53 protein-coding genes and 1 pseudogene (2 of these 54 running past the window's edge) are annotated in these 55,511 nt (G+C 61.2%); 39 read left to right on the top strand and 15 right to left on the bottom strand.

Annotated elements, in window-relative coordinates; genetic code table 11:
- From ACH2DG_RS11055 to ACH2DG_RS11025, 7 genes are all read left to right on the top strand, one after another.
- On the top strand, window positions 1-278 hold the 3' portion of the coding sequence (locus ACH2DG_RS11055) for a helix-turn-helix transcriptional regulator (protein WP_395026121.1). The gene continues 4 nt to the left of window position 1, outside the view; 278 of the gene's 282 nt are visible here — the last part of the coding sequence; its start codon lies beyond the left edge, outside the window; it ends in the stop codon at window positions 276-278.
- Between the two features lie 26 nt (window positions 279-304).
- The gene (locus ACH2DG_RS11050) at window positions 305-1,138 is read left to right on the top strand and encodes a replication initiator protein A (RefSeq protein ID WP_395026119.1); all 834 of its coding nucleotides are present in this window, start codon (window positions 305-307) and stop codon (window positions 1,136-1,138) included.
- A gap of 253 nt (window positions 1,139-1,391) precedes the next feature.
- The gene (gene parA / locus ACH2DG_RS11045; protein ID WP_395026117.1) at window positions 1,392-2,030 is read left to right on the top strand and encodes a ParA family partition ATPase; all 639 of its coding nucleotides are present in this window, start codon (window positions 1,392-1,394) and stop codon (window positions 2,028-2,030) included.
- Window positions 2,027-2,311: a chromosome partitioning protein ParB gene (locus ACH2DG_RS11040; RefSeq protein ID WP_395026115.1), complete on the top strand. Its 285-nt coding sequence runs from the start codon at window positions 2,027-2,029 to the stop codon at window positions 2,309-2,311. The genes parA and ACH2DG_RS11040 overlap by 4 nt, the downstream gene beginning before the upstream one ends.
- A complete protein-coding gene (locus ACH2DG_RS11035; RefSeq protein ID WP_395026114.1) occupies window positions 2,308-2,853 on the top strand; it encodes a DUF2840 domain-containing protein in 546 nt (181 codons plus the stop codon). Before ACH2DG_RS11040 ends, ACH2DG_RS11035 begins: the two co-directional genes overlap by 4 nt.
- A complete protein-coding gene (locus tag ACH2DG_RS11030) occupies window positions 2,850-3,449 on the top strand; it encodes a S26 family signal peptidase (RefSeq protein ID WP_395026112.1) in 600 nt (199 codons plus the stop codon). Before ACH2DG_RS11035 ends, ACH2DG_RS11030 begins: the two co-directional genes overlap by 4 nt.
- A 448-nt stretch (window positions 3,450-3,897) precedes the next feature.
- Window positions 3,898-5,892: a relaxase/mobilization nuclease domain-containing protein gene (locus ACH2DG_RS11025; protein ID WP_395026111.1), complete on the top strand. Its 1,995-nt coding sequence runs from the start codon at window positions 3,898-3,900 to the stop codon at window positions 5,890-5,892.
- A gap of 94 nt (window positions 5,893-5,986) precedes the next feature.
- Here the strand turns inward: ACH2DG_RS11025 and ACH2DG_RS11020 are convergent, their stop codons facing one another.
- The 5 genes from ACH2DG_RS11020 to ACH2DG_RS11000 all read right to left on the bottom strand — a co-directional run bounded on the left by ACH2DG_RS11020 (window position 5,987) and on the right by ACH2DG_RS11000 (window position 11,194).
- On the bottom strand, window positions 5,987-7,426 hold the full coding sequence (locus tag ACH2DG_RS11020) for an amidohydrolase family protein (RefSeq protein ID WP_395026110.1): 1,440 nt from the start codon (window positions 7,424-7,426) through the stop codon (window positions 5,987-5,989).
- A 58-nt stretch (window positions 7,427-7,484) separates the two neighbouring features.
- Entirely contained in the window at window positions 7,485-8,237 is a 753-nt protein-coding gene (locus ACH2DG_RS11015; RefSeq protein WP_395026109.1) for a sulfite exporter TauE/SafE family protein, read from the bottom strand.
- A complete protein-coding gene (locus ACH2DG_RS11010; protein WP_395026107.1) occupies window positions 8,237-9,490 on the bottom strand; it encodes an MFS transporter in 1,254 nt (417 codons plus the stop codon). Before ACH2DG_RS11010 ends, ACH2DG_RS11015 begins: the two co-directional genes overlap by 1 nt.
- 86 nt (window positions 9,491-9,576) lie before the next feature.
- Window positions 9,577-10,455, bottom strand: a complete 879-nt coding sequence (locus ACH2DG_RS11005) for a polysaccharide deacetylase family protein (protein WP_395026106.1) — start codon at window positions 10,453-10,455, stop codon at window positions 9,577-9,579.
- Window positions 10,456-10,492: 37 nt separating this feature from the next.
- Window positions 10,493-11,194, bottom strand: a complete 702-nt coding sequence (locus ACH2DG_RS11000) for a fumarylacetoacetate hydrolase family protein (RefSeq protein ID WP_395026104.1) — start codon at window positions 11,192-11,194, stop codon at window positions 10,493-10,495.
- A 99-nt stretch (window positions 11,195-11,293) separates the two neighbouring features.
- Between ACH2DG_RS11000 and ACH2DG_RS10995 the strand changes: the two genes are divergently transcribed.
- A complete protein-coding gene (locus ACH2DG_RS10995; protein WP_395026103.1) occupies window positions 11,294-12,292 on the top strand; it encodes an AraC family transcriptional regulator in 999 nt (332 codons plus the stop codon).
- Between the two features lie 49 nt (window positions 12,293-12,341).
- Here ACH2DG_RS10995 and ACH2DG_RS10990 read toward each other — a convergent pair whose 3' ends face one another.
- On the bottom strand, window positions 12,342-13,148 hold the full coding sequence (locus tag ACH2DG_RS10990; RefSeq protein WP_395026102.1) for a hypothetical protein: 807 nt from the start codon (window positions 13,146-13,148) through the stop codon (window positions 12,342-12,344).
- 193 nt (window positions 13,149-13,341) lie between these two features.
- On the opposite strand from ACH2DG_RS10990, the gene ACH2DG_RS10985 reads away from it, so the two are divergent.
- The 18 genes from ACH2DG_RS10985 to ACH2DG_RS10900 all read left to right on the top strand — a co-directional run bounded on the left by ACH2DG_RS10985 (window position 13,342) and on the right by ACH2DG_RS10900 (window position 30,099).
- Complete coding sequence (locus ACH2DG_RS10985) at window positions 13,342-13,923, top strand: TetR/AcrR family transcriptional regulator (RefSeq protein WP_395026101.1); 582 nt, start codon at window positions 13,342-13,344, stop codon at window positions 13,921-13,923.
- A 98-nt stretch (window positions 13,924-14,021) separates the two neighbouring features.
- Complete coding sequence (locus ACH2DG_RS10980) at window positions 14,022-14,885, top strand: NAD(P)-dependent oxidoreductase (RefSeq protein ID WP_395026100.1); 864 nt, start codon at window positions 14,022-14,024, stop codon at window positions 14,883-14,885.
- A gap of 21 nt (window positions 14,886-14,906) precedes the next feature.
- Window positions 14,907-16,103: an MFS transporter gene (locus tag ACH2DG_RS10975; RefSeq protein ID WP_395026099.1), complete on the top strand. Its 1,197-nt coding sequence runs from the start codon at window positions 14,907-14,909 to the stop codon at window positions 16,101-16,103.
- A 146-nt stretch (window positions 16,104-16,249) separates the two neighbouring features.
- Window positions 16,250-17,143, top strand: a complete 894-nt coding sequence (locus tag ACH2DG_RS10970) for a LysR substrate-binding domain-containing protein (RefSeq protein ID WP_395026098.1) — start codon at window positions 16,250-16,252, stop codon at window positions 17,141-17,143.
- Between the two features lie 44 nt (window positions 17,144-17,187).
- Window positions 17,188-17,448 (top strand): EexN family lipoprotein, encoded by a 261-nt coding sequence (locus tag ACH2DG_RS10965; RefSeq protein ID WP_395026097.1) that lies wholly within the window; start codon window positions 17,188-17,190, stop codon window positions 17,446-17,448.
- A 206-nt stretch (window positions 17,449-17,654) separates the two neighbouring features.
- Window positions 17,655-19,661 (top strand): conjugal transfer protein TraG, encoded by a 2,007-nt coding sequence (locus ACH2DG_RS10960; protein WP_395026096.1) that lies wholly within the window; start codon window positions 17,655-17,657, stop codon window positions 19,659-19,661.
- The gene (locus tag ACH2DG_RS10955) at window positions 19,658-20,101 is read left to right on the top strand and encodes a CopG family transcriptional regulator (protein ID WP_395026095.1); all 444 of its coding nucleotides are present in this window, start codon (window positions 19,658-19,660) and stop codon (window positions 20,099-20,101) included. Before ACH2DG_RS10960 ends, ACH2DG_RS10955 begins: the two co-directional genes overlap by 4 nt.
- A complete protein-coding gene (gene trbB, locus ACH2DG_RS10950) occupies window positions 20,098-21,120 on the top strand; it encodes a P-type conjugative transfer ATPase TrbB (RefSeq protein WP_395026094.1) in 1,023 nt (340 codons plus the stop codon). The genes ACH2DG_RS10955 and trbB overlap by 4 nt, the downstream gene beginning before the upstream one ends.
- Entirely contained in the window at window positions 21,117-21,494 is a 378-nt protein-coding gene (locus tag ACH2DG_RS10945; RefSeq protein ID WP_395026092.1) for a TrbC/VirB2 family protein, read from the top strand. The genes trbB and ACH2DG_RS10945 overlap by 4 nt, the downstream gene beginning before the upstream one ends.
- Window positions 21,491-21,775, top strand: a complete 285-nt coding sequence (locus tag ACH2DG_RS10940; protein ID WP_395026091.1) for a VirB3 family type IV secretion system protein — start codon at window positions 21,491-21,493, stop codon at window positions 21,773-21,775. The genes ACH2DG_RS10945 and ACH2DG_RS10940 overlap by 4 nt, the downstream gene beginning before the upstream one ends.
- A 12-nt stretch (window positions 21,776-21,787) precedes the next feature.
- A complete protein-coding gene (gene trbE, locus ACH2DG_RS10935) occupies window positions 21,788-24,250 on the top strand; it encodes a conjugal transfer protein TrbE (protein WP_395026089.1) in 2,463 nt (820 codons plus the stop codon).
- Window positions 24,247-25,026 carry a P-type conjugative transfer protein TrbJ gene (gene trbJ / locus ACH2DG_RS10930; protein WP_395026087.1) on the top strand — a complete coding sequence of 260 codons (780 nt, stop codon included), beginning with the start codon at window positions 24,247-24,249 and terminating at the stop codon, window positions 25,024-25,026. Before trbE ends, trbJ begins: the two co-directional genes overlap by 4 nt.
- 11 nt (window positions 25,027-25,037) lie before the next feature.
- Window positions 25,038-26,366, top strand: coding sequence for a P-type conjugative transfer protein TrbL (trbL, locus tag ACH2DG_RS10925; protein ID WP_395026086.1), 1,329 nt, complete (start codon window positions 25,038-25,040; stop codon window positions 26,364-26,366).
- 35 nt (window positions 26,367-26,401) lie between these two features.
- Window positions 26,402-27,106 (top strand): conjugal transfer protein TrbF, encoded by a 705-nt coding sequence (gene trbF / locus ACH2DG_RS10920; RefSeq protein WP_395026085.1) that lies wholly within the window; start codon window positions 26,402-26,404, stop codon window positions 27,104-27,106.
- Complete coding sequence (gene trbG, locus ACH2DG_RS10915) at window positions 27,103-28,104, top strand: P-type conjugative transfer protein TrbG (protein WP_395026084.1); 1,002 nt, start codon at window positions 27,103-27,105, stop codon at window positions 28,102-28,104. The genes trbF and trbG overlap by 4 nt, the downstream gene beginning before the upstream one ends.
- A gap of 2 nt (window positions 28,105-28,106) precedes the next feature.
- The gene (locus ACH2DG_RS10910; RefSeq protein WP_395026083.1) at window positions 28,107-29,372 is read left to right on the top strand and encodes a TrbI/VirB10 family protein; all 1,266 of its coding nucleotides are present in this window, start codon (window positions 28,107-28,109) and stop codon (window positions 29,370-29,372) included.
- Entirely contained in the window at window positions 29,369-29,614 is a 246-nt protein-coding gene (locus tag ACH2DG_RS10905) for a DUF2274 domain-containing protein (protein ID WP_395026082.1), read from the top strand. Before ACH2DG_RS10910 ends, ACH2DG_RS10905 begins: the two co-directional genes overlap by 4 nt.
- 131 nt (window positions 29,615-29,745) lie before the next feature.
- Window positions 29,746-30,099, top strand: coding sequence for a helix-turn-helix transcriptional regulator (locus ACH2DG_RS10900; protein ID WP_395026080.1), 354 nt, complete (start codon window positions 29,746-29,748; stop codon window positions 30,097-30,099).
- 239 nt (window positions 30,100-30,338) lie between these two features.
- Here ACH2DG_RS10900 and ACH2DG_RS10895 read toward each other — a convergent pair whose 3' ends face one another.
- The 6 genes from ACH2DG_RS10895 to ACH2DG_RS10870 form a co-directional block, all read right to left on the bottom strand.
- Window positions 30,339-32,816, bottom strand: coding sequence for a hypothetical protein (locus ACH2DG_RS10895; RefSeq protein ID WP_395026078.1), 2,478 nt, complete (start codon window positions 32,814-32,816; stop codon window positions 30,339-30,341).
- A 671-nt stretch (window positions 32,817-33,487) separates the two neighbouring features.
- Complete coding sequence (locus ACH2DG_RS10890) at window positions 33,488-34,054, bottom strand: hypothetical protein (protein WP_395026077.1); 567 nt, start codon at window positions 34,052-34,054, stop codon at window positions 33,488-33,490.
- A 434-nt stretch (window positions 34,055-34,488) separates the two neighbouring features.
- Window positions 34,489-35,445 carry a hypothetical protein gene (locus ACH2DG_RS10885; RefSeq protein ID WP_395026076.1) on the bottom strand — a complete coding sequence of 319 codons (957 nt, stop codon included), beginning with the start codon at window positions 35,443-35,445 and terminating at the stop codon, window positions 34,489-34,491.
- The gene (locus ACH2DG_RS10880) at window positions 35,438-37,030 is read right to left on the bottom strand and encodes an AAA family ATPase (protein WP_395026075.1); all 1,593 of its coding nucleotides are present in this window, start codon (window positions 37,028-37,030) and stop codon (window positions 35,438-35,440) included. The genes ACH2DG_RS10885 and ACH2DG_RS10880 overlap by 8 nt, the downstream gene beginning before the upstream one ends.
- 1,597 nt (window positions 37,031-38,627) lie before the next feature.
- The gene (locus ACH2DG_RS10875) at window positions 38,628-38,807 is read right to left on the bottom strand and encodes a hypothetical protein (RefSeq protein WP_395026074.1); all 180 of its coding nucleotides are present in this window, start codon (window positions 38,805-38,807) and stop codon (window positions 38,628-38,630) included.
- A gap of 109 nt (window positions 38,808-38,916) precedes the next feature.
- Complete coding sequence (locus ACH2DG_RS10870) at window positions 38,917-39,069, bottom strand: hypothetical protein (RefSeq protein WP_395026072.1); 153 nt, start codon at window positions 39,067-39,069, stop codon at window positions 38,917-38,919.
- Between the two features lie 274 nt (window positions 39,070-39,343).
- Between ACH2DG_RS10870 and ACH2DG_RS10865 the strand changes: the two genes are divergently transcribed.
- Together ACH2DG_RS10865 and ACH2DG_RS10860 are read left to right on the top strand one after the other, a co-directional pair.
- Window positions 39,344-41,155, top strand: coding sequence for a hypothetical protein (locus ACH2DG_RS10865; protein WP_395026071.1), 1,812 nt, complete (start codon window positions 39,344-39,346; stop codon window positions 41,153-41,155).
- Between the two features lie 80 nt (window positions 41,156-41,235).
- Window positions 41,236-41,508 (top strand): annotated as a pseudogene (locus tag ACH2DG_RS10860) (integrase core domain-containing protein); the annotation flags it as partial.
- A gap of 710 nt (window positions 41,509-42,218) precedes the next feature.
- On the opposite strand, the gene ACH2DG_RS10855 reads toward ACH2DG_RS10860, so the two are convergent.
- The gene (locus tag ACH2DG_RS10855; RefSeq protein WP_395026070.1) at window positions 42,219-43,025 is read right to left on the bottom strand and encodes a sulfite exporter TauE/SafE family protein; all 807 of its coding nucleotides are present in this window, start codon (window positions 43,023-43,025) and stop codon (window positions 42,219-42,221) included.
- Between the two features lie 106 nt (window positions 43,026-43,131).
- Here ACH2DG_RS10855 and ACH2DG_RS10850 point away from each other — a divergent pair, with 106 nt between their 5' ends.
- Window positions 43,132-43,917 (top strand): AraC family transcriptional regulator, encoded by a 786-nt coding sequence (locus ACH2DG_RS10850; RefSeq protein ID WP_395026069.1) that lies wholly within the window; start codon window positions 43,132-43,134, stop codon window positions 43,915-43,917.
- Window positions 43,918-43,936: 19 nt separating this feature from the next.
- Here ACH2DG_RS10850 and ACH2DG_RS10845 read toward each other — a convergent pair whose 3' ends face one another.
- On the bottom strand, window positions 43,937-44,674 hold the full coding sequence (locus ACH2DG_RS10845; RefSeq protein ID WP_395026067.1) for a siderophore-interacting protein: 738 nt from the start codon (window positions 44,672-44,674) through the stop codon (window positions 43,937-43,939).
- 141 nt (window positions 44,675-44,815) lie between these two features.
- Here ACH2DG_RS10845 and ACH2DG_RS10840 point away from each other — a divergent pair, with 141 nt between their 5' ends.
- Both ACH2DG_RS10840 and ACH2DG_RS10835 read left to right on the top strand, forming a co-directional pair.
- On the top strand, window positions 44,816-45,478 hold the full coding sequence (locus tag ACH2DG_RS10840) for a TetR/AcrR family transcriptional regulator (RefSeq protein WP_395026065.1): 663 nt from the start codon (window positions 44,816-44,818) through the stop codon (window positions 45,476-45,478).
- 88 nt (window positions 45,479-45,566) lie between these two features.
- Window positions 45,567-45,956: a nuclear transport factor 2 family protein gene (locus ACH2DG_RS10835; RefSeq protein WP_395026064.1), complete on the top strand. Its 390-nt coding sequence runs from the start codon at window positions 45,567-45,569 to the stop codon at window positions 45,954-45,956.
- Window positions 45,957-46,040: 84 nt separating this feature from the next.
- Here ACH2DG_RS10835 and ACH2DG_RS10830 read toward each other — a convergent pair whose 3' ends face one another.
- The gene (locus ACH2DG_RS10830; protein WP_395026062.1) at window positions 46,041-46,868 is read right to left on the bottom strand and encodes an IclR family transcriptional regulator; all 828 of its coding nucleotides are present in this window, start codon (window positions 46,866-46,868) and stop codon (window positions 46,041-46,043) included.
- A gap of 133 nt (window positions 46,869-47,001) precedes the next feature.
- On the opposite strand from ACH2DG_RS10830, the gene ACH2DG_RS10825 reads away from it, so the two are divergent.
- The 8 genes from ACH2DG_RS10825 to ACH2DG_RS10790 all read left to right on the top strand — a co-directional run.
- Window positions 47,002-48,750: an FAD-dependent oxidoreductase gene (locus ACH2DG_RS10825; RefSeq protein ID WP_395026060.1), complete on the top strand. Its 1,749-nt coding sequence runs from the start codon at window positions 47,002-47,004 to the stop codon at window positions 48,748-48,750.
- Between the two features lie 29 nt (window positions 48,751-48,779).
- Window positions 48,780-49,556 carry an SDR family NAD(P)-dependent oxidoreductase gene (locus ACH2DG_RS10820; protein WP_395026059.1) on the top strand — a complete coding sequence of 259 codons (777 nt, stop codon included), beginning with the start codon at window positions 48,780-48,782 and terminating at the stop codon, window positions 49,554-49,556.
- A gap of 66 nt (window positions 49,557-49,622) precedes the next feature.
- Window positions 49,623-50,819 (top strand): ABC transporter substrate-binding protein, encoded by a 1,197-nt coding sequence (locus ACH2DG_RS10815; protein ID WP_395026058.1) that lies wholly within the window; start codon window positions 49,623-49,625, stop codon window positions 50,817-50,819.
- A gap of 60 nt (window positions 50,820-50,879) precedes the next feature.
- Window positions 50,880-51,803, top strand: coding sequence for a branched-chain amino acid ABC transporter permease (locus ACH2DG_RS10810; protein ID WP_395026057.1), 924 nt, complete (start codon window positions 50,880-50,882; stop codon window positions 51,801-51,803).
- Window positions 51,800-53,623: an ATP-binding cassette domain-containing protein gene (locus ACH2DG_RS10805; protein ID WP_395026055.1), complete on the top strand. Its 1,824-nt coding sequence runs from the start codon at window positions 51,800-51,802 to the stop codon at window positions 53,621-53,623. Before ACH2DG_RS10810 ends, ACH2DG_RS10805 begins: the two co-directional genes overlap by 4 nt.
- Window positions 53,610-54,320 carry an ABC transporter ATP-binding protein gene (locus tag ACH2DG_RS10800; RefSeq protein ID WP_395026054.1) on the top strand — a complete coding sequence of 237 codons (711 nt, stop codon included), beginning with the start codon at window positions 53,610-53,612 and terminating at the stop codon, window positions 54,318-54,320. Before ACH2DG_RS10805 ends, ACH2DG_RS10800 begins: the two co-directional genes overlap by 14 nt.
- A gap of 180 nt (window positions 54,321-54,500) precedes the next feature.
- Complete coding sequence (locus ACH2DG_RS10795; protein WP_395026052.1) at window positions 54,501-55,460, top strand: MBL fold metallo-hydrolase; 960 nt, start codon at window positions 54,501-54,503, stop codon at window positions 55,458-55,460.
- A 45-nt stretch (window positions 55,461-55,505) separates the two neighbouring features.
- Window positions 55,506-55,511, top strand: the 5' portion of a protein-coding gene (locus ACH2DG_RS10790; RefSeq protein ID WP_395026051.1) for an MFS transporter. 1,182 nt of this gene lie beyond the right edge of the window; 6 of the gene's 1,188 nt are visible here — the first part of the coding sequence; it begins with the start codon at window positions 55,506-55,508; its stop codon lies off the right edge, out of view.

Here is a 55,511-nt window from a genome sequence, read left to right as displayed (position 1 = left end):
GTCCAGCTCCCTTGCGGCCTGCCGCCGCCCCCACGATTTCTCTTGCGCAGCCCCAACGCTACTTGACCAATGACGAAGCCGCAGAGTACCTGCGGCTGTCGCCGCGTACCCTGGAAAAACAGCGCGTGCTGGGCGGTGGCCCCAAGTTCCGCAAGTTCGGCCGCCGCGTCATGTACGCCGTGGCCGACCTCGATGGCTGGGCGGAGGAACGCAGCTACGAAACCACGTCCGATCCCGAGTACGCCGAGTTTCACGCGGCGGACAGCCGTGCGCGCTGATCGGCGGTGCGCGGGTGGCCTTCGCCATGTCCCAACCCTCGCAGGAGCGCGAACAGCTCGATCTGTTCCGCGCCTTGCCGGGCGACATGGCGCCGCGCGACAGCCAGGACTTGATGGCCTTTCCGTTTTTCTCGCTGGCGAAGTCGCGGCGCACGGCGCCGATCGACTTCCAGGCCAGCGGGGTGACGATCCGTGTGGAGGGGACGCAGGAACATGGCATCGCCACGATCTGGGATGCAGACATCCTGATCTGGGCAGCTTCGCAGATTGTGGAAGCGCGCGACGAGGGCTTGTGCCCGTCGCGGCTGATGCAGGCCACGCCCTACGAGATCCTGCGCTTCATTGGGCGCGGTACGGGATTGCGGGACTACCAGCGCCTCAAGGCGGCCTTGGATCGCCTGCAGTCCACCACCGTGGCCACGTCCATTCGCGAAACCACGGGAAGGCGGCTGCACCGCTTCTCGTGGATCAACGAGTGGAAGGAACTGTCCGATGCCAAGGGCACGCCGCTGGGCATCGAGCTGATCCTGCCGGACTGGTTCTATGCCGGCGTGCTGGATGCGGCACTGGTGCTGACCATCGACCCGGCGTATTTTCGACTCACTGGGGGCATCGAGCGCTGGCTGTATCGGCTGGTGCGCAAGCATGGAGGACGCCAACCGGGCGGGTGGCAATTCGACTTCCAGCACCTGTACCGCAAGTCGGGCAGCGTGGCGCGGTACTACGACTTTGTGGCCGACCTGCGGGCGCTGGTGGCACGGCAAGCCCTGCCGGGCTATCTGCTGGGCATCGAGTACGTGGCCGGTCTTTCCCCGCCGCTGCTCACGTTCAGGCCCGTGCCGTCCACGGCACGGGGATAACCTCGCCAAATCCTGTGGACGGGCTCGTGCTATCAGGCAACAGAGGTATCGTGCTATCAGGCAACAAATCCTCGTGCTATCAGGCAACAAAATCGGCCGAAAAGCCAATAACGGCGCGGGTTTCGGCCTCTCTTAACTTCCCTAACTTAAATTCTCTAACTGATAGTAGAGGAATGCCGTCGCGGTGGATAACCGCCACGCGCCCACAAACGTCGCGGAATAAGCCCGGTTTTCCAGCGTGGAGGGCCAGGCCATGATCGTCGCGCTGCTCAACCAGAAAGGCGGCGTGGGCAAGACCACGCTCGCCACCCACATCGCAGGCGAGTTGGCGATGCGCGGTCAGCACGTCGTGCTGCTGGACGCCGACCCGCAGGGTTCTTCACTGGACTGGACACAGCGCAGAAGCCAGCAAGGCTTGCCACGGCTGTTCAGCGCCGTGGGCCTGGCACGCGAGACCCTGCACCAGGAAGCGCCAGAACTCGCCAGGCGGACTGATCATGTCGTCATCGACGGGCCGCCGCGAATCGCTGCCTTGGCGCGCTCCGCGCTGCTGGCGGCCGAGCGCGTGCTGATCCCGGTGCAGCCCAGCCCCTACGACCTGTGGGCCAGTGCCGAGATGGTGGCGCTGATCCGCGAGGCGCAGGTGTTCCGGCCGCAGCTCCGCGCAGCCTTTGTCATCAACCGGCGCGTCAGCACCACGGTCATCGGGCGGGAAGCACGCGCCGCGCTGGCCGACCAGCCGCTTTCTGCGCTTCGCGCGGAAGTGCATCAGCGCATAGTGTTTGCCGACAGCGTGGCCGCTGGCCTGCTTGCACGTGAGACGGCACCAGATAGTGCCGCCGCACGTGAAGTCACCGCGCTGGTGGATGAACTGCTGCGGTGGACGCCATGACCGTGAAATCACCACCGAACCGCAAGCGGACAGCAAAGCGCGTCGGCATCGGCGTACGTCCGCCCGCGAATCCGCACGCCGAGGCGTGGATTCGCCAGGGCGACGCCGATGCGCTGGGCAAGGGCGACCTCTACACGGCTCGCCTGACCCTCGACGTCACGCCCGCGATGCGGGCGCGCATTAAGGTTTCGGCTTTCACGCAAGGCGTGACCGTGGCCGACCTGCTGCGTGGTCTGCTGGAGCGGGAGTTTCCAGAGAGCCACAAGGAGAACACACTATGACTGCCTCCACGGCACCAACCACCGCGCCCGCTGCTGTCACGGCCAGGACTGCACTCGCAGCGCCTGTCGGTCAGCCGGCCAGCGCGCCACTGACGCGCGTGGCGCTGGCCTATATCGACCAGCGTTTCGACCTCTATCTGCGCTTTGGCGAGCCTTCGCGCATCCTTCGCCTCGACCAGTGGCGGCGCTGCGCATTGTTCCTGCCGGGAGCGATGTTTTGCCGCATTCGCTGGCAGTCCAACGCCTACGGCACGATCCGCTGGCAGCTCATGGTGTTGCAGGCTTGCATGCCACTGGACGGCGCGCAGCGTATCCCCGGCGTGCAGCCGGGCGCGCGCCTGCTGCTGCACGCCGAAGGCGAAGGACAGGTGCGCGCCGTGCTGGCACGCATCGACGCCATCGAGGCGCTGGGTATAGCCCCCGCTGATGCTTCGCTTGCGTACTGGCGCACGCTCGCCAATCGGCTTGCTGCGCGCTTGCCGCTGCCCGACTACAGCGCCGAGCGGCATGCTGTCTGGCTAGCGGGGAGGGTGCAGCCATGACCGCCGTTTCCACCATCGGCACCGCGCAGCGTTCTCGCTCGTCGGCGTACTCACGTTCGCGCGCTCGCATCGCGCTCGCCGGCTTCGCCACCTGCGGCCTCGCGGCGCTGGCCTGGGCGTCCTTCGTGCATCCGCTGCCACGCCTGATCTACAACCCATCGGACAGCGTTGCCGTCGGCTGGTATCGCGTCGATCCGCTGCATCATGGCCCCGGCTCGTTGCCGCCTCCGTTGTCCGTGGGCAGCATTGTCCTGGCCAAGCTGCCACCACAAGCCGCTGCGCTGGCTGCGCAGCGCCGCTACCTGCCAGCGCGCGTGCCGCTGCTCAAGCGCGTGGGCGCCACGGCGCCGCAGCATGTGTGCATCTTCGATGCCCTGGTGTGGATCGACGGCGTGCCGGTTGCCGCCGTGCTGCCCGCCGACCGGCTGGGCAGGCCGCTGCCATCCTGGCCGCATTGCCGCGGCCTCGAAGTTGGCGAGTTGTTCCTGTTGAGCAGCTCCAACCCGGCGTCGTTCGACAGCCGCTACTTCGGGCCGGTGAGTGCGTCCGCCGTGATCGGCGTGGCGCATCCGCTCTGGCTGGAGTCACGGCCATGATCGCCGCCGATTCGCTGCACGCGAGGGTGCATGGCCTCGCGTTATCGGGCGTGTCAGCGCCATGTCGTCGCGCATGCAGTGCGGTTGCATTCGCACCGCATTTCGCGCTGTCTCCGGCGCAGCCGTCCAACGTGCAGGCGTCTTGCCTCGAACACGACTGGCCTGCAGCCATCGCCGTGTTCGCCGGGGCGCTGGCTGCCCGCGCAGCAGCGCTACCGGGCCGCAGTTGCCGGGAGCGAGAACCGGGGGGACTAGGGGAGGCAAATGCGGAAGGCAAGACAAAAGGGGGCGGCCCCTGTCGGCCCGCAAAGCCAGTCTGCACGTGGGGGGGGCGCGGCACGGCGCGGCTTCGCCACCGTGCCGCTGGGGGCGCGAGGCCCACGCCGATACAGGCATGTCCGCGTGCTTTGCACGGCCGGACACGCTGGAGCTTTCAGGGAGAGCCGTCATGACCAATCGCCGTGATGACGATTTCCGCATCCGTCCCAGCGCCCCGAAGAGCCGGGGCAAGAGCCAGGGTCAGAGCTTCGTCTCCCAGGTGCTCAAGCAGGCGGGCAAAGCCAGTAGCGGAAAGTCTTCGGTGCGCCGCCCGCCATTGGCTGGTGGCAGCAAGACCACCGGCCAGCGACCCGGCTCGCGTCTTGGGCGTGGGCATACGGCGGCGCGCTTCTCGGGGGCGAAGCTCACGCCCATGTCGCGGCGCGTGACCATCAAGACCTTGCTGGTGAACCAGCAGCGGGCCAGCCCACAGTCGCTCGCCAAGCACCTGCGCTACATCGAGCGCGACGGCGTGGGCCGGGGCGGCGAGCCGGGCCGGGCTTACGGGCCTCAGACCGACGAGGCCGACCTCGATGCCTTCAAGGAACGCTGCGCCGACGACCGGCACCACTTCCGCTTCATCGTCTCGCCCGAGGATGGCGCCGAGCTGGAAGACTTGCGCACCTACACCCGGCACCTGATGGGCTGCATGGAAGCCGACCTGGGCACGCGGCTGGAATGGGTGGCCGTCGATCACTGGAACACCGACAACCCGCACACCCACCTGATCGTGCGCGGGCGCGACGACACCGGCAAAGACCTCATCATCGCGGGCGACTACATCGCCGATGGCTTCCGGCATCGTGCCGCCGAGCTGGCGACCGAATGGTTGGGGCCGCGCACGGAGCTGGAGATCCAGCAGACCTTGCGGCGCGAGGTGGAGCAAGAGCGGTGGACGAGTCTCGATCGCACCCTGAAGCGCGAGTTTGACGAGGACGGCCAAGTGCAGATCGAACGCTTCAACGAACCGCGGCTACAACGCCAGCGCCTGCTGCTGATCGGCCGCCTGCAACACCTGCAGCGGCTGGGCCTGGCCGGTGAAGTGCAGCCCGGCACCTGGGCCGTCCATGCCGATGCGGAGAAGACCCTGCGCGCCCTGTGCGAGCGCGGCGACATCATCCGCACCATGCAGCGGGCCATGAGTGGTGAACCACGCGAGTTGTCCGTGTTCGAGCCGGGTGACGACGGCCGAACCATCCTCGGCCGCGTGGCCGCGAAAGGGCTGGCCGACGAACTGCGCGACCGGGGCTATCTGGTCATCGACGGCGTGGACGGCAAAGCCCATTACGTCGCGCTGAATGCCCGTGATGGACTGGCGAACTACCCGACCGGCGCCGTTGTGGAAGTGAAGGGGGCGGCCGACGTGCGCGCGACCGACAAGAACATCGCCGCACTGGCGAGCGGTGGCGTGTACCGCACCGACCATCATCTCGCCATTGCGCAGGGACAGGCCGCGCCCGGCCGCGATCCGCAGGAGGTCGTCGCAACCCACATCCGCCGGCTGGAAGCCTTGCGCCGGGCAGGCATTGTGGAACGTGTAGCCGAGGGTCTATGGAAGTTGCCGGACGACTTGACCGAGCGTGGCCGCCAGTACGACGCGCAGCGCCTGGGCGGTGTTGCCGTGGAGCTGAAATCGCACCTGCCCATCGAGCGGCAGGCCCGCGCGATCGGGGCCACTTGGCTCGACCAGCAACTAATCGGCGGCGGCAGGGGGCTGGGCGATTTGGGCTTTGGCAGCGAAGCCAAGCAGGCGATGCAGCAGCGCGCCGATTTCCTTGCCGAACAGGGATTGGCCGAGCGGCATGGGCAGCGTGTGATCTTGGCGCGCAACCTGCTGGGTACGCTGCGCAACCGGGAACTGGTGCAGGCCGCCAAAGACATCGCTGAGGAAACTGGCTTGGAGCACCGCCTGACGGTGGACGGGCAGCGCGTGGCGGGCATCTATCGGCGCAGCGTGATGCTCGCCAGTGGGCGCTACGCGATGCTCGACGACGGCATAGGATTCAGCCTGGTGCCGTGGAGGCCGGTCATTGAGCAACGACTGGGCCAGCAAATCGCGGCGACGGTGCGCGGCGGCGGATTGTCGTGGGAAATCGGTCGGCAACGGGGACCGTCTATCGGTTAACCAGGCTGCCGCCTGCACTACAACTTGGAAAGCGTCTTCTACGGAAGCGAGCTCGTAACGCTGGTATAAGTCCGGTGTGGTCACGGGATCACCTTCAGAACTTGAGCACTCCGCCTGCTGCAGCACGGATGCGCTCGGCCGAGCGCTTCGCGCGGCTCACGACACTGCTCATGTCATAGGCTGTCAGACGCCCGTTCCGCTTGAGTATGCGACCATCGACGATCACCGTATCGACGTTGGCTGCGGTTCCGCTCTGCACGATCGCTGTCTCGATATTGCCAACCGGCGCCATGTTTACGTCGTTGGCGCGCACCAGGATCATGTCGGCACGCTTGCCTTCGGTGATAGACCCGACCTCGTCGGCAAGGCCTAGCGATATGGCTCCGTTGATGGTGGCCATCTCGATCACCTCTTGCACGCTCACAGGTCCTGCGCCCGCGCTCGGAGTGCCGGCCCAGGGCACGCCGAGGTTCCAGGTGAAGCGCATGGCCTCGAACATGTCCGGCGGCGCGATAGAGGTGGCGTCGCTCGACAACGAGAGCGTAAGCCCTGCCTCGCGCACCGCGAACAGCGCGGCGCGAGCGTCGCCGGTGCTGCTGAGCCGCAGTTCCGAATGCGTGGCGAAAGTCAACGGCGTCCGGGTGCGTGCCATGGCTGCCAGATCGGCCCGGGTGGCGGGCACGTAGTGGGCGATCATAAAGTCCGGACCTAGGTAACCGCGCCGCTCGTAGTCGACCGCGTCGACGTTGTTGGGCGCCTCCTGCGGCGCGTGGATCGCCACCGGCAGGCCACTCGCCTTGGCGAACTTCATTTCCTCGTGAAACACCGCATCGGTGCTTTGCTGAGGGCCACGCAGATTGAGCCCCAGATGCATTAGGCCCTCGAAGGCCGCACGTTCGCCGAACCACTGGCGCTGCACGCGTGCCAGATCCTCGTAGCGATTAACCTCGTCAGCCGGCATCTTGTCGACATGGCCGTAGGCATATCGGCCGCGCAGCATCGCGTGCTGGTGCGCCCGCAGTTCGGCATCGGCATGGGCCGGCGAACGCGTGTTGTGCGACCAGTTGTGCACGGTGGTGGTGCCGCCGTTGATCAGCTCGGCGCAGCCCAGCAGCACACTGTTGTAGAAGTCCTCAGGCGCGTACAGCTCCGAAGTCGCATTCTTCGCCGGGTAGTAGGAGAAGCCGCCTGCGCGCGCAGTGAAGCTGCGGCCGATGGCGCTCCACATGTGATAGTGCGAATTGACGAAGCCCGGCATGACGATCATATCGCTTGCGTCGATGACCTCGGCGCCCGGCGCGCGCAAGCCCCGCCCGATCCTCTCGATTACCCCGTCGCGCACCCACACGTCGGCGCGCGGCAACACGCCCAGCGCGCGGTCGACTGTGATGACCGCGCCGTTGCGGATCAGGTAGTTACCGCGGCGCGCGGCGGATGCGGTGCGCGCCGCCGCCGCGCCAACGAAGGATGGCGCGGCGGCGGCGGCCACCACGGTGCCGACCAGGCGGGTGAAATCTCTTCTGGTAGTTTTCATGTGCAAGACCAAGGATGCAAGTGATGAAAATAAAAAGACGATGGCGAAGAAGACCCGCTCAGCGGGCGTTGTAAAGAAAGGCAGCGGTCATCGCCAGCCCCGTGAGCACCACGAAGCCACGTACCACCGCAGGCCGCAGTCGTAGCGCGACCCTACCCCCGACATAGCCGCCGACCGTGGCGCCCAGCGCCATCCACAGCGCATGCGACCAGACGATGGCGCCGCTGGCCGCGTAGAGCACGACGGCGATCAGCGTGAGAATCGCCGAGACGAAATTCTTGATGCCGTTCATGCGGCCCATGTCTGTGTGGCCCAGCGCGCCGAGCATCGCAAGCAGCAGGATGCCCAGGCCACCGTTGAAATAACCGCCGTAGACTGCGACGACCACGATGCCAAGATCGGCAACCCATGTGCCGCGCGGCTCCGCGCTGGCGGACCGGCGGCGCACCAGCCTCGGCCCGATCGCGAACAGCAAGGTCGCAGCCAGCAGCAGCCAGGGGACGATGTGGGCAAATGCCTGGTTCGAGGTCGACAATAGCAGGGCCGCGCCGGCCGCACCGCCCAGCACCGACAGCCCGCCCAGCCGCAGCAGCGAAGGCGACATCGGCCCTGACAGCTGGCGGCGTAAGGCCCAAGCGCCGGCTAGGTAGCCCGGCAGCAGCGCGGCTGTGCCCGTGGCATTGGCCGACACCAGCGGCACGCCGACCAGCGCCAACGCGGGCAAGGTCAGGAAGCTTCCGCCGCCCGCCACCGCGTTGAGCGCGCCGGCCAAGGCCGAAGCGCCACCGAGCAGCGCCCATTCAATCAGCATCACGATGCCTTGCGCGCCCGCAGCGCCATGCGGTCGGTTTGCAGCAGCAGCGTGAGCAAGATGCCCACGCCGGCCAGCAAAGTGACCTGCGCGAGGCCGGCCACGCTCCAGCCAAAGCGTGTGGCGATGCCACCGATGAAGAAGCCCGCACCCGCACCCGCACCATACAGCGTGGTCACGAACACGCCGGTGGCACGGTTGGTCAACGCGGCCCGGACTGCCTTGATGTGGTAGCCCGCCAGATTCACATAGAGCACGCCGCTGACCACGAAGCCCCATGCGAACGACAGCGCGGACTGCATGCCGATGCCAGTCGGCCCCGAGAATAGCAGGAAGCCCAGCAGGCCCGTGCCCGCGAAGCTCAGGGACAACACGATCTTGGGATGGAAGCGGTCTCCGAGCCAGCCGCCGAAGATCGAGGCGAACACACCCAGACCGAAGATGCTCATGACGCGGCCGGTATCGGCCGGTGTGTAGTGCAGGTGCTCACGCAGGAAGGTCGGGTACATGCCCAGGTAGCCGTAGATGCAGAGCCCGCCGATGATGCTCATACCGGTCAGCAGCGCCGTGTTGCGGTTCCACATGGTCGTGGCGCCGCGTTCGTCACTGCGAGTGCCTGCGACCGCCATCTTCTCAGTCATGCGCTTGTTTACGCTGACCGCGATCAACACCATGGCCGCAAAACCCGCAAGGCCGAACGCTATGAGTGGCAGCCGCCAGTCGCGCTCGACGCCGATCAGGTGGCCGCCCAGCAGCGGTCCCACGATTGCGCCGATGCCGAAGGAAAAGTTGATCGAGCCCACGGCCGTGGCCCGGAAGCGCGCGAAGTAGCTGGCGGCGATTGCGATCACCACCGTCAGTTGCATCGCCTCACCGATGCCGGTGGCAGCGCGGTAGAGAATCATGTCAGCATAACCATAGGAATAGGCGGTCAGCAGCGTGCCGGCCGAGAAGATCGCAATGCCGATCTGGAGCACCGCCTTGCGCGACAGCCGAGCCAGCAGGTAGCCCGTGGGCACCCCAGCCACGGCCATGCCCAGCGTGAAGATGGTCGATAGCAGGCCGGTATCGGCCAAGCCGAAGCCAAATTCCCGACGCACGTCCGCCGCGATCAGCGGAAAGATCTGCCGGTCCATCGCGTTGAGCGCGTACGACGCGAGCAGCACCAGAAACATGCCGATTTCGAGTGCGGTGATGGGCGTCTCGCGGTGCGCATCGCCGGCCGAGGAAATAGCCGAGGTTGAGGTATGCACGATTTGTCTCCTTCTCGCCGTGCGAGAAATCTGTCTGTTGTTCGTTCTTCTGAAGAAAATCGCCGGCGGTGAGCGCCGGCGAAGATTCAGGCAGCGTTGCGCGCCGCGCTGTACCAGTCGAGTATCTGCTCGCCGGTGAAGAAGCCCACGTCTTCGTGCGCTTGGATGTGGGCCAGTGCCTCGCGGAAATAGCGTAGGCGGTGCGGCGCGCCCATGATGTACGGGTGCACTACCAGCGCCATTACGCGTGCCGAATCCTTGGCGTCGGTGTACAGTTGTTCGAACTGGTCGATGGCGCGGTCACGATATTCACTGGCCTTGTGGTGCTGGATCAGCATCATCGCCACGTCGTTGCACTCCTGTGTATAGGGCACGTTGACGATGGAGCCGCCGTTGCGCGTCTTCAATGGCACCGGTTGATCGTCGAGCACCCAGTCACAGACGTATTCATAGCCCTGCTCGGCCAGAATGTCGGGTGTGTGCCAGGTTTCGGTCAGGCCCGGGCCGAGCCAGCCGCGCGGGCGCTTGCCGGTGTAGGCGTGGATTGCTTCGGTGGTCTTGGCGATATCCTCGACCTCGTCGGGCACTTTCTGCATGTTGCGCTGCCCGAAGCCGTGGCCGATGAACTCCCACTGGCGCTCCTTCGCCGCCCGGGCGATGGGTTCGTAGGCCGCGATGGCCGAGCCGTTGATGGCCAGCGTGGCGGCTATGTCCAACTGATCGATCACCTCCAGCATGCGCCAAAAGCCGACGCGGTTGCCGTACTCGTGCCAGGCCCAGTTCGGGATATCGGGCATAGGCGAGCCGCCCGCGGGTGGCGTGAGCACGGTGCGGGGCATGGTCTCGTCGATGTTCCATTCCTCAACATTGACGATGATCCAGACGGCCAAACGCTTGCCGGCGGGCAGCTTGAGTGCGGGTCGCTCGGAAATCGCCGAGTACGAGATACGTTCGAGTGGTTTCATGGTTTCTTTGGTCCTGCTTTCGATGTGTTAGTGGGGCTCAGACGATCTCGACTTGCAGGGGCGCGAGCCCCTCGATGCGACCAACGAGATGGTCGCCGCGTTGCACCGGACCCACGCCTTCCGGCGTACCGGTGTAGATCAGGTCACCAGGAAACAGCCGGTACTGTTTGGACAGTTCGCTGACGATCTCATGCACATTCCAAATCATCTTCTCGAGCACCGAATCCTGGCGCGCCGCGCCATTGACAGCCAGGCTCAGCGCGCCCGACCGGATGTGGCCGACCTGCGCCACTGGGTGGATTGGGCCGCAAGGTGCCGAATGGTCGAAGGACTTGCCCTGCTCCCAGGGCAGTCCGCGCTTGTTGCATTCGCGCTGACGGTCGCGTCGCGTCATGTCGAGTCCAGCCGCATAGCCGAAAACGTGGTCCAGCGAATTCTCAGGCGACACATCCTCGGCCTCACTGCCGATGGCAACGACCAGCTCAAATTCGAACTGGAAGTCATCCGTGAGCGCGGGATAGGGCACGCGGCCATCGGTCACGACCGAGTCGGTGGGCTTCTGGAAAAAGAATGGCGGATCGCGCTCGTCGCCCTCCTTCATCTCGCGGATGTGGGCCAGGTAGTTGCGACCCACGCAGTAGACGCGTCGCACGGGAAAGCGCTGGTCACTGCCCACGATTTCGATGGATATGGGTTGGACTTGGAGGGTTTCAAGCGACTTTAAAACGTTGGAAGGCATGAGGTATGTCTCTATTGAGCGTTGTGGAGGGAGTGGCTACAGTCTAGAAATCTGTACCTGGAGCCTCAATGCACAGGCTTGCGAAAAAATATGCAATCCTTGCGATCTTCGATCCTGCTGCCCATGCCTACTCCGCCTTATTCCCCCGATCTGCCGGCCCCACTCACCGGCGCCGCACGTGCAGCCATCAGCAACTACACGATGGCAACGCGCGCGCAGCATGCCTACTTTGGCATCCACGATCAGAGCGATAGCTTGCCGAACCCCGTTCCGCACAGGCATGAGTACTTCCAGATCTACGTCAGCATTCGCGGCGAGACCACCCATTACATCGGAGGTAGCCAGCGTCCAATCGGTCCTGGCACGGTGAGCTTCGTGCAACCTTTCATGGTTCACTACATTCCCAACGCCCCGGACGGCATCTTTCACATCATCAATATCAGCAAGGACTACTTGCTGCCATCACTCGACCACGACGTTCTCGAACTTGCCGAGGTCCCGCTTATACGCGCCCCTGAATTGGCACCATTTCGCTTTCAGCACTGCCTAGATTTCCGGTTTGACGACATCGAAACGCGGCAATTGCAAGAACTATGTATCCACATGGCTCGGGAAGCAAAGCGGAATCCAGGCGAAGATCCAGCCAGCCAGTTGCTTGTACGCAGCTACTTGCTCCAATTGTTGGGAATGGTGTGGCGTAGATATCATGATCAGTTCAGAGAACTTGATGCTCGGGGCACAGGGGTGCAGACTCACAAACAGGCGGTCGTGCGTTGCGTCCGCTTCATCACCCGCCACCTTGCACACGAGCTGACTTTGAACGAAGCGGCGCAGGCCAGTTGTGTCTCGGCTACACATCTGGCGCATCTGCTCAAAAGCGAAACCGGAAGGACCTTTCTGGAACTCGTGACTGAGCGACGGATGGAGCGAGCCAAGACATTGCTGGCATTTACCTCCGAATCTGCGGCGAGCATAGGCGAGAGCATCGGGTTCAGTGATCCGACACATTTCGCGCGTCGCTTTCGCCAAATTGAAGGGCTGACTCCGTCAGCCTATCGACTTCGTGTTCAACGTAAAGAACGAAGTACTCTGCAATAGGCTTCGACCCGCCTATCATCCAGCGTGAGCTGGTGTGTTTACCTTGAATTCATCTGGGTATCAAAATTTGCCTCCCGAAGATGACTGCCAACGTGATCAACATTGAAATCATCGCGGCAACCCCCAACGCAGCATGTGCTGTCAAGTGCTCGATTGCATTTACCAATACCGCGCAGAATCCGGCAAGGCTTGTCGTCCCAAGTAGAGCGGAATGGAGCATGGCGACGACGCTCACTACGCCAATCCTCTGGTGAACTGTCACTGCTACGACGGTGTAGCCGATTGGGAAAGCGAGAAGTACTCCTGCTACTGTCGCCCCCAGTTGATGGCTTGCACTCGTCACAACGGCAACCAATGTGCCGGCAAGAATTCCCCGCGCGGCGAGTAGGCCAAGTCCCACGCGCCCCCTTGTTGAGACCTCAGGCATGAGGAACCGTCGGCCTATAGCCCAACAAATCCCAGTCACCACAATGAACATGAAGACGCCGGGTATTGGCTGTGTTGGCAAAAGCTGGAGCAAGAGCGCAGCCAACAGCCAAGCGCCCATAGCGCATGCCAAACACACCCACGGCGGATTCCGTCCTGCCATGACGATGTAGGACAGTAGGAAGAGTTGCGTTGCACACAACGATAGCAATGCACTTGATGCGGTCTGCGCGACAAACGAGGCGGGGGCCTGCATAGCCAGGAAATAGAACCCTGGACCGAGAATGACCGGAAGCCCCGCCAACGCTCCACCGACGATCGGACCGAAGGCACTTACTGCCCAGGAAACGGCCATCACGACAAATGCCGTAGCGAGCATTCTTGAGGTCAGTGCTTCCATGGGGATGTCGAAGAGAAAAGTGTTCAGCATCGTTGTGCCTTGTATCCAGGAGGTCGCGAGCGGGCGATGCGACGCGACGCTTTTCTGCCCCGATGTGAGCCGTGAGTGTTTCCATGCACCAGCGTCTTCTACAGTTCGACGATGAACGATCCGATTGTTCTTGACGCGCTAGAAATAGCATCGTACACTATCTGGAACGATCATTCCATATTATTGAATTGCCATGCGGACCAAGGAATTCGAGCCCGACGAGATTGCCGACGCCGCCATGCAGGTGTTCTGGCAGCGTGGCTATGCGGCAACCTCGGTGCAGGATCTGGTGCAAGGCACGGGCCTGTCGCGCAGCAGCCTCTATAGCACGTTCGAGAGCAAGCAAGGCTTGTACGAGCAGGCATTGCGGCGCTACTCCGCAGTAACGACTGCCAATGTGGAGCTGCTGTCTGGCCCAGGCCAGCCGCAGGCATTGATCCGACAACTGCTGATGCGCGTGGCCGAAAGCGAACTGGATGACCCGCAGCAACGCGGTTGCCTGGTAGCCAACGCCTCGCTGGAGTTGGCCGCACATGACAAGGCCGTGGCTGAATTGGTGGCGCACAACCTTGAGCGATTGCAAAAGGCGCTGGAAAAGCTGATCCAGCGCGGGCAGCAAACGGGTGAAATTGCCACGACCCAGAGCCCGCGCGCCCTGGCCCGATTCTTCGTCAACACCATGCAGGGTATGCGGGTGCTGGGCAAAGGCAGCCCTGCATCGCAGCGCCGCCGGTGCCTGATGGACGTGATCGACGTGGCACTCGGTACTTTGTAATTTTTCGCCCGAGCCACCGCGCCTTCGCGCGGGCCTCGGGTTTTTGTTCGCCCAATACTGGAACGATCGTTCCTGTTTTCATCCTCAAAGGAGTTCATATGAGCACAGAAAAACTGCCCACCATCGCCGTTCTCGGCGCGGGCCTGATGGGCGCTCCCATTGCGCGCAATCTGCGCAAGTGCGGTTTCGCGGTACGGGCATGGAATCGCACGGCAAGCAAGGCGCTGGCGCTGGCAGCCGATGGTGTCGAAGCGTTCGCCAGCCCCGCAGAAGCGGTGCGAGGGGCAGACGTCATCGTGACCATGCTTAAGGACGGCCCCAGCGTCCATGAGGCCATGCAGGCCGCAGCTACCGGCTTGCGCCAAGGCGCGGTCTGGCTGCAATTGAGCACGGTCGGGATCGAGGCCATCACGATGTTGGCCGCCCAAGCCGAAGCATTGGGCCTGGTGTTCTACGACGCCCCGGTGCAGGGCACGCGCCAGCCAGCAGAACTGGCACAACTGGTCATCCTGGCATCCGGCCCATTGGCGCAGAGAGAGACTGCGCAGCCCGTTTTCGATGCCATCGGCAAGCGCACCTTGTGGGTGTCGGAGCAGCCGGGAGCCAGTAGCCGCCTGAAGCTCGCGCTCAACAACTGGGCGTTTGCGCTCACCCACGGGCTGGCGGAAAGCCTTGCGCTCGCCAAGGGCCTGGGCGTCGATCCGGCGCTGGTGGTGGACGTGGTGACGGGCGGGCCGATGGACAGCGGCTATTTCCAGGCCAAGGCCGCCGCCATCCTGGCAGGCAACTACGCCACCAGCTTTTCCATTGCCAATGCGGCCAAGGATGCGCGGCTGGTGGTGGATGCAGCCGCGCAAACCGGCGTACCGCTGGATGCGGCGCAAGCGGGACTGTCGCGCTTCGAGCGCGCCTTGGCAGCCGGGCACGGCGACAAGGACATGGCGGCGTCTTACCTGGCTTGAACGGCTCGGGAGCAATCACGTATGAACATTCAAAACAACACTGCGGAACATGAGGGCCTGCCGGTCTGGCGGCTACTGGCATTCACGATGGCGGGCTTTCTTGCCATCATGACCGAAACCATGCCTGCCGGCCTGCTGCCGCAGATCGGCCAAGGGCTGGGTATTTCAGAGGCGCTGGCAGGCCAGTTGGTGACGCTGTACGCCCTCGGTTCAGTGATGGCGGCCATCCCGGTCATCGCCGCCACCCGCAGTTGGAACCGGCGCCCGCTGTTCCTGACGGCCATCGGCGGCCTGCTGGTGTTCAACACGATCACGGCCCTGTCATCCCACTATGGACTGATACTGGCCGCACGCTTTGCCGCAGGCATGGCGGCGGGTGTGGTGTGGGGGCTTCTCGCAGGGTACGCGCGGCGCATGGTGCCATCCCATCAGCAGGGCCGCGCCTTGGCATTGGCCGGCGTGGGCCAGCCCATCGCGCTGTGCATTGGCGTGCCACTGGGCACCTGGCTGGGTACGCTGTTCGATTGGCGCGGCGTGTTCTGGATCATGTCGGCACTGGCACTGCTGCTGTTCGCCTGGATACGGCTGGCCGTGCCGGATTTTGCGGGGCAGCCGGCGCAGCAACGCATGACGCTGCGGCGCATCGCCACGATGCCAGGCATCCGTCCCGTGCTGCTGGCGTTGTTCGCCTGGATACTTGCGCACAACATCCTCTACACCTACATAGCGCCTTTCCTGGCCTCTGCCGGGCTGGGGCATCGGGTCGATGCCGTCCTGCTGCTGTTCGGCCTGGCTTCCATCGCCGGTATCTGGATCACCGGCCTGCTGGTGGATCGCTGGCTGCGCGCGCTCACGCTGTTGAGCCTGGCCGTGTTCACCATCGCGGCGCTGGTGCTGGGCCTGTCCGGCGCATCGCCGGTGCTGGTGCTGGCCGGTATTGCGGCGTGGGGCCTGACCTTCGGCGGGGCGCCCACCCTGTTGCAAACCGCCCTGGCGGATACCGCAGGGGATGGGGCTGATGTGGCGCAGTCCATGCTGGTGACGATTTTCAACCTGGCTGTCGCGGGCGGCGGCATCGCGGGGGGCGTGTTGTTGGAGCGATCGGGGCCGGCGTCATTGCCCTGGGCGCTGGCGGCCTTGGCGCTCCTGGGATGGCTCATCGTGTGGTCGGCCAGCGCGCATGGCTTCCGGCCTGGGCATCGCGCTGCGCTGGCCTGAGCGGAGGTATTCATGACGAAGGCAATCCATGAAAGGTACGGCGCTGCTGGGCCTGACGCTCGTCCTGGTCAGCGTGCTGGCGGTGCAATGGCTGGCGCAAAGACCATCGAGAACGCCGGGAAAAGTGTCTGAATGAAAGGTGAGGTATGGAGCTCCGACACCTTCGATGCTTCCTCTCCGTGGCCGAGGAGCTGCACTTCGCTCGTGCGGCCGAGCGGTTGCATATGGAGCAATCCCCTCTGTCCCGAGCCATCAAGGAACTGGAGGAAGATCTCGGGGCGCAGTTGTTCATCCGTACTAGCCGCAGCACGCGGCTCACGCTTGCGGGCCGACTGCTGATGGAGAGCACCCCGCGCGTATTCACGGCCCTGGAGCAAGTCCGAGAAAGCGTGAAGGCCGCAGCCAAAGGTTTTCACGGTCAGCTGCGCATAGCCTTGTCCGATGGCATTACGCCGTCGCGCCTGCCAGCGCTGCTAGCGCGCTGCCGCGAGGAAGACCCAGAGATCGAGATCCGTCTGTTTGAAGTGTCGCTGGCCCAGCAGATCAAGGGCTTGCATGATGACCTGTATGACGCAGGATTCTCGATGGCTGACGAGGTGGGCGATGGCCTCATTGTGGAGCCAGTCTGGAAGGACGAATTGATGGTGGCCGTGCCTGCGCGGCATCCTGTGCTGGCCCATAAACGGGTGCCGTTGGAAGAAGTGCTGCGCTACCCCCTGGTGCTGGGTGATCCAGCGGTCTGCGAAGGACATGCTCGCCAGATCGACCGCATCTTGCGCAGGCAAGAGCGAGAGCCGCTGATCGTGCAGCACGTCGGCACGTTCGACGTGATGATGACGCTAGTTTCGGCTGGCTTGGCGCTGGGGCTCGCAGGCGCCGCGCACATCGCATCCAGTCGAGAGCCGGGCGTAGTGGGCCGCTCGCTTGCAGGCCTCCCGCCCATGCTGACGACCTATTTGCTGCGTCGCGATGCGGAGCCAACTCAGGCACTGGCCCGCTTTATTGAACGGCTGGAGTTACTGGGGCCGGGAAACGCTTAGCTCCGAATTTCACTTCTGGCCCCTATCTTTGGAGGAAGCAGACCATGAGTCCATTCAAGACCGTTGCGTTATCGTCGCTGACGATACTGCTGACTGCCTGCGGCCAGTCGTCAAGCTCCACCGACACGGTGGAATCCCTCGCGGCAAATCCCGAGCGACTCAAGGAGCTGCGCCAGCAGTGCAAGACGGATCGCGCGAAGCTGGGCGACGATCTGTGCAACCGCGTGGCCGAAGCCACGAATAAGCGCTTCTTCGGCGATGGCAGGGTGCCTTACACCCCTCCCAAAGAGCCGCCTAAGTTCTGATCGTCCGCGTTCCACAACGAGTCAGCGATTTTTTCTGATACACCGCACTGCGCCTCTGCACGTGGCGTTTTCCCCTTGTTCTCCCCATCCTGAAACGATGCTTTTTGCGGCATCTACGTCCCGATAACGGTCTTTGACCGGCCTATACGCGCGCCTTGATCCTGATGCACGCGGCACGTTGTTGTGCCGTGATCGGAGGCAGGATCATGCAAGGGACGAACGTGCTGTTCGGTCAGATCGCCGTGGTGTTCGGCATCGTGATCGCCGGCGTGTGGGCAGCCACACAATGGACAGCCGCTGCCCTGGGTTACCAGCTACGCCTGGGCTTGCCGTGGTTCGACTTCCTGGGCACGCCCATCTATCACCCGTGGCGGCTGTTCGAGTGGTGGTTCTTCTTCGACGCCTACGCGCCGCGAGTCTTCGACATCGGCGGCGCGATTGCTGGCGGCAGCGGCCTGGTGGCCGTGTTGGTCGCCATCGGCATGTCCATCTGGCGCTCGCGCCAATCCAAGCTGGTTACCACCTACGGCTCGGCCCGCTGGGCCAGCGCGGACGACATCCACAAGGCGGGGCTTGACCAGTCAGCGGGCGTGTTCCTCGGCCTGCATCGCCAGCAGTACCTGCGCCATGAAGGCCCGGAGCACGTCCTGACCTTCGCGCCCACCCGTTCCGGCAAAGGCGTGGGCCTGGTGGTGCCGACCTTGTTGAGCTGGCCTGCGTCCGCCGTCATCCACGACATCAAGGGCGAGAACTGGAGCATCACCGCCGGCTGGCGCTCGCGCTTCTCGCACTGCCTGCTGTTCAACCCGACCGATGCCAAGTCGGCGGCCTACAACCCGCTGCTGGAGGTGCGGCGCGGCGCGCACGAGGTGCGCGATGTGCAGAACATCGCGGACATCCTGGTCGATCCCGAAGGAGCGCTGGAGCGACGCAACCATTGGGAGAAAACTTCGCACGCGCTGCTGGTTGGGGCCATCCTGCATGTGCTCTACGCGGGCGAAGACAAGACGCTGCGCGGCGTCGCCAACTTCCTTTCCGATCCTGCCTGCCCGTTCGAGCTGACCTTGCACCGGATGATGAGCACGCCGCATCTCGGCGATGACCCACATCCGGTCGTAGCGTCGGCAGCGCGCGAAGTGCTCAACAAGAGCGACAACGAGCGCTCCGGCGTGTTGAGCACCGCCATGTCGTTCCTCGGCCTGTACCGCGATCCCACGGTGGCCGAAGTCACCTCGCGCTGCGACTGGCGCATCGCCGACCTGATCGCGGCCGAACATCCGGTGTCGCTGTATCTGGTAGTACCTCCGTCGGATATCAGCCGCACCAAGCCGCTGATTCGCCTGATCCTGAACCAGATCGGGCGGCGGCTGACGGAATCGCTGGATGGCTCCGATGGCATTGCCCGCCGCCACAAGCTGCTGCTGATGCTCGATGAGTTCCCGGCGCTGGGGCGCCTAGACTTCTTCGAGACGGCGCTGGCCTTCATGGCGGGCTACGGCATCCGCAGCTTCCTGATCGCGCAGTCTCTCAACCAGATCGACAAGGCCTACGGCCAGAACCATTCGATCCTCGACAACTGCCATGTGCGCGTGACGTTCGCCACCAATGACGAACGCACCGCCAAGCGCATATCGGAGACGCTGGGCACCGCGACCGAGTTGCGCGCGCAGCGCAACTACGCGGGCCACCGGCTCGCGCCTTGGCTGGGGCATCTCATGGTGTCGCGCCAGGAAACGGCTAGGCCGTTGCTGACGCCGGGCGAAGTGATGCAGCTTCCGCCCGACGAGGCGGTGGTGATGGTGTCCAGCGTGGCGCCGATCAAGGCCAAGAAGCTGCGCTACTACGCGGACGTCAGCTTCAAGCGGCGCATGTTGCCATCTCCGGTGCTTGCTGCTGGGCGCTATGCCGATGCGCCGCCCTTGCGTCCGGATGACTGGAGTGGACTCGCTATTCCTGCCATGCCCGCGGCACCGGCTACGGCATTCGCCGATGGCCTGGAAAACCTGGGCGCGGCCGACGACGGCGGCCCGCGCCGCCAGCCAGAGCTTTCCGACATCGTCACCTACGACGCCGAGCCGGATCACTTCGCCACTGACCTCGCGCTGCTCGATGACGACGACGCACCGCTTCCCCTTCCACGCCAGTTCGACCCAGCCCTGCAGCGCACGGCCCGGCTGGCATCCCTTGACCCCAACGACGGAATCGACTTATGACCCAGCACCGCCTCAACGTGTTCATCCAGCCTGAGCACAGCAAGCGGCTCGACGAGCTGGCTGCCAAGAAAGGTGTCTCCAAGTCCAGCATCGTCGCCGCTGCCTTGGCATCCTGGCTGTCGCCCGATGCGGGCGACCAGCGTGAGGCTGCCATCGCCAAGCGGCTGGATCGACTGTCCCGTCATGCCGAGCGCCTGGAGCGCGACCAGAACATCCAGATCGAAACATTGGCGCTGTTCATCCGCTACTTCCTCACGGTCAGCACACCGGTTCCCGAAGCGCATCAGGATGCAGCGCGTGCCCAGGGCAAGGCGCGCTTTGAGCAGTTTGTCGAACAACTGGGCCGCCATCTGCTGCGTGGGCGCAGCCTGGTGCGGGACGTGGTGGAGGAATTGCACCCCGACCCCATGCGCATGGAGAAAGCGCAGGGGGCCTTATGAATTCCGCACCGCCAGCTTCATCCACGGCCACCTCGCTCGACCGTCGCATCCAGATGCTGCGCACTGCCATGGGGCCGCTGATCGCCGCCGCACTCGAAGACCCGGACGTGGTGGAAATCATGCTCAATCCTGACCGCACCCTCTGGGTAGATCGGCTGTCCACGGGCCGCGCGCCGATGGGCGTGGAGCTGTCCGAAGCGGACGGTGAACGCATCATCCGCCTCGTCGCGGCCCACGTTGGCGCTGAGGTCCATCGGGGCCAGCCGCTGTTGACAGCCGAGCTGCCCGAGACGGGTGAACGCTTCGAGGGCATCTTGCCGCCCGCTGCACCGGGACCGGCCTTCGCACTGCGCAAGCGCGCCGTGGGCGTGATCCCGCTGTCGCGCTACATCGAGGACGGGATGATGACCGCCGCGCAGGCGGGCCTGCTGGTGCAGGCCGTGCGCGAGCGCCAGAACATCCTGATCGCAGGCGGCACGAGCACGGGCAAGACCACGCTCGCCAATGCCTTGCTCGCTGAGATCGCCGCCACGGGCGATCGGGTGCTGGTACTCGAAGACACGGTGGAACTGCAATGCGCGGCTCGCGACCACGTGCCGCTGCGCACACGCCATGGTGTGGTGTCGATGCAGGAGCTCGTGCGTTCCTCCATGCGCCTGCGCCCGGATCGTGTCGTCGTCGGCGAAGTACGCGGCGCCGAAGCGCTGGATCTCATCAAGGTGTGGGGCACTGGCCATCCGGGCGGCATCGCCACGATCCACGCCGGCTCCGCGCTGGGCGCGCTGCTGCGTCTGGAGCAACTGATTCTCGAAGTGGCGATGAACCCGCCCCGCGCACTGATCGCCGAGGCGGTCCATGTGGTCATCCACATCGCCGGGCGCGGACGCAAGCGCCACATCGAGAGCATCGCCCGCGTCGTTGGCTTCGATGGCGCGGGCTACCAGTTGGAGGACGCGCTGGCGCCCGAGCTTCCTCCCATCGATTTCCTTTCCCCCATCCCACCTGGAGAACTTCCATGACGCACGTTGATGCTTTCCGTATTTCCGCAAATCCGCACCCATTGCCCACACGACGGGGTGGCTTTGTTTGCCCGGCCCTGCAGGGCCTGCTGCTCGCTACGCTGATGCTGCTGCTTGCGGGCACCGCCCAGGCCGCCGGTTCGTCGATGCCCTGGGAAGGGCCACTGCAGTCCATCCTCGAATCCATCCAGGGGCCAGTGGCCCGGATCATCGCAGTCATCGTCATCATTGCCACGGGACTGGCGCTGGCCTTTGGCGATACCTCGGGCGGGCTCCGCAAGCTGATCCAGATCGTCTTTGGCCTGTCTATCGCGTTCGCGGCTTCGAGCTTCTTCCTGTCGTTCTTCAGCTTCTCCGGCGGGGCGGTCGTATGAACGGCCCGCACGATGGAATGCAGGGCTTCGCTCCTGGCTTCGAGGTCCCGCTGCACCGCTCTCTGACCGAGCCGATCTTGTTGGGCGGAGCCCCGCGCACGGTGGCGATTGCCAACGGCACCTTGGCCGCTGCCGTGGGCCTGGGCCTGCAACTGTGGATTCCCGGCGTAGTGCTCTGGATCGTCGGCCATGCGCTGGCGGTCTGGGGCGCGCGTGTCGATCCGCAGTTCATGCAGGTCTTCGCGCGCCACATCAAGCACCGGCCGCTGCTGGACGTATAGGGGGATGTTGCCATGCTGAACCTTGCCGAATATCGCCGGCGGCCCGCGCTGCTGGCCGACTGGCTGCCCTGGGCCGGATTGGTGGCGCCGGGCATTGTGTTGAACAAGGATGGCAGCTTCCAACGCACCGCGCGCTTTCGGGGGCCTGACCTCGACAGCGCGACGCAAGGTGAACTGATTTCCACGTCGGCGCGGCTGAACAACGCGCTGCGCCGGTTGGGGTCAGGCTGGGCCTTGTTCATCGAGGCCGAGCGCCGGCCCGCCGCTAACTACCCACCCTCGGAGTTCCCCGAGCCACTGTCGTGGCTGGTGGATGAGGAGCGCCGGGCCGCATTCGAAGACTCGGGCAACCATTTCGAGAGCGGCTACTACTTGACGCTGGTGTACCTGCCGCCGGAGGAAGCCCGTGCCCGCGCAGCAGGAATGCTCTACGAGAACCGGCCGACCGAAGGCGTGGACTGGCGCGAGCGGCTGACGGCCTTCGCCGCGGAGACGGATCGCATCTTCGATCTGCTCGATGGCGTGATGCCGGAAATCGCGTGGCTGGATGATAGACAGACGCTGACCTATCTGCACTCGACCATCTCTACACGGCGTTACCGTGTGGGCATGCCCGAGGTGCCATTCCACCTTGACGCGCTGCTGGCCGATTCGCCGCTGGTCGGTGGTCTGGCGCCGATGCTGGGCGACCAGCACCTGCGCGTGGCGACGGTGCGGGGCTTCCCGACCTCGACCTGGCCGGGGATTCTTCATGAGCTCAACCGCCTCGGATTTGGCTATCGCTGGTCAACCCGGTTCCTTTGCATGGACAAAGCCGATGCGGAAAAAGAGCTTTCCCGCCTGCGCCGCCAGTGGTTCGCCAAGCGCAAGAACGTCATTGCGCTGCTGCGGGAAACCATCTTTCAGCAGGAAACGCCGCTGGTCGATACCGATGCCAGCAACAAATCGGCCGATGCGGACGCTGCGTTACAGGAGTTGGGCAGCGATCAGGTGGCCTTCGGCTACGTCACCACCACGGTAATGGTGCTCGATGCCGACCCAGCGAAGGCCGACGAGAAGCTGCGCATGGTGGAGCGGGTGATCCAGGGCCGAGGCTTCGTGACCATTCCCGAGACCTTGAATGCGGTCGATGCCTGGCTGTCTTCCATCCCCGGCCACGCCTACGCCAATGTGCGCCAGCCCATTGTCTCGACGCTGAACCTGGCGCACCTGATGCCGGTGTCCGCCGTATGGGCCGGGCCGGAGAAGAACGACCACCTCGACGGCCCGCCGCTGATCGTGACCCGCACCGAAGGTGCGACGCCGTTCCGGCTGGTCACGCACATTGGCGATGTGGGCCACACGCTGGTGGCGGGGCCGACTGGCATGGGCAAGTCGGTGCTGCTTGCCACGCTGGCGATGCAGTTCCGGCGCTACCGCGGCTCGCGCATCTTCGCGTTCGACATGGGGCGCTCGATGCGCGCGACCATCCTTGGGTTGGGCGGCGAGCACTATGACCTCGGGGCGAGCATGGAAGAGGGGGGCGATATCGCCTTCCAGCCGCTCGCCCGCATCGACCGCGAGGGCTACCGTGCCTGGGCGGCCGAATGGATTGAAGGCCGCTTGCGGCATGAAGGTGTCGCGGTCGGCCCCGAAGAGAAAGCGGCGATCTGGTCGGCGCTGGGCAGCCTTGCCGGTGCGCCTCTGGAGCAGCGCACGATGACGGGGCTTTCCGTGTTGCTGCAATCGAATGCGCTACGGCAGGCGCTTGCACCCTATGTCCTCGGCGGCGCGCACGGCAAGCTGCTGGATGCAGACCGCGACCGTCTGGGGATGGCCGACGTGCAGTGCTTCGAGATGGAGGAACTGATGCACAGCAAGGCCGCCGTCATAGCCGTGCTGCATTACCTCTTTGCGCGCTTCGATGAACGCTTCGACGGCGCGCCCACGCTGTTGATCCTCGATGAGGCGTGGCTGTTTCTCGATGACCCGGTGTTCGCAGCCCGTATCCGCCAGTGGTTGAAGACGCTGCGCAAGAAGAACGTCTCCGTGATCTTTGCCACGCAGTCGCTGGCCGACATCAAGGATTCGAGCATTGCGCCCGCGATCATCGAGAGCTGCGCCAGCCGCATCTTCCTGCCGAATCCACAGGCGACCGAGCCGCAGATCCGGACGATCTACGAGGGTTTCGGGCTCAACTCGCGCCAGATCGAGATCGTGGCGACCGCACAGCCCAAGCGGGACTACTACTACCAGTCCCGGCTCGGCAATCGCCTGTTCGACCTCGACCTGGGGCCGGCGGCGCTGGCCTTTGCGGGCGCCTCCACGCCGCAGGACCAGCGCGACATCGACGCGGTGCTCGCTGCGGGCACCAACTCCACATCATCTGAACCCACCCCGTTCGCGGTTACCTGGCTGCGCCATCGCGGCCTCCACTGGGCCGCCGACCTGCTGTCCTCGTTTCCTTCCCCGCCACCCCAGGAGAAATCACCATGACCATCCGTACCGCATTCACTTCCAAGCTGACTGCGCTGGCCGTTGCCAGCGCCCTCGCTTTCTGCACCGCCCAGCCCGCCCATGCCTTGTTCGGCCTGGGCGGTGGAGGAGGGGGCCGCATTGTGTTCGATCCGACGAACTACGTGCAGAACACCCTCACCGCCGTGCGCATGCTGGAGGAGATCAACAACCAGATCAAGCAACTGCAGAACGAGGCCCAGATGCTGATCAACCAGGCGCGCAACCTGGCCAGCCTGCCGTTCAATGTGGTGAGTCGTCTGCGCAGCAACCTGGCCCAGACCCAGCGGCTGATCGCCCAGGCCAAGGGCATGGCGTTCGACCTGGCGAACATGGACCAGATGTTCAAGCGGCTGTATCCCGAGCAGTACACCGCCGAGGTCAGCGGCGACCAGATGTTCCGGGATGCCCAGGAGCGCTGGAAGAACACGCTCAATGGCCTGCAGACCACCATGCAGATGCAGGCCCAGGCCTCACAGAACCTGCGCGATGACGAAGGCGTGCTGGCCGTTCTGGTCGGCCAGAGCCAATCTGCCGTAGGCGCCCTGCAGGCGATGCAGGCCATGAACCAACTGCTGGCCCTGCAGGCCAAGCAGTCCATCCAGACCCAGCGGCTGCAGATCACCCAGGACCGCGCGGCCTCGCTGGAGCTGGCCCGGCAGGCGGCGGCGGCCGAGCGCGGGCGCGAGGTGACGCGGCGCTTTCTGGGCACGGGCACGCCGTATACGCCGCAGACCGTCCATTTCTACGGCAACTGACGGGGCCGGCCATGAACGATGTTGCGGTCATCGACCGCTTCCTCGATACCTTCTCGCGCTACATCGACTCGGGTTTCGGGCTGGTGCAGGGCGAGGTGGCATTCCTGACGGCCTCGCTGATCGTCATCGACATGACGCTGGCCGGCCTGTTCTGGGCCATGGGCCATGCCACCGGCCAGGGCGAGGACGTGATCGCCAAGCTGCTGCGCAAGGTGCTGTATGTGGGGGCCTTCGCCTACATCATCGGCAACTTCAACACGCTGGCCGGCATCGTGTTCCGCTCGTTCGCCGGGCTGGGCCTGATGGCCAGCGGTTCCAGCCTGAGCATGGGCAACTTCCTGCAGCCGGGGCGGCTGGCTAAGACCGGCATCGACGCGGCGGCGCCCATCCTGGAGCAGATTCAGCAGATGGCGGGCTTCCCGGAGGTGTTCGTCAACCTCACCTCCATCGTAGTGCTGTTTCTGGCCTGGGGCATCGTCATCCTGTGCTTCTTCGTGCTGGCGGTGCAGCTTTTCGTGACGCTGATCGAGTTCAAGCTGACGACGCTCGCCGGCTTCGTGCTGGTGCCGTTCGCCCTCTGGAACAAGACGGCATTCCTCGCCGAGAAGGTGCTGGGCAACGTGGTGTCCTCGGGTATCAAGGTGCTGGTGCTCGCGGTCATCGTGGGCATTGGCACCGGGTTGTTTGCCGAGTTCAAGATTCCCGACGGGGCCGAACCCTCCATCGACCAGGCGCTGGTCATCATGCTGGCTTCGCTGTCTATGCTGGCCCTGGGCATCTTCGGGCCGGGCATTGCGACCGGGCTGGTGTCCGGCGGGCCGCAGCTCGGTGCTGGGGCGATGGCGGGAGCCACGCTGGGGGCGGCAGGTGCTGCCATTGGCGTTGGCGCAGCGACAGCCGGTGTCGGCAGTGCAGTGGCAGCCGGGGCGCGCATGGCTCCAGGCGCTGCCCGCATTGCGGCCAGCGGTGCGCGTGCCGCGACCTCGGCGTTTGAGGCGGGTTCGTCCGCGGCCGGCGGTGGCTTCAAGGGCGCTGCCGCCGGTGTGGGCAATGTGGCCAGGACCAGCGCCCAAGCCGCCGGGCAAAAGGTGGCCGATGGGACGCGTTCGATGAAGGAGCGCGTGGCTGCTGCTTTTCGGCCCGAGGGCGCGGCGGCATCCGGCACTGCGCCAGCCGGGCCAGACGCTGCTGGTTCACCTCCGTCCACCGAACAGCCCGCCTGGGCCAAGCGCCTGCATCGCAGGCAGCAGCTCACCCATGCCGCCACGACCACCGCTCACGCGTTGCGCAGTGGCGATGGCGGCAGCTCCAGCCAAGGCCCGAGCTTGCGCGACGACTGATGGACCTCGATTCCTGAACTTCAAGGAGAACCCTTATGCGATTCAAACGACCGCAGGTGCGCTACGCCGACACGCCGCAGCCTGCCACTCCGTACCAATCCGCTGCCCAGGTCTGGGACGAGCGCATCGGCTCAGCCCGCGTGCAGGCCAAGAACTGGCGCTTCATGGCCTTCGGTTGTCTCACGCTGGCCGTGCTGATGGCTGGGAGTCTGGTCTGGCGGTCAGCGCAGTCCATCGTGACTCCCTATGTCATCGAGGTGGACAACGCGGGCCAGGTGCGGGCCGTGGGCGAAGCCGCCACACCCTACCAGCCCAGTGATGCCCAGGTGGCCTACCACCTGGGCCGCTTCATCGGCCTGGTGCGCTCGCTGTCCATCGATCCCATCGTGGTGCGGCAGAACTGGCTGGATGCCTACGACTACACCACTGACAAGGGTGCGGTCGTGCTCAACGAGTACGCCCGCGTGAACGATCCCTTTGGCCGTATCGGAAAGGAATCGGTGACGGTGCAGATCAGCAGCGTGACTCGCGCCAGCGAGTCATCTTTCAACGTGCACTGGACGGAGACGCGCTTCATCAACGGGGCGCTGGATCGCACCGAACGCTGGAACGCGGTGGTGTCCACCGTGCTGCAAACCCCGCGCACCGAGCTGCGCGTGCGCAAGAACCCCCTGGGCATCTACGTCAACGGCTTGTCGTGGAGTCGTGAACTCGATTCTTCTGAAGGAACCAAGCCATGAATACGTCTTTCCGTACATCCGCCTTGCCGGTGATCCTGCTTGCTCTCACGGGCTGCGCCACGCAGGGCAAGCCGCCGCCGACCATTTCGCTCGATGAGCCGGTGCAGGTCCAACCGTTGCCCGAGGCGCCGAAGCCGGTGCAGGTGGTCGGCATACCCGAGCCGCTCGCGCTTCCTGGTCAGATGAAGCCGTTGCCTGGTACGGAGGATGCCAAGGTATCGCCGGAATCTGCCGACGAGAAGCTGCGCGTGACTCGTGCCAATGCCGAGGCACGTATTGCGCCCACACGCGAGGGCTATGTCAACGCGATCCAGGTGTGGCCATTCACCGATGGCGCGCTGTATCAGGTCTATGCGGCCGTAGGCCGCGTGACGGTGGTGTCGCTGCAGCCGGGCGAGGAGCTGGTGACGGTGGCCGCCGGTGACACTGTGCGCTGGATCGTTGGTGACACGTCCAGCGGCAGCGGCGATGCGCTCCGCGTCAATGTGATGGTCAAGCCGATCCGCTCGGGCTTGAAGACCAATCTGGTCATCACCACTAGCCAGCGCACCTATCTGATCGAACTGACTTCGACCGAGAAGACGTGGATGGCGTCAGTGTCCTGGGAGTACCCGAAGGACAAGATGTTGGCCCTGCAGCGCCAGGCGCAGGCAGCAAGCGCAGCCGCGCCGGTCGATAGCGGCCTGTCACTGGAGAAGATCCGTTTCCGCTACGCGGTCAGCGGCAGCAATCCGCCATGGAAGCCGCTGCGCGCCTTCGATGACGGCGAGAAGGTCTACATCCAGTTTCCTCCGGGGATTGCCCAGGGCGAGTTGCCCCCGCTGTTCGTGATCGGCGCGCAGGGCGATGGGCAACTGGTGAACTACCGCTTTCGCTCGCCGTACTACATCGTGGATCGACTGTTCGGCGCGGCCGAACTGCGCCTGGGCGGCGGAAACGGGAAGGGCGGGGGTGACGTGGTGCGGATCGAGCGCACGGATGGCGTGAGGGAGAACTGACCATGGGCCAAGACGACACTCCAGACCTTGCCGCCAATACCTCGCCTTCGGTGGGCAAGGTAGCGCCAGAGGCGATGGCGCTGCGCGCCCAGCCGCGCCCAGTTACGCGCCTGAACCGGCGCACGCTGGCCATGTTCACGGGTGGCTTGTCGGTCGCCGTGCTCGGGGCCACGATTTGGTCATTGCAGCCGCATCGGCGCGGCGCAGGTGAACCTCGCGAACTGTACAACGTGGATCGGGTGTCGAAGTCCGAAGGGCTGGACGGGTTGCCTTCGGATTACTCCAGGTTGCCGAAGGCGCCGGAACTGGGACCGCCGCTGCCAGGCGATCTGGGGCCTGCCATCGTGGCCTCCCAGCAGCCTACCTATATGCCGCCCGGCCATGATCCCCAGGATGCCTTGCGCAAGGAGGCCGAGGCGGCGGCAGCTTCATCGGTATTTTTCCGCTCGGGGCAGCAGGGCAGGGCTGCAGCTCCTGCCGTTGCCACGGCGGCGGTTGCGCCGGGCAATGCTCTGGCGGACTTTGATCCGCTGGCTACGGGCCCGGCCTCGACGGCCGCCCAGTTCACCGATTCGACCACTGCGCAGAACCGGCAGGAGCAGAAAGAGGCATTCCTGAGAGGCGGCTCTGCGGAAACCCGCAATTCCGGGAGCCTCCAGATGCCCGCCTCGCCATACCAGGTGATGGCTGGGACGGTGATCGCTGCAGCGCTGGTGACGGGCATCAAGTCCGACCTGCCGGGCGACGTGATCGCCACGGTGACGGAGCCGGTCTACGACACGGCCACCGGACGCTTCCTGCTGATCCCGCAGGGCTCGCGCATCTTGGGCAAGTACAACAGCCAGGTGAGCTATGGGCAGAGCAGGGTGCAGATGGTGTGGAACCGCATCATCCTGCCCGACACGTCGTCGCTGACGCTCGACAACTTGGTGGGCACCGATCCGGCCGGTTATGCCGGGCTGGAGGATGGGGTGGATCGGCACTCGGGCCGCATCCTGGCCGGCGCGGCACTGACCACCTTGCTGGGTGTGGGGGCGGAGTTGGCTGCGCCTGAGAACCGGCAGGATGGCAACCGCATCGTAATCGCTGGGCGCGATAGCGCGCAGGACAGCATCAACCAGGTGGGCCAGGAGATGACCCGGCGCAACATGAACGTCCAACCGACGCTGACGGCGCGGCCAGGCTTGCCGGTTCGGATTATTGTGGCGAAAGACTTGGCCCTTCGTCCGTACCAGCCACTCTTCTATCAGCGCGGAGGTATCCGATGAGCACCGCAAAAAAGCTCCGCCTCGGCCCTCTGCCCAAGACAGAGAGCACCAAGCTGACCTTCACATGCCTTGCCAGCCTGAAGGCCGACCTCGACCGGTACGCGGCGATGCACGCGCAGGCGTATGGCGAAGCGGTGGATGCTGCCACATTGATCCCGTACATGCTGGAAGCTTTCATGGCCGGAGATCGGGGATTCAGACGCGTCGATAAGCCTAAGGTCTTCGCCCCGAAGCCAGTATGACGGCGATGTAAGCCCGCATGAACACGCTTCACCTTGCTGCGGCAGGTTGGCAGTCATGACCGTTCTCGGCACGCTATGGACTGTGGGTGATGGCAATGGATGCTGTCGCGCTTTCTGCAAGGAGATGCCCCATGCGTGCCAGGATTTCAGACGGTCAGAAGCAGTTTCAGCCTGCACAGGCGGATGGTGGCGTGGACGGCGATCGGGCCATGCGTGCCGCGCATTTGCTGCAGCAGGCGCTCAATCTGCTGGGGCAGGGCTTGGCACCGCCATCCGGGCCTGCATCGGATCGGCATGACCGGCTGCTGCGCCTGCCCGAGGTGCAGCGGCTGACAGGCCTGGGCCGCTCCGTGATTTACCAACAGATGCGTGATGGGGTGTTCCCGCGCTCTATCAAGGTTGGGCCGCGTGCGACTTCCTGGTCGGAGGCTGCCGTCCATGGATGGATTCAGCAGCGGCTAGCGGCCAGCAGCCGCTCAGTTTGAATGATTGAATTTTGTTATAGAAATAGTATTAGATGCTATTTCTTACGCGAATTGGACCGCGAATATCTCACATCAGCCTAGAGTTGACGCCGACATCAATCGGCCGAAATTCCGTTTCTGACCGCTCGGCGACCGTCTCAATCCGACCCAACTGCGACATTCAAGATGTTGGTTTGGGTGCGCTAGTACGGTCGCCCATCCATTTGGCCTCGGACGGCCACGGTTTTTTTTTGAGGCCTTCAGGTCTGTACGCCGCCAGGCGCCTCCTTAGAAGAAACCTCTCGTCTATTGATACCCGAACGTAGCCTAGCTACAAGAGTAAGGTACCGGCGGATGTCTTCGAGGTTCTTGAAATAGTAGTAGTCGTCGGCACTTCCTGCCTTCCCCGCCTTCGATAAGAGGAGCTCAGCTTCCTTCAACAGGCCGATGGCATCACGCGCGTATGGAGCCTTCTTAGCTTGATAGTACCGAGCGATTCCCATGCGAAGATTGCACAGCATTTGGGGCTTGCCGTTCTTCATGGCCTCATTCATTGCGGAATCGCCGGCAGGAATGTTTCCAAGCCGATACTGAATGAGGCCAAGCGTGATTTGCGCATCCCCGCTCTTGGGGTTGAGATTTACTGCTTCCTCTGCGAATGGAAGTGCCTCGGGAAGCTTTTGGAGGATGTGAGACAGGAACCATGCGTACCTGTCCTTCAGCGCCGCATTCATCGGCTCTTCAAGCAATGCAAGCTTAAAGCTCTCGTCAGCGCCGTCGAAATCTCGACGGTCGACAGCAATCTTTGCTGCCTTGGCATACTGGTTTCGGAACGCATCTGCTACGCGGTCCCGAACATATGCTTTCTCGAGCCGCTCCCGATGCAATGCCTGCTTGTCGACTTTCCCTGCGACCCGCTTGATTTCGTCGCGGCCAGCCGCATCAATCCTTTGGAGCTGCTTCAGAAAAAACTGCTTGGCCAGTTCTACGATTTCCACATCATATGTTGCGCCACGATCTGTCGTGGTAACGAAGTACGTTTCGTCCAGTCCGGACTGGAAATCGACATGCTGCAATCCAACCTCCTGGCAGGCATCGCCTACGCATCGGCCATCGATTGGACATGCCAACGAAACAAGGATGAGGAAGACCTTTCGCCGAAGGTCATCAATGCGCATCCACGCGTCTTGATATAGGAACTCCAGCAACTGGTCGCTCGTCTTTCGCAGGATTTGCTCAAGTGCCCCGTCAATGCCGCTTCCAGAACGTGCGATGTACTTGACCAAGGTGTCAATCAACAACGGTTTGTTGGTTAGCTGAGCACAAACCTGACGTAGCCACGGATCGCCAGCTTGATTGATTGCGACAGCAGCGTACTCGTTTCCAAGGCGCCGCATCAATCGAAGAGCTTCAGCGTCAGAGAGGCCCGCCACTTGAATTCCTGTAGCAGGGAGGAACTCGCGCCGCCTGGACGTTATCAAGATTCGCCCCACCTTCTTGCCCGCCTTCTTGAAGAAGGCAGAGAGCTCTTCGACTTTTTCGGGCGAAGTGGCGAGCGTCTCTGTGTTGTCTAACACTAAGAGCACGTCATCGCGCTTGAATTTTTGTTCGGCGAGTTCACCCGCGACTTTATCGATGAGTGCTGTACCCGATACCTGATACCACTTCTTTTCAATTACGGGATAAAGACACAGGAGAAGTTCTCGAATACTGTCTTCCATTGCATCGGAGACACCCTTGAAGTGCACCAAGCCGTCGGATGTCCAGCGCGTCATCTTCGAGCTGTAATAGCTAATGATGCTCGGGAACTTCCCATCGATCTCGATTTCTCCTTCGAGCAGGCGGTTTAGGAATTCGAGTGCAAGCGTTGTCTTGCCAAACCCCCCATCTCCATAAATCAGACAAAACCGCGTGTCCTCGTCCTCCATCCACTCCTTGAGGGTGCCGAGCTCTTTAGTTCGCCCTTCAAACGTATCAGTCTGGCGGACAGGAACGTTGTAGTAGACGGATTGGACGCGGTCGCCGACTTCAACATCTTTCAAGTCGAAGCGCAACGAACCGAGTTCCACCCCGACATCGAAGACCGTATTCGACGGCAAATCAAGCGTGACCTCATCGGAAACGTCCACGTTTAGAAATTGTCCATTGAGCTTCCAGATCCCTTTTCGAGGCGCAATTCCGCCAACCACAATGGCTCTGCCGTCGTAAATGAGTGGCGTTACGAGATTGAATTCGGAATCGCCGAGCGAAACTCGGAGTTTCGCTCCGTCAATAACAGGTAGCGTGCTGGAGAACAATCGTAGCGCGCGTTCGGTAAGGTCAATGAGCTTGGGCGTCCAGAGCTGCGCATCTGCGCGTGATAGGACACCGTGCGCTGGCTTTTTATTACGAAATTGAACCCAAGCGTTTAGGTCTTTTGAAAAGCACTGGTGAGCGCCCTCTGTGACCTCAAACCAGCCGACCATGAAATTCTTCGTAGCGTGACTGCGGATCGAGGGAATGGCGACTTCGAGAATTTCGCCATAAAGACCTTCCGACGGCTGCGCAAACCTAGGAATCAACTGCGTCAAGTTTGCTTCAGCCGGCGAGAACGGCGTGAGTTCTCGAATCGCCTCAATCGAAACGATCGAAAGCGTCTGCATGAGGGAGCGAAACACCGCACTCAGGTAGGTCAGACGCTCGACGTCTGTCGCGAGCGCCTTTGCGACGGAAACCTCTTGCTCGTAGATTTGCTTCATGCTGTATCGATGTTGAATGAACTAGTTCTAACTATTAGAACGGATTCCCACCTCCTCACGCGAAAGTTGAAAGGTGCGGCCTCAAATCTCAAGTGCAACGCCTGCCCACATCAATGAGCAGTTGAGGAACGGCAGCCATTATCGTGGCAATGAAGTGCAGTGGCGAGTTCCAGTCGTGCGTGGGGCGCTTGGCCTCAGTGATGCTGTGTGGCTGGTACGTCCTACGGGGAGCAAGTCCGTCGACCCCAACCATGCGGCCGATGCAGCGAACACCATTGTTTACCCACGTCGCAACCGCAGCACCCTTCGCCAAGCAGTCAAAAGCAACAGAAGTCCGACGGCCGCGGGGATAAAGGAGTCGTAGTGTCACCCGGCAACATTCATACCCAGCGTCTGCGGCTCGCAGAAAGTTAGTTAGGCAACCCCAAACCAGTCGGTCGCGACAGACCGCATCTGGCCGAAGCCGGGCCTAACTACCAGTGGGCGCAGCACCGCAAAGCTGACTTTCGGGGCTGCGCCTTGAGAGTCCAGTTGAGGACAGGCAGTCAACGGGTGCGGGGCGTCATCAATCGGCCAGAAGCGGCTGGCGACATCAGGAGAAAGCGGTCACTAAACGCCTAAACTAAACGGAACAGCCAGCGAAGCTAGCCCTGGTCCGCGCAAGCGAAAGGTTAGATTTTCTCGTCCATGTGGGTCACTAAAAATGTGGCAGTGAATGTGTCGCTACTAATCAGCCGTACTTCATGCCCCTCGAACACCACTGCGAATCCCACGTCGACTGAGTCCATGGGTTTGTTCTGCTTGCCAAGTGAGCCAATTACGCCAATGACCTTGTGGCGCAGGGGATCTCCTTCAAATTTGATCCCCACCAAAGAGATAGCAATCTTGCCACCAAAGAGTTGTGCCGTTTCTCCCGTCTTTAGGGTGACTCGCTGCACATTAATGCTAGGCGAAGGCTTGGTTGCGAGGTCGCTCGACGCCGAACCCGGCGCAGCCATAGGGTACGCTGCCGCAGCACTCTTGGCCCCCTGAAGCTCGAGCTTCAGTGACGACACTTCCGAGCGGAGCTGGACCTCTGTCTTTTCAAACTCCTGGTTCTTCTCTCGTAGGTAGTTAACGAGTCCATCGTTTGTGTCTTTACCGTTGCTGTGACCATAAGCGACGCAAGCCATGCCTACACCTACCAGAGTTGCACCTGCAATTAGGCCTGCAACTAGTCGCTCCATCAGGGTACTCATATTTTTTCTCAATGTTGTTTGGTAAACCTGGACTAAGGAAGGCCGCAGCAATTCTCTGGCCATATCGCCTGCGATCTAAAACGGTGGATCCGATACGCGCGAAAAGTGCTTGCAGTCCAGCTTTGAGGAGTGCTTGGCACCTATTACATGCTAGGAAGATCGATCACATACACAATTGTTACAAACACTATAGCCTAAGCTCCGACTGGCCGCTTTAAAGCATTTCGTCGAAGGACGGCTCTGGGTCGGACTGTGCCGATCATCGTCGGGCCCAGTTCGACCATCTGCCGCCGATCACATAAACCTTCGCAGTACAACCGAATGACGGGTCCGCATTCAGCAGTGGACCTCCATCGGGCAATCCAGTCAAGGACATTCGACACGGGGCTCGCGTCGCAGCCAAGCCCCGCTCGCCCCCTACTAGGATCTTCGGGTCAGGGAGAGATCTCCCTGTAGATGTCACGAAGACAGAGCCCTATGGCGCGCTCCTCTGCATTTGCTTCAAGGAAGCCCAGCACATAGAGCTCTCGAGGGATAACGCTTCGCAACTTACCGTTGAGATCTCGGTGCTGCTCGTCTCGATCGAGCAAGTCCTTGATTTCGTGACGATACCAGTCATACCGCTCCTGCAGCCGAAACTCCCTTACATGGCTAGCGGACGGACCATCCGCCCCCTTCAACGCGAGCACCACATCATTAGCTTGGAGCGGTCCATTGAGCGTCTTTCGAAGCGTTCCCCTAGACGAAAACTGAACTGAGATCTTCGTGGTGTCAAGCGGGTGGGCGAAACCTTTACCGCGTGGATCTCCTGCAGTCTTAACACCCGAGTTGCACTGAGCGCACGACGGCACGAGGTTGCTTAGGGACACGGCCAAGTATGGATAGGCGGACTTCGGCAGGTAGTGGTCCAACGGTGGCCGCAACTGAAACGCCGCGGCGCCTCTCACACCTTTGGCCTTCTCGACGTGCAGGTTGACGTGATTGGCCTGGCAGTACGGGCAGATTCGAACTTGATAGGCTTGAACCAGAGCGTATGCGCCCCAACCATTTTCCTGGCGGCAGAACCACTCGTAGTCGAGGCACTTGTTAATGATTGTCAGCGTGTTTTTGTGCGTTACATGATTGGGATAAGTGCTCTTCTTACGACTAACGGCGTAAGCTGAAAACGCCGGGAACCTGTTAACCACATCGCTGGCAAAAGCCTCAATTTCTGCTGGCGTGCCGAGAAGGACGACTCGCAAGGAATTCTTAATATGATCGATCAACGACCGGTCATAAGGGTCCTTGCCGACAGCGATCACGGAACTGGACACCTGCGTGTCAAATCTGACCCTCAGCAGCTTGAAGTGTTTTTCTTGTTCTGCCTGAGGCAGAGGTTTCAACTTAAGCATGTCGATGCTGCCTCCGCCGCTGAAGCTCACCGAGAAGGTAAGTTCGAAGCTGAGGTGAGGCGATTTGCTCGATGAGTCCTTCCACTTCCTTCTCACGCTCAATGAGGGGCGCAGTCGTGCGCAAGAACGCCACGATCTTTTCGTACAGAGCTTCCGCCATATTCCCGGAGAACTCGTCCACTCCATACACGTCTGTCAAAATCTCCTTGGGTCCGTACGCGAAGCCGTTTCGCATCTCGCCCGACTTCACGTCGAAAAGCCTGTTTGGCGGCGCGTCCCCTGCGACGATTAAAGAGTGAGTAGCCAAAATCAGGTGGATCTCCCCGAAAGAGGCTCGGTAGTGCTCGATGAACTTCAAAAGATCACGGAGATACTTCCGCTGCCATGCGGGATGCATAAACATCTCGCCTTCGTCGACCACGAGCACAATCGATCGAGTGCCTTTCTTTCGAAGGGTCTCCAGCGCGGCACTAAGCGATGCAAACAGCATCAACAACGCTACCTGGCCGCTGCTGAGCTCAAGGAAGTTCCAACGCAAAAGGCCGAGATTTTCTGCTTCCTGCAACCCAGCAATGACCATTGGCGAAAGGGAGCGGAGTAATCGGGAATAAGCCAGCAATTCTTTGGGCATTTCAGCCGCAGCGGCCTTCTTCAACTGCTCCATTGCTTTGAGAATATGCGGCGCTGTTATAAGCCCCCTTGATCGTTCGCCTCGGTTGCGGAGAAATCGGACGACCGCAACGTTTTTACTACCTGGCGGCTCTTCGTTGCGGTCAATCTCGAGAAGAAAAAACTCTGCCGCTTTCGGCCCATCCAGCCTCGTCCGATGCAATTCAATAGCAAGCAGGGAACTCGTCCGTGGACTGAGACCACTCGCGAATTCTTTAAGCCGATCGATCTCCTTCGATAAGCGCGATTTCCGGCTTGATGTCGCCTCGGCTATGTCCGCGGGAAACAAGGTCGACGCGAATTTCTCGATTTCTTCGTCGATGTCCAGGTGTTCAGATATTTCGAGCTGGACCCGTGCACGGCGAATGAAAGGGATGTCTTTTGGCAACGAACCAGCGGCTTGGCAGAGCGACGTCCCGTTAAAGGAATTCGTACCAAACGATGGCGTTACATCAATCGTGCGACCGAAGGCGAGCCCTCGTCGCCGGGCCGACTCGAACGGTGATGTCGTATAGAAGACAGTACCGAACCGCTCCTTAGGCCGCGTGGTTTCGTCGGCAGTCAAGGGGCCAGATAGACGAAGTGCTTCTTGGCGAACACCTGGATCAAGACGAACGACCCCAGATTCGTCGCGCCATATGGTGCCGAGCGGCCGCTCGCGACCATATGGCGTCAACGTGCGGCATACATCCAGCAGCAATGTAGTCTTTCCCTCACCGTTCTCTCCGTAGACGACTGTGAGCGAGTCCACGGAAAGCTGCACTCCAGAATCGAGGTATCTTTCATTGGCGAGCACCTGAATCGTTGGCCCAACGCGCTGGCCGCGTGCCCTGGGAACTATCGAAAACGTGTACTCCGATGTCAGTGACAGGACCGAGATCGCGTTAGTTTTCAAGTGCTGGATGACAAACGCCAAGACGACTGGCTTTACCACCGCTTCCCCTTATATTGCTCTTGCGTTCTCGTGATGATAACAAGCCGTAAGCGGTGGGAATATTAGTTTCCGCCAAAAATTCGGCCAGCATGTTCACCCCATGATCTGCCGAGCCAGCGAAGCTTACGCAAAGAGGAAGAGCAATGGGTCGCATCGATCTGCGTCGGACTGGATGCGACGTCATTACCAAGTGGAATTTGGCGCGCAAAGTCTTTGGGCCAGTCAGCAACCAATCTCAGTGGTCAAACATGAAAGTGCGCTGACGGGCCGCTGGCCGATATCCGACCGATCGGCTCAATCGCCTGAGCGTCTGTTGCACCTTGGAAGCGGTCGCCAACGAAACAGGCGATCGAGGGGCAGTTGTGGGTCGATCGCTGGCCGACACGAAGGACCGCTGATGGGTACCCTCGGTTTATCGCACTGCCCTATCAAGTCTGCCATCCAACGACAGACCGCTCGCGCAACCAAAAGCAGTCCCTTGCAGGAACAACTCCAAGGGCTGCTACGGCCGAACGCAGCCGGTCACGACCAGAGGATTGGTCAGCCATAACCGGCGCATGCGGTCAAGTCAGTCGGAGTACGCAGCTATTTCTGAAGCAGATCCCAGAGGAGGTTGCTAGCGTCCGTGGGGAGCTTACGGTGGTTGTTGTGACCCTGGGGACAGACGTTGGGATAGGGCAGATGCTGCGAGAACTACCTCTTGAGGCTTCAGCAAGTGCATGGAAACTTGGTTGTGACTAAGCCTGGGCCCAGGCAGAATAGGGTCAAACTTCCCCGTTTCCATGACCTGGCTCCCTGGGGCCACTTCAATCTCCGAGGTGTTCATGTAGGTTGGGAAGTTCGGCGCGTAACTATCTGATTTCAAAAATCATAGCAAAGCGGGGGAACAAATGGGGGAACAATCGGCAAAATTGAAGTGAAATATGCTAGGTTTCATGGGGTCTCGAGACTTTCATTCAATTCCCGCCAGCCACCATACAGCACAACGCCACACAAGAGAAATGCCTCTGTGTGGCGTTGTTTTTTGCCTGTTTGATTGTCTGGAATTGTCCAGAAAATCACACCGAAATCACACGGAAATCATACCGATCTCATTTCACGGCCTTCAGGTTGGTCTTGGGCTTCTGGAAGTCCTCTGGGATGAACTTCCCGTAAGTGCGAAAGACCATCTCCACATCTTCATGCTCCAGTTGCTGGGCACCGTACCTTGGGGGGCGCCTGTGGTCAGAAGTGTGGACGCATAGGTGTGCCGAATTTGATATGGATGGAGGTACGGGATGCCGGAGCGCTTCATGATCGGCAGCCACGCATTCTTGCGAACCTGGGCATCAGTGGCCCATGGCTTTAGCGTGGATGAATTTAGCCAAACCCGGTGTTGAACCAGAATTGAAATGCAGGCCGCTCGTCTACCCGGCAGGCGCGAAGAATTGCTTCACGCTCCGCCTGTGTGAAAGGACTGATCACATAGTCGCTGGCTTTGCTCGTCTGTCGAGCTTCACCAGGGCAATCCGGTCGAATGGATTGCTCTCGATCAGCCCATCGTTCAGCGCGTCATCCATGACCGCTCGATTAACGCGCGCTAGTGGATCCGCATGTTCAGGCCTTCTTCACGGTCCGCTTGGCAGAAGAAGCTGTCACCGCCACGAATTTGGGTGTTGTACTTCTGGTCATAGGCTTCTTGTTCGCGCTGTAACACATAGTGAAGGGGTCTATACGCAGAAAGATTGAGCTGTCGAATTTCGAGATTGATGTCGCGCATGGAGCGGAACTCCCCGGCACGGTCCACATCAGCTTGGATGCTAATGGGAGGCAAGCGTTTCGGCCTGCAATGAGCAGGTCGCCCATACTGGTTCGACCCGGGGTGTTGATTAGCCAGGCGCTACGAGCAGTGCTTTCAGCGCCTCATCATTGGGGAAAGACTTGCGCAGCTCCAGCTCGAATCGTGCCTCCGCCTGACGCTGGTGTTGTGCCTCAATGTTCGATGGACTGTCTTGCAGTTGCACGCTGATGATGGCTTCCATGACACACTCCTACACTGGTGGGATACACAGTAAAGAGTGTTCTCAAGAGCTGTTTATTTGTACAGATATTTTGCGACATCCAACAAAAAACCGCCCTGGGGCGGTTGTGGGAGCAATGATGCCTGTGGAAGAAGGGGGCACAGCCCGGGTGCGACCATTGTTTCTTCGTGATAGGTGTAGTGATTCAACCAAGGTGACAACGGGCAAAAAAAGGTAGCTAACAATTGTTAGAATGATTCGCAAATGTAAATTTGACATTTAACAATGGAATCATATGCACTCAATCAGAAAGCTACTTTTTTTGGTCTTCTTTCTCGCTGCGAACCTTCTAGGAGGGCTTGCATATGCGGAAAAGATCTTAATTTTGAATCTCTATGGCGAATTCATGCAGCCGAATTCAAATTTGAAAAGTGGGCTGGAGAGTGATGGTCACCAAGTAACTGTCGTGGTCAATTCATATCCGTCAACGCTAGCTACTAGCGCTCAGGATGCAGCCAATGGCTATGATCAAGTGTGGGTGTTTATGAATGATGCAGACATGAGCCGCGTCGCCCAGAGAACAGCCCTCAAGCAATCGATCATTTCCTACTTGAGCAGTGGAGGACGTGTTTACCTGCAGACCGAGGTGAGCTGCTGTGGTGCGGCTGCAATGTTTGTCAAAGACATACTGGCCACTGTCGTCAAGCCTTCATCAGTTCTTGCCAATTTTGATCACACTGTGATCAGGAGTGGGGGGCAAGCCTTGATAAACAATGCAGTCGCGGGGGCTTATGGGGGTGAGGGGCTGTGCCGTGCAGTGAGTACTTCTGCGTATCGTGAGACCTCGGGCGTAAAGACTCAGAATCAAATTGTTGTATCTTCCGACAACCTGGAAAGTACAGTTGCAGCCTTTTTTCCTGAGACAGATCTGAACGCAGGAGCAGGGAGGCTGGTGGTTCTGGGGGACATAAATTTCTACGGGCCCGGCTTTGGCGCCGCAATGCCCGTACAGAATCTTGCTTTGGCTCAAATGTTCGCAAATATTCTGCAGGGTCGGGAAGTTATATCCACGTGCCCACTAGCTGAAGCTGATGTCTTTTCTGTATACAATATGGGTGTAGTTATGCAGACGATGTCTGTTCTTTTGAATGATCAAGAGAATAGATTTAGTGCTACTGCTGCAACCATAAGCAATGTGAACATGGCAAGGGTTGGAAGCGTACTAAATGCTTCAGGAGTGGCGGAGCCTGGCATTGATTTAGTAGCGAGCTCCGGGGTAATCACTGTCCAGCCTTCTGTAGCCAATGGCGTTTACAGATTGACGTATCGAATTTGCCAAAAATCAAATACACAGTCCTGTGTGGTCAATATTGCGAGTATCCTCGTTCAAGGACCGACAGTGGATGCAGTCATTGATGATTTTACAGCCACGCCGTTCTTTGCTGCTGTCGGGGGCACCACAGAATCCGTGCTTGCTAACGACCGTGTCAATGGCATTACTGCCTCCAGTCTAAATGCAGTATTGACGCAGCAAGGGGTTTGGCCAGCAGAAATATCAATCAATGGAGATGGGATAATTGCAGTGGCGCCGAAGGCTGCTGTTGGTGACTATGCGTTGACCTATCAGATTTGCATGCTGCCTCCAAGAGGTCAAATTTGTGAAACAGCAATTGCCACCCTGACTGTGAAGGCAATTAATGTACAAGCTGCAAATGATGACTATTCCTCTATTCCAGTCAAGGGTTCAAGCGGTGGCTCCCTGCCATCTGTACTCGCGAATGACACAATAAATGGTAGCTCTGCCTCTGCAGCCAATGCTCAGGCCACCTCTCAAGGAGCATGGCCGAATGGAATCCAAATCTCTGTTGATGGGGCAATTTCTGTGTCCAAGGGGACTCCCGCTGGAAAGTATTCCTTGAGCTATCAGTTGTGTTCTGTAGCTGATCCAACTGCCTGTAGCCTTGCGTCCGTAACTTTGACCATAGAGGCCGAATCTGTGCCAAGTGTTCCCACGTCGGTGCCATCGTTGCAACAGTGGGCGGTAGTAGCGTTATCGTTGATCCTAACTCTATGTGGAGTAAGTCGTCTTCGCAGATATACACGCTAGCAAAGAAGCCACCAGCAGGTGGCTTTTTTATCTCTGGGCCGAAGGCGAGGCTGTATTGACCTAGCGCTTTCTGCACAGGTCAGTACACCAGCGCGCACTTTCAGCAGTTGCTGCGCGAGCAGGACATCACCTGCAGCATGATTAGAGCAGGTGAGGTCTGGGACAACTCGGCGATGGAGAGCTTCTTCAGCTCAGTGAAGACCCAGCACAAGGCCAGGAAGGTGTACCGCAGCAGGGAGTAGGCTCGTGCCGACGTGTTCGACTACATCGAGCGCTTCTACAGCCCAACGCGTCGGCATTCGACGGTGGGCTACGTCAGTCCCGTGCAGCTCGAACCAGCTCAAGAAGCTTAGATAGGTGTCAACGAAACCGGCAGCAGTCCGACACCTTAGTGAGATCCCGCTGTGCTGCTGAGACAGAGGTTCGGCCCGATGCGTACTCTGCACTTTCTGTGCGCGACAGAAAAAAGAAATGCCACCCAAAGGTGGCAAAAGCTCACTAGAAAAAGCCGACCTTGATTACTCAAGGATCTCGTGCAAATAAAGAGAGGGAGGGAGGAGAGGCACGAACTCGGCACAAACCGTTAGGTTCATCTTATCGTTTCTTCGGCGCCTGATAAGCGAGGTCAAAGAGAAATATGTCATCAATTGACAAAAAAGAGCCCGCTCAATGCGGGCACAGTGATGGACTAGCTCAGAAATGCTTCTTCCTCTTTTCCCTCAGAAGCGCTGAAATCATAAATGATGTCTATCGATAAAATTTGGTAATTGTTTTAACAAAAGTAAGCTGTAAGCTGTGCGTCAGAAAGGATGCGTGGAACGAAGAAAAGCCCGCCAGAAGCGGGCCAAAGTCTGTCCATGAAGAGGCTCCAGTATAGGGCATGGCTTTGCTTTTGTATCATCGATAGTTACAAACAATGCCGAGGGGGAAGGTGGGTGACCTTGGGGCTCTTGGGGAGTTTTGGGGAACCTCGGCGCTTACAGAGGCGGCGGGAGTTTCTTCGGCAAAGGAGGGGCGGCAGAGGGGTTTGTCTCCGTAGTCCCATTGGCTGCTGTACACCGAGCTAGCTTGCCAACATCACCACGAGAACCGTGCACAGCAAGGCGACATAGACCTTGGCGTGAATGCTGTCGGGGATCTTGCCAATCCACAGCGAGCCTAGCCGAATGCCAACCCACGAACCCAGTACCAAAGTCATGCAGGCACGCACGTCGATATACCCGACATGCCATGCTGCCACCGGTGCTGCGTGCCATGCGAGCAGTGCATAGGTGGCCGAACCCGCGATGGCCATCGGCAGCGACAGTGGGTTGGCGGCAGCCGTTGCTGCTGTCATGGTGGCACCGCGGCGGCGCATCAGTGGAACGGTCATCACGCTTCCGCCCACACCCAGAAACGCGGCGATTGCGCCAATCGACAGGCCGGCCATGGCCGCTACGGATTTTTCCAGAGGGCGAATCTGGAGTGACGCACTCCGTGTGAAGCCAGGGCGAAGTAGGCTGTCAAGGATGGTTAGCCCTAGATAGATGATGAACGCCCAGCGTACCCAGTTTCCGCTCAACATAAGCGCGGCAATGGCGCCGGGAACCGCGCCAAGGGCGATGTAGCCCACGAGTGGGCGCACCTGCTTCCATTGCACGGTGCCTGCCTTGTGGTGCCGCAGCGTAGCCATTCCGGCCCCGAAAACCATCACGCAGGTAGAAGTGGCGACGGCGATATGCATGGCGGCCCGACCCATTTCGCTATCAGCGCCGTACACAGCCAAGAGCACCGAGTACAGAACAGGAACGACGACAAAGCCGCCTCCAAAACCAAACAAGACCGTGGTAACGCCAGCGATCACACCAAAAAGCAAAAGCAGAAAATACATGGGAGGCAGTCATCGAGATGTTGCAAAGCTCCACGATAGAAAGAAATGATTTGGCCGGCATTCGATAATTGGCCAATGATCCTTGCATTTAAGCCAGACTGTTCCGATGCACAACATTTCTCTTGATTCTGTGGATGCAGTGGCGCGGCCTCTGCTGGCCATTGGCACTGACTATCCGCCCGGCACACTGCTGGACACCCATATCCACCGTCGTGCACAGGTGCTTTATGGAATGACAGGGTTGATGGAAGTGGAAACTGATGATGGCGCGTGGGTCATTCCCCCTTATAGCGGGGTATGGATTCCAGCGGGCAAGCGGCATCGGGTGCGTATGCAGGGCGTCAGCACGCGCAGCCTGTATATCGAACCTGTTGCCGCACCGAGGTCGAGCGCACGTTGCGAGACCCTTGTGATCACTCCGCTGCTGCATCAGTTGCTCCTGGCGTCGCTGGCTATGCCGGCCTTCTATGACGAGCAGGGGCGAGACGGCGCATTGGCGCAATTGCTTTTGCACGAGGTGCGTCTGGCACAGACCATGCCGCTGTTTGCACCGATTCCACAGGATCGGGCGCTTGCAGGGCTGTGCAAAGCGTTCTTGAAATCTCCGCACATTGAGGCTGCACCTCAGGAATGGGCGGATCAATTGCACAAGAGCTTGCGCACCTTCACCCGGCTGTTCAGGCTGCAGACCGGAATGAGTTTTGGTGCCTGGAGGCAGCAGGCATGTTTGCTGGCTGCTTTGCCCAGGTTGACGGCCGGGCAATCGGTCACACAGGTGGCGCTTGATCTGGGTTACGACAGTCCCAGTGCATTTTCGACGATGTTCCGCAAGCGGCTCGGGCGGGTGCCGAGCGATTTCATCCGGCCGGCACCGTCAGGCGCGAATCCGTGAGTTCCGGGTGGCTGGCAGGCTATGCGTCTCGGTGATCGGCCTCTCCGGCTTTCCAGTATCCCTTGGCGCTGAAGCAGTGGCGAGGAATGTCCCGCTCCTGCAGATAGTGCATTTTCAGTCTCCGGATGGCAGCCGATTCTCCCGCTATCCAGATATAGCCGGCCCCTGTCGGCAATGGGCGGTGTAACAGCGACTGGCACAGGGCGAGGCCGGGCTCCGGCTGTGCTTGGATCCATTGGGTGCGCAGTCTTGCCGGGCTGTCGATTGGCTGCTGATCTTCTGGCGAAGACACCTCGGCATAGATCTTGACGTTGATATCAGCGGGCAATCGGCTGGCAATGCTCTGAATGCCGGGTAGGGCGGTTGCGTCTCCCGCCAGCATGACCCAGCTTGCATTGCCGGGTAGAAGGAACCCGCCGCTGCGTGGCCCGGCAATCCCCAGGTGTTCGCCAACCGATGCGTGAGAGGCCCAGGCAGAGGCGGGGCCAGAGCTGGTATCTGCGCCATGCAGAACAAAATCCAGATCCAGGGTGCCCGCTGCGAAATCAATGCTTCGCACGGTGTAGGCGCGGCCCTCGCCAGAAGGAAGAAAGACCTTCACCCAGGCAGCAGGGTCGTTGATGCCCTCGGTGTCGAGAAGCTCGGCCATTCCTTCGCCTCCCACCGTGATTCGCCGCATATGCGGCGTAATGGAATGGACGGCCTGCACAATTCCCAGGGCTTTTTTGGTGTGTGGCTTCGAGGCAGTCTCAAGCATGGCGTACTCCTGCATGCGAGAAGTTGTTGTCGGTGGCGTGGATGCGGTTCTGCATCGATTACTCCAAATATGAGCATTTGCTCGATATATGAAATAATATGAGTGATAGCTCATATTGAAAACTCGCGTTTGAAAAGCTCCATGCCAAACCTGCCGCAACCCCGGCGTATTCCTCGCCAGAGCCGCTCTCGCGCCTTGGTGGATTCCATTCTGGAGGCAACGGCTCGCATTTTGAGCGAGCGGGGCTATGCCGGAACCAACACGAACCTGGTTGCCGAGCGCGCAGGAGTCAGCGTGGGTTCCGTGTACCAGTACTTCCCGAACAAGGATTCGCTGATCACCGCACTGCATGAGCGGCATGCCGTAGAAATGCACGCGGCAATGGAGACAGTGCTGGCAAGGACGCCGTCGCTGGGTCTGCGAGCGCAGTTGGCCGCCATCGTGCGCGCATGGGTGGCGGCTCACCAGGTGGCGCCAGAGCTGCATCGCGTGCTGGAGAAGGAGTTTCCGTTCTTCGATGCGCCATCGGACCAGAGCCCCGCCGATCAAAGCATTCACAAGCGCGTTCGCCAGTTGCTGGAAGACCACCGGAACGAGTTGGTGCCGCAGGATCTGAATCTCGCAACCTGGATCATTCTGCAGAGCATGGAATCACTGATCCATGCTGCGGTCATTCCGCCAGGCGCCCCGCATCCGATCGAGAAGACCGAGCAGGCCATCATCGACATGCTAGCTGGCTACCTCCATGGCAGCCGCGGGGAGCGGCCGGGGCATAAGCCGCAGGACTCCTGCCGGGGTGCATGACATTCTGGCTTAGCCGATGGCCAAGGAACACCGGCGGAGACCTTCATGTCGGCATGCAATGAATGTGCCGGTGCGGTATTCTTTGGCAATGAGTGAAAAACGAGAGAAGAACATCCAGCTGGCCCATGCAGTGCTGGACTGGAACCGAACCTATCTGCGGCACGATGCATCACTGACCGAGGCAACGGTCAGTCAGTGCTTTGGGAAGCGTTTCATTGTCGAACCCAATGGCCGGCACTACCAGGCCAACGCTGGCAACTACCTGGAGTTTCTCAATGGAATGCGGGCGTCGATGGCAGGGATCGAGTACCAGATCATTCACACCGTGGCCGACGATGACGCGGTGGTGTTCGACATGGCTGTGCAGATTGCCCATACCGACGGACGCCGGGAGCATTTCATTGCGATGCTGTTGATGCGGTTCGACGACCAGGGAAAGGTTGCGCTCTGGAAAGAGACATACCTGCCGCGTGCATAGCTCCGGGCAGCGGGTATATGGAAGAAGGCGCCTGCGGCTTCATGGTCGGGGCGCCTTTTCCTTTTCGGCACTGTCGTTGGGGCGTCAGCGAAAGAGCACGCTGGCGCGATGGTGACCTAGCCGGCGAGAAACCTCTTCACTGCATGCCTTGGCTGCGGCAGCCTCCTTGCCCTCCCAATCGGTATCGAAAGAGCGGGTGCGGCCCATCAGCGTGATGCCCAGAACAATGTTGCCCGAGTAGTCGAAGACGGGCGCCGCGAAGGATGACACGCCGGGCGTCGGGTTGTTGATGGTGCGAGAGGTGCCGTGCTTGCGGATTTCGCTCACCACCGTTTGCAACTCGTCCCGGTCAATCGACGCCGCAATATCGGGCCCCAGGCGCCGTTCGTCTTCCAGCAGCGATTCCTCGATGAGCTTGGCAGGCAGGTAGGCCGCAAAAAGGCGCCCCGTCGCGGTGCCTGCCAGCGACATGACGGTTCCTGTGCGGATGTTGGTGTGCAGCGGATAAATCGCGTCGAACAGGAACACGATGGTGGGGCCCTGGTTGCCCCAGACCGACAGCGCAACGCTATGCCCGGTCTCCCTCGCCAGTGCCTCTGCAAATGGGGTGGCTTCCCGCACTGGGTTGAGCATTCTGAGCGTCACCAGACCCAGCTGCATGGCAGTGGGCCCGAGCCAGTAGTAGCCCGTGGATGCTTCCTGTGTGACCAACCCCAGCTTGGCAAAGCTGACCAGGTAAGGGTGCGCCTTGCCCGGCGCCATGTCTGCCGCTTTTGCCAGCTCTCTCAGCGGCATGGGACGACCCTGAGCGCCCAGTGCAAGCAGTAGTTGACCACCGGCTTCAATCGACTGGATGCCGCGTCGTTCCTTTTCGGAGCCACTGTCTCCGACTTCCGTATCAAGTGTGTTCATGAAATCTCCCTAACGATTTAATTTTAACTACAGGATTAGATTAGGGTAAATCATTAGTATTAAACATAAGCATTAGCGTAATACTAACGCAAAAGAGCAAGCGAGTGCAGTCTCTGCGAAGGAGCAAAGGTCAATGAGCAAGCGGGAAACCGAATTTGATGTGCTGGTGGTCGGCACTGGTGCCTCCGGAATGTCGGCGGCAGTCACTGCTGCGTACGAAGGTCTGAAAGTGCTGGTGGTCGACAAGGCGTCCCTGTATGGCGGCACGACGGCGAGATCGGGTGGATGGCTCTGGATTCCCAACACCCGATTGGCCAAGGAGCAGGGCATCCATGAGCCCGCCGGGGCCGCGCGTTCCTACCTTCAGCATGAGGCCACGACGCACTTCAACCCGGCAAGGGTCGATGCATTTCTGGAAAACGGTCCCAAGGCGATCGACTTCTTCACCAGCAAAACCTGCGTTCAGTTCGACATGCCTCCGGTGTTCCCGGACTACCACGCGGAAGCACCGGGCGGCCAGCCGGGTGGCCGCTCCATGGTCACGAGGCCTTTCGATGCCCGGGAGCTGGGGGAGCGCATTCAGCAGTTGGCGCCGCCGGTTCCGGAACTCACTGTTTTCGGAATGATGCTGGGCTCTGGCAAGGAGCTGTGGCACTTTCTGCGCGCATTCAAGTCGTTGGAATCCTTTTGGTATGTCACCAAGCGGTTTGGCGGCCATCTCGCCGACGTCGTGCGCCACGGCCGCGGCATGACCTTGACCAACGGCAACGCCTTGGCGGGGCGCCTGGCCAAGGCCGGCATGGATCTGAACGTATCCGTCTGGCTTGATTCGCCGGTCCAGAGCCTGATTTTCGAAAATGGCGTCGTGGTTGGTGCGTCAGTCGTGAATGGTGGATCGCCCGTGGACGTTCGGGTGCGCAAGGGCGTGGTGCTGGCCTGCGGCGGTTTTCCTTATGACATCGAGCGCCGCAAGCAACTGTTTCCTCACGCGCCCACCGGGCACGAGCATTTCACCCCGTCCCCTGCGCTGAATACGGGTGACGGATTGCGCCTGGGAGAATCCGTTGGCGGCTGGGTGGATCCGTCCATTCCCAATGCCGCCGCATGGTGTCCGACTTCCGTCACCCGTCGCAAGGATGGCTCACAAGGCGTGATGCCGCACTTCATCGACCGAGCAAAACCCGGTGTCATTGCGGTGACCGCTCGCGGCCGCCGGTTCACCAACGAGGCGCTGTCCTATCACGACTTCATCCAGGATCTGGTCAAGGCATGTGCTGGCTTGAGCGAAGTCTCCTGCTGGCTCATCTGCGATCACAAGCATCTGCGTGAATACGGTCTGGGTGCCGTGGCTCCGTTTCCGCTTCCTATCGGAAAGCACATTCGCAGCGGTTACCTTCAGCGGGGCAGCAGCGTGCAAGAACTCGCCCAGCGCATTGGTGTTCCCTATGCGGCATTGCAAGAAGAGGTGGAAGCCTTCAACCGCGACGCCGCCAGTGGCAGAGATAGCCGATTCGACAAGGGCAGCACCGCCTACAACCGCTTCCAGGGGGATTCATTGGTGACGCCCAACCCATGCATGGCTCCCATACGCCAGGGGCCTTATTACGCGGTCAAGGTCGTGGTCGGCGAGATCGGCACATTCGCAGGACTGGAAACCAATGCGGACTGCCAAGTGTTGACGAAGGATGGCAAGGTGGTGCCCGGCCTCTACGCGGTTGGCAATGATGCTGCAAGCATCATGGGCGGTAACTACCCGGGAGCGGGCATCACACTGGGCCCGGCACTCACCTTTGGCTACGTTGCGGGCAAGACCCTCGCCGGGCAGCCAGACCTGTCCAGTACGCCGCACAGGCAGTTCGCCGAGCCCGCGCACGCTGCGTGATCCGTACAGCCAAAAACCAGGGAACCAACATGGAAATCACGGAATGGATGGCGCCTCGTTTGCTGAGCGGGCGGGTCGCGCTGGTCACGGGCGCTGGGCAGGGCAACGGCAAAGCCATCGCCAAGGGCCTGGCCAAGGCGGGAGCCACAGTCATCGTCACCGATCTGAATGAGGCCAATGCGAAATCGGTTGTTGGAGAGATTCAGGAGGCAGGCGAAAAAGCCTTTGCATACTGGCTTGATGTGACCTCATCCGCCGAGTGCGATGCACTGGCTGAGACCGTTGGCAAGGAGGTCGGTGACATAGACATCCTGGTCAACAACGCAGGGGTCATCATTCGCGAAGGGGTGGACAGCCAGAAGGTGGCTGCCAATCTTCAGCGAACCCTCGATGTCAACGTGATGGGAACATTTCATCCCACGCATGCCTGGCTCCCATCGTTAAGAAGGACCCGGGGCGTCATCATCAATGTGGGCTCCATCGCGTCGACCACCGGTATCCCGAATGTGGTCGGATACTCGCCATCCAAAGGTGCAGTCAAGATGCTGACCCAGGCACTGGCCGTGGAGCTGGCAAAAGACGGCATTCGTGTCAACGCCATTGCACCCGGAGTCATCGAAACCCCCATGACTTCCTACACACGCGAGGCACCGGAGCGCCTGGACAGGTTCATGCTTCGCACGCCGATGGCCCGCGTGGGCCAGCCCGAGGAGCTCATCGGCCCGGTCGTGTTTCTCGCCTCCAGCATGGCCTCCTATGTCACCGGCGTCACGCTTCCCATCGATGGAGGTTTTCTGGCCGCCTGAGAGGGGTATTTCCGCGTCTGCAACCTGGAACTCGATGGGTTCAATCACTAAAAAATGGAGACAACCATGAATCATCCTTCGTTCATCAAGAACGTCATCCTGACGGCGGGCCTGCTGGCTGCTGCCGTTGCAAGTGCACAGGACATCAAGGTGGGCTACAACGGCGACCTGTCCGCTTCGCCGTCTGCCCAAAGCGGTCAGGCTGCGGTCCTGGGCATGGAGGCCGCCATTGCAGACATCAATGCCGGTGGCGGGCTGCTGGGCCGGAAAATGGTGCTGGTGACGCGGGACGATACCTCGGCACCTCCCAAGTCGATCCAGAACATGAGCGAACTGGTAGACAGCGAAAAGGTATCGGCCGTCTTCGGGCCGACCAACTCCGGCAACGCCATGGCCTGGAAGCACATCGCCAACCAGAAAAAGATTCCGGTCATCGGCAACGTGGGCTCGGGAACGGACATTACCAAACCCATGAGCGCAGGCGCCGACAACTACATGTTCCGCGTCTCCATGGTGGACCGCGAACAAGTGGCAGCGCTCATGGCCTATGTCAAGAAGAGCGGAGACACATCGAAGGTGGTGGGCCTCATGGCCGAAACCACCGGATACGGGCAGGGCGGTCTCAAGGACATGGAAGAGATCGCCAAGCTGCAGGGCATCAGGATTGCAGCCACCGAAAAGTTCGGCGTGGGCGATACGGACATGACTTCTCAGCTGAGCAAGATGAAATCGGCCAGCGTGGACACGGTCGTGGTGTGGGCCCAGGGAACGCCGATTGCCCAACTCGTGCGCAGCATGGAGAAGATCAATTACTTTCCCCTGGTGCTGACCTCATGGGCTGCAGACAACATCACCTTCTATGATGCGGCGGGCAAGGCGCTGGCGGAAAAACCCATCTTCATGCGTACGGTCAGCGAAAACCGCACGCCCGCCCAGCAAAAGCTGTTTGATCGCATCGGCACCAAGCTCAAGGCGCCGGGCTCCTTCTCCTTTGCACTGCACGGCTATGACTCCATCCAGCTGTACGCGGCTGCCGTCAAGCAGGCCAACAGCGTTGACGGCAATGCCGTGCGCCTGGCGCTTGAAGACCTGAAGGCGCCGGTCCAAGGCGTTCTGAAAACCTACGAAAAGCCGTTCAGCAAGGCCAATCACGAAGCGCTGACGGCCAAGGACCTGGTGTGGATCCGCTGGAAGGATGGCAAGCTCCAGCCCTACACGGACCCTATCGTGGGCTCGCTCTCGCCCGCCGACTTCAAACAATAACGCACGCGGTGCAGGATGGGGCCGCACAGTGCGGCTCCGCCCGTTCACTTGGAGACAATCATGACAGAGGCGCTCTTACAGGCGATTCTCAGCGGCCTGGCCGTGGGCGGCGCATACGCGCTCGTGGCGTTGGGGTTCAGCATCACCTTCACGACGACCAAGACCTTGAATTTCTCGCATGGCGAGTTTGTGTCGGCGGGCGCCTTCATTGGCATGAGCGCGCTCTTTCTGATGCTGGGTCTTCCCATCAGCTCCACCACCTTCGGCTCGGCCTTGCCTGGCGCGGGCGCGCAATTGCTGGCGCTGGCTGCGGCATTGGGCGTAATGGGGCTGCTTGGCTGGGTGCTCTACCTGGTGGGGGTGCGCCCGTTCGCCGGGCGTCCTGGCATGGCATGGGTGATGAGCACGCTCGGATTCGGTGTCATTCTGCAGAGCATTGGTCTAGCCATCTGGGGGCCCAAGCCTGTGGTGGTGCCTGGGCCCGTCGGAGATTCGGTCATCCGGATCCTGGGAATCGGGGTACGGCCACAAGAGATGCTGATGCTGGCCGTGGCGATCGCCATCATGCTTGTTTTCGACTGGGTGATGAACCGCACCATGGTGGGAAAGGCGATGCGTGCCGTGGCCGCCAATGGGAGCGTTGCCAGCTTGATGGGCATCAATACCAACGCGATCATGGTGGGCGCCTTCGTCGTCAGTTCCGCGCTGGCCGGCCTTTCCGGTTTTCTTCTGGCGCCCATTGCCCAGGCATCGCTTTTCATGGGGCTTGCCGTCGGGCTCAAAGGTTTCTCGGGGGCGATGATCGGTGGGCTCAGCAACCCGCGCGGCTGCGTCATCGGGGGCTTTGCGCTCGGGGTGCTCGAATCTCTCGTCAACCTGTGGCAGGCGCAGTGGCGTGAGGTCGCAGTGTTTGCCCTCGTCATTCTGGTGCTGGCCTTCCGGCCAACAGGTCTCTTTGGCAAGCCCATGGTGGAAAAGGTATGAAGCGCGCTCAACACTTCATCGGTGTCGCAGTTGCCGCAGCAGCGGTGATCGGGGTGACCTCCCTGGTGGGCAACGACTACTACCTGCGCATCATTTTCATGATGTGCGTGTACTACCTCTGCGCTGCAGGCATGAATGTCCTGGTGGGTTTTGCCGGTCAAAAATCTCTGGGACAGGCGGGGCTGTTTGCTGCGGGCGCATATGCGGTGGCGCTCCTGACCACCAAGACCGAGATCAGCCCCTGGCTCGCGCTCATTGCCGCTGCGGCCATTTCCGGCGTCTGTGGCGTTCTGATCGCACTTCCTTCACTGCGCGTCAAAGGTCCCTATCTGGCCATGGTGACGCTGGCCTTCGGCATCGTGGTGGAGAAGCTGGTGGGCGAGTGGACGGAGGTCTTCGGTGGGGCGCAAGGCATCTATGGCATCCGTCCCATCACCTGGAATGACCAGCCCCTGACCTCGCAGCAGTGGGTCTGGTTTGCCGTGGTGCTGTGTGCGCTCGCGCATCTTCTGCTGCGCAATCTTCTGCAGGGGCGCTTTGGCCGCGCACTGCTGTCGCTGCAGGCCGACGAGATCGCCTCTGCGTCGGTGGGGGTGCGCGTCTACCGGGCCAAGGTCATTGCCTTCGTGGTGGCGGCTGTGACCTGTGGCATTGCCGGAGCGCTGGTTGCGCAGCAAAACCAATACATCAACTCCGACTTCATCACCTTCCATCTTTCCATCTTCATCTTGCTGCTGGTGCTTTTTGGTGGGGCCGGTTCGATGTACGGGCCATTGATAGGAGCAGTCATTCTGACGGCTGTCGACGCAGCCCTGGCCCGGTGGCCTTCGGCACAGCATTTCCTCTATGGCTTTCTGCTGTTGTTTGCCCTGTATGTGATGCCGGGCGGCGTAGCCGGTGTTTTCAGGGCGCTGTTCAAAGAGCGCACCGAAACAGAAGCGGGCGAGAAGTCTGAGGAGCCGCCCAAGACGACGCGCATCGGGCCGGCGGGAGAGGGCGAGTTGCTTGCGGTGGAGGGGGTGACCAAGGCATATGGTGGCGTCAAGCCTGCGCAGAACGTATCGTTCCGGCTTCAGCGAGGCCATATCCATGCCTTGATCGGCCCCAATGGCGCAGGCAAGAGCACCATGATCAATATGCTGACCGGTGTTGTGAAGCCGACTTCCGGCTCCATCCGGTTCCTGGGCCAGGAGATTGCAGGCAAACCGGCGCATCTGATATGCAGCATGGGCATGGGGCGAACCTTTCAGAACCTGCGACTGTTTTCCGATCTTTCGGTGCTGGACAACGTGATGCTGGGCCGCCATACGCGGATGCGCAATGGCTTTTTCTCCTCGTTGATGGGGCTGCCCGTTGCAGGCCGGCAAGAGGCTGTGACCCGGGGGCGCGCACTGGAGCTTCTGGAACTGGTGGGTCTCGCGCATCTCGCCCACCAGCCGGCAGGCAGCCTTCCCTATGGCTTGCAACGCAGGGCCGAGCTGGCCCGTGCACTTGCCACCGAACCCCAGCTGCTTCTTCTGGACGAGCCTGCGGCAGGCCTCAACCCCCACGAGACGGCAGAGCTGGGGCAGCAGCTGCTGCGCATAGGCCGGTGTGGTGTCAGCATCCTGATGGTGGAACACCACATGGATCTCGTCATGTCCGTCTCCGACCACGTCATCGTGCTGGATTACGGCATCAAGATCGCGGAAGGCAAGCCGGCGGAGGTTCAGTGCAATCCACGTGTCATCGAGGCTTATCTTGGTGTCGACGACGAAGACGACATTGAGGCCCGCGAGACCTGCCCGCCATCTGAAGGACGAAGAGATGCTGAAACTTGATTCCGTGAAGGTGTCCTACGGCGCCATTGAAGCCGTCAAAGGCGTAGATCTTGAAGTCCGTGCCGGCGAGGTGGTGACCATCATCGGCGCCAATGGTGCAGGAAAGAGCACCTTGCTCAAGAGTATTGCCGGGCTGGAGCCACTCCAGGATGGGAAGATCTTCATTGGTGGCAAGGACTGCAGCCAGGTCGCCCCTCACCAGCGTGTCGGCCTTGGCGTTGCCATGTCTCCCGAAGGGCGGGGCGTGTTCGCAGACCAGACGGTGCGCGAGAACCTCATGCTGGGTGCCTATTCCCGGCGAGGAGCACCGCGCGCCATCGAAGACGCCATGGAGCGGGAGTTCAACCGCTTCCCCCGCCTGCGGGAGAGGCAGCACCAGCTCTCGGGCACCCTGTCCGGAGGAGAGCAGCAGATGCTGGCCATTGCCCGCGCGCTGATGAGCGAGCCGAAACTGCTGTTGCTCGACGAGCCCTCTCTGGGGCTGGCGCCTCTGATCATCAAGGACATCTTTGATGCCATCCGGCAACTGCGCCATTCGGGCCTGACCATTCTGCTGGTGGAGCAGATGGCCAAGCAGGCCCTTGGTGTGGCCGACCGCGCCTATGTGCTGGAGACAGGGCTCATCACCCTGGAGGGCACGGGAAGGGAGCTGCTGAATGATCCCAAGGTCAAGGCAGCCTACCTGGGTGCGCACTGAGAGCCGCAAACACAACCCTTGATATGTCGTTGCTTCGTCGGGGGCGCCTAGCCTTGTCGTACGTCTGTACTGCCTGCGGCTTCGCGCCTCGTCTCAACCGCAAATCTGCGATTTGCTGGGTTGTGTTAACGGCTCTGAATACTTCTTTTCAACCTATCGAACCATTCCAAGGAGGTCCCCATGACCCAGACCAAGAAATTCGCCAGCCAGGCTGACCTGGAAGAGAAAAAAGTCACTTTCAGCCAGATCTCCGAGCATGCCTGGGCCTACACGGCAGAAGGAGACCCCAATACCGGCATCATCATCGGTGACGACGCCGTGCTGGTAGCCGATACGCAGGCCACTCCAGCGATGGCGGCCGATGTGATCCGGCGCATCCGCGAGGTGACCGACAAGCCGATCAAGTACGTGGTGCTGACGCACTACCATGCCGTGCGCGTACTGGGGGCGAGTGCCTACCAGCCGCAGGAAATCATCGCCAGCCAGGACACCTATGACCTGATCGTGGAGCGTGGCGAGCAGGACAAGGCCAGTGAAATCGGCCGCTTTCCCCGGCTCTTCAGCAATGTCGAGACCGTGCCTCCCGGAATGACCTGGCCGACCATGACCTTCACCGGCAAGATGACACTATGGCTTGGCAAGCTCGAAGTCCAGTTGCTGCAGCTCGGCCGTGGCCATACCAAGGGAGACACCATTGTCTGGCTGCCAGGAGAGGGCGCATTGCTCTCGGGCGATCTGGTGGAGTTCGGCGCTACACCTTATGCCGGGGATGCCTACTTCAAGGACTGGCCCCGGACGCTGGAGAACCTCGCGGCACTCAAGCCCAAGGCGCTTGTGCCTGGCCGTGGCGCTGCACTCACGACCCCAGAAGACGTGAGCCGGGGGCTGACCGAAACCCGCGATTTCATTGCCGATGTGTACCTGAACGTGCAAAAGGGCGTGGCTGCCGGCAAGGACTTGAATGCCGTCTACAAGGACACCTATGCAGCGCTGCGGCCCCGGTATGGGCACTGGGTCATCTTCGACCACTGCATGCCGTTCGATGTGACCCGCTGCTATGACGAGGCCACCCAGTACGCGGATCCGCGCATCTGGACTGCCGAGCGCGACATCGAGATGTGGAAGACGCTGGAAGGCTGAAGCCCGGCCCGATCGCTCTTTACCCGTTCCGCCAGCGAAATGCCCATGCAG

Origin of the sequence: Comamonas odontotermitis (assembly GCF_040396735.1) — a bacterium.
GTDB lineage: Bacteria > Pseudomonadota > Gammaproteobacteria > Burkholderiales > Burkholderiaceae_C > Comamonas > Comamonas odontotermitis_C.
Note: the sequence above shows the minus strand (reverse complement) of the source record. Positions and strands in the feature narration are given on the sequence as shown.

Bases quoted from the DNA above. Each gene is read 5' to 3' on its own strand.
- ACH2DG_RS10805 (WP_395026055.1), top strand. From the start codon at position 51,800: ATGAAGCGCGCTCAACACTTCATCGGTGTCGCAGTTGCCGCAGCAGCG.
- ACH2DG_RS10890 (WP_395026077.1), bottom strand. From the start codon at position 34,054: ATGAGTACCCTGATGGAGCGACTAGTTGCAGGCCTAATTGCAGGTGCA.
- ACH2DG_RS11020 (WP_395026110.1), bottom strand. From the start codon at position 7,426: ATGAAAACTACCAGAAGAGATTTCACCCGCCTGGTCGGCACCGTGGTG.
- ACH2DG_RS10845 (WP_395026067.1), bottom strand. From the start codon at position 44,674: ATGCTTGAGACTGCCTCGAAGCCACACACCAAAAAAGCCCTGGGAATT.
- ACH2DG_RS10945 (WP_395026092.1), top strand. From the start codon at position 21,117: ATGACGCACGTTGATGCTTTCCGTATTTCCGCAAATCCGCACCCATTG.
- ACH2DG_RS11025 (WP_395026111.1), top strand. From the start codon at position 3,898: ATGACCAATCGCCGTGATGACGATTTCCGCATCCGTCCCAGCGCCCCG.
- ACH2DG_RS10830 (WP_395026062.1), bottom strand. From the start codon at position 46,868: ATGAACACACTTGATACGGAAGTCGGAGACAGTGGCTCCGAAAAGGAA.
- ACH2DG_RS11040 (WP_395026115.1), top strand. From the start codon at position 2,027: ATGACCGTGAAATCACCACCGAACCGCAAGCGGACAGCAAAGCGCGTC.
- ACH2DG_RS11005 (WP_395026106.1), bottom strand. From the start codon at position 10,455: ATGAAACCACTCGAACGTATCTCGTACTCGGCGATTTCCGAGCGACCC.
- ACH2DG_RS10875 (WP_395026074.1), bottom strand. From the start codon at position 38,807: ATGCGCGACATCAATCTCGAAATTCGACAGCTCAATCTTTCTGCGTAT.
- ACH2DG_RS10905 (WP_395026082.1), top strand. From the start codon at position 29,369: ATGAGCACCGCAAAAAAGCTCCGCCTCGGCCCTCTGCCCAAGACAGAG.
- trbJ (WP_395026087.1), top strand. From the start codon at position 24,247: ATGACCATCCGTACCGCATTCACTTCCAAGCTGACTGCGCTGGCCGTT.
- ACH2DG_RS11000 (WP_395026104.1), bottom strand. From the start codon at position 11,194: ATGCCTTCCAACGTTTTAAAGTCGCTTGAAACCCTCCAAGTCCAACCC.
- ACH2DG_RS10855 (WP_395026070.1), bottom strand. From the start codon at position 43,025: ATGTATTTTCTGCTTTTGCTTTTTGGTGTGATCGCTGGCGTTACCACG.
- ACH2DG_RS10885 (WP_395026076.1), bottom strand. From the start codon at position 35,445: ATGCTTAAGTTGAAACCTCTGCCTCAGGCAGAACAAGAAAAACACTTC.
- ACH2DG_RS10865 (WP_395026071.1), top strand. From the start codon at position 39,344: ATGCACTCAATCAGAAAGCTACTTTTTTTGGTCTTCTTTCTCGCTGCG.
- ACH2DG_RS10850 (WP_395026069.1), top strand. From the start codon at position 43,132: ATGCACAACATTTCTCTTGATTCTGTGGATGCAGTGGCGCGGCCTCTG.
- ACH2DG_RS10825 (WP_395026060.1), top strand. From the start codon at position 47,002: ATGAGCAAGCGGGAAACCGAATTTGATGTGCTGGTGGTCGGCACTGGT.
- trbL (WP_395026086.1), top strand. From the start codon at position 25,038: ATGAACGATGTTGCGGTCATCGACCGCTTCCTCGATACCTTCTCGCGC.
- ACH2DG_RS10970 (WP_395026098.1), top strand. From the start codon at position 16,250: ATGGAGCTCCGACACCTTCGATGCTTCCTCTCCGTGGCCGAGGAGCTG.
- ACH2DG_RS10985 (WP_395026101.1), top strand. From the start codon at position 13,342: ATGCGGACCAAGGAATTCGAGCCCGACGAGATTGCCGACGCCGCCATG.
- ACH2DG_RS10795 (WP_395026052.1), top strand. From the start codon at position 54,501: ATGACCCAGACCAAGAAATTCGCCAGCCAGGCTGACCTGGAAGAGAAA.
- ACH2DG_RS10940 (WP_395026091.1), top strand. From the start codon at position 21,491: ATGAACGGCCCGCACGATGGAATGCAGGGCTTCGCTCCTGGCTTCGAG.
- ACH2DG_RS10835 (WP_395026064.1), top strand. From the start codon at position 45,567: ATGAGTGAAAAACGAGAGAAGAACATCCAGCTGGCCCATGCAGTGCTG.
- trbB (WP_395026094.1), top strand. From the start codon at position 20,098: ATGAATTCCGCACCGCCAGCTTCATCCACGGCCACCTCGCTCGACCGT.
- ACH2DG_RS10975 (WP_395026099.1), top strand. From the start codon at position 14,907: ATGAACATTCAAAACAACACTGCGGAACATGAGGGCCTGCCGGTCTGG.
- ACH2DG_RS10840 (WP_395026065.1), top strand. From the start codon at position 44,816: ATGCCAAACCTGCCGCAACCCCGGCGTATTCCTCGCCAGAGCCGCTCT.
- ACH2DG_RS11050 (WP_395026119.1), top strand. From the start codon at position 305: ATGTCCCAACCCTCGCAGGAGCGCGAACAGCTCGATCTGTTCCGCGCC.
- ACH2DG_RS10965 (WP_395026097.1), top strand. From the start codon at position 17,188: ATGAGTCCATTCAAGACCGTTGCGTTATCGTCGCTGACGATACTGCTG.
- ACH2DG_RS10820 (WP_395026059.1), top strand. From the start codon at position 48,780: ATGGAAATCACGGAATGGATGGCGCCTCGTTTGCTGAGCGGGCGGGTC.
- ACH2DG_RS10910 (WP_395026083.1), top strand. From the start codon at position 28,107: ATGGGCCAAGACGACACTCCAGACCTTGCCGCCAATACCTCGCCTTCG.
- ACH2DG_RS11030 (WP_395026112.1), top strand. From the start codon at position 2,850: ATGACCGCCGTTTCCACCATCGGCACCGCGCAGCGTTCTCGCTCGTCG.
- ACH2DG_RS10810 (WP_395026057.1), top strand. From the start codon at position 50,880: ATGACAGAGGCGCTCTTACAGGCGATTCTCAGCGGCCTGGCCGTGGGC.
- ACH2DG_RS10900 (WP_395026080.1), top strand. From the start codon at position 29,746: ATGCGTGCCAGGATTTCAGACGGTCAGAAGCAGTTTCAGCCTGCACAG.
- ACH2DG_RS10980 (WP_395026100.1), top strand. From the start codon at position 14,022: ATGAGCACAGAAAAACTGCCCACCATCGCCGTTCTCGGCGCGGGCCTG.
- ACH2DG_RS10870 (WP_395026072.1), bottom strand. From the start codon at position 39,069: ATGGAAGCCATCATCAGCGTGCAACTGCAAGACAGTCCATCGAACATT.
- ACH2DG_RS10815 (WP_395026058.1), top strand. From the start codon at position 49,623: ATGAATCATCCTTCGTTCATCAAGAACGTCATCCTGACGGCGGGCCTG.
- ACH2DG_RS11035 (WP_395026114.1), top strand. From the start codon at position 2,308: ATGACTGCCTCCACGGCACCAACCACCGCGCCCGCTGCTGTCACGGCC.
- parA (WP_395026117.1), top strand. From the start codon at position 1,392: ATGATCGTCGCGCTGCTCAACCAGAAAGGCGGCGTGGGCAAGACCACG.
- trbE (WP_395026089.1), top strand. From the start codon at position 21,788: ATGCTGAACCTTGCCGAATATCGCCGGCGGCCCGCGCTGCTGGCCGAC.
- ACH2DG_RS10960 (WP_395026096.1), top strand. From the start codon at position 17,655: ATGCAAGGGACGAACGTGCTGTTCGGTCAGATCGCCGTGGTGTTCGGC.
- trbF (WP_395026085.1), top strand. From the start codon at position 26,402: ATGCGATTCAAACGACCGCAGGTGCGCTACGCCGACACGCCGCAGCCT.
- ACH2DG_RS10955 (WP_395026095.1), top strand. From the start codon at position 19,658: ATGACCCAGCACCGCCTCAACGTGTTCATCCAGCCTGAGCACAGCAAG.
- ACH2DG_RS10895 (WP_395026078.1), bottom strand. From the start codon at position 32,816: ATGAAGCAAATCTACGAGCAAGAGGTTTCCGTCGCAAAGGCGCTCGCG.
- ACH2DG_RS11015 (WP_395026109.1), bottom strand. From the start codon at position 8,237: ATGCTGATTGAATGGGCGCTGCTCGGTGGCGCTTCGGCCTTGGCCGGC.
- ACH2DG_RS10990 (WP_395026102.1), bottom strand. From the start codon at position 13,148: ATGCTGAACACTTTTCTCTTCGACATCCCCATGGAAGCACTGACCTCA.
- ACH2DG_RS10800 (WP_395026054.1), top strand. From the start codon at position 53,610: ATGCTGAAACTTGATTCCGTGAAGGTGTCCTACGGCGCCATTGAAGCC.
- trbG (WP_395026084.1), top strand. From the start codon at position 27,103: ATGAATACGTCTTTCCGTACATCCGCCTTGCCGGTGATCCTGCTTGCT.